Raw genomic sequence first — 57,671 nt, forward strand, 5'->3', positions numbered from 1 at the left:
CCCGCGGTTCGCGCGCGCGCACCGACCTCGACGTCGAGACGCTCACCGATGAGGGCTGACCCCTCCAGGACGCGTGCCGACCTCGGACCGATCTGGGTGGCGTGCGGGCTGGGCCTCTTCGGCCTGTCCAACTTCGTCTTCCTCGCCCTCGTCGGCCGCGACCTCGGTCCCGCGGCCTCCGCACCCGTGTCGGTCGCGTGGACCGTGCTCAACGCCCTGGGCATCGGCCTGTTCCAGCCCTTGGAGCAGGAGACCGGACGCCGGCTGGCCGCGAGCCGGGCGACCGGGCGCGGCGCCAACGTCGTCACGGCGGTCCGGTTCGGGGTCGTGGCGTCGGCCGTCGTCCTCGTCGTGGGCCTCGCCCTCATGCCGTGGCTGGCCGACGTGTTCTTCGGCTCCGCCCAGGACATCGTCGTCGTCGTGGTCCTCGGTCTCGTCGGCCAGGCGCTCGCCTACTACGCCCGGGGAGTGCTGGCGGGTCAGGGACGCTTCGTCCGGTACGGCGCGCAGCTGGGCGTGGACGGCGCGCTCCGGATCGTCCTGGCGGGCGCGCTCTTCGCCCTGCCGGACGCGTCGCGCCTGTCCTACGGGCTCGTCCTCGTGCTCGCGCCCGTGGTCGCCACCCTCGTCACGGCCTCGCCGCGCGCGCTCCTGCACGTCGGGCGGGGACATCGCGACCTTCCCCGGGGGGCCGGGATCGGCGCCCTCGTCGCCGCGTCCACCGCGGCCCAGGTCCTCGCGAGCCTCGGCCCGATCGCCATGGCAGCGCTCGCCACGCCCGCCCAGCAGGGTCTCAGCGGTCGTTTCGTCGCCGCCGTGACCGTCGCCCGGATCCCGCTCTTCCTGTTCGCCGCGGTCCAGGCGGTCTTCCTGCCGTCCCTGGCGGGTCATATCGCGCGGCACGACGTCGTCCGGTACCGGACGGCAGTCCGCGGGGCGCGCCTCGCGGCCCTGGCTCTCGCCGTCTCCGGTGTCGCGGGCGTCTGGCTGCTCGGCGAGCAGGCTCTGGCACTGATCTACGGTCCGGAGTTCGCGGTCGGGCTCTCCACCCTCGTGGTCGTGGCGGTCTCCGGCGGCGTGTTCATGCTGGCGCAGGTGCAGGCCCAGGCGCTCCTCGCCCACGAGCAGGAGCGGGTCGTCGCGCTCGCGTGGGCCGCCGGCGTCGTCGGCGCGCTCGTCTCGCTGCCCCTGCCCGGCACGCTCGACCTCCGCGTCGCGGTCGCCCTGACGATCGGGTCGGCCGTCTCGTTCCTCGCCCTGACGATCGCCCTGCGCCGGACGGACCGCCGCTGGGACCAGCTCCGCCGAGAGGCCCTCCCGTGACCCAGCCCGACGTCTCCGTCGTCGTCCTCGCCTTCGGCGCCGAGGAGTACCTGCACGAGGCGGTGCGCGCGGTCCTGGCCTCCGAGGGTGTCACGATCGAGCTCGTCGTCGTCGACAACGGCTGCACCTCCGACGCCGTCGGGCGGCTCCCTGCCGACGAGCGCGTCGAGGTCCTCACCCCCGGCCGGAACCTCGGCTTCACCGGTGGGGTGAACCTCGGCGCCCGGCGTGCGCACGGGAGGTTCCTCGCCCTCGTCAACAGCGACGCCGTCGTCGAGCCGTCGACGCTGTCCCGCCTCGTCACCCACCTCGAGGGCGCGCCCGACGTCGGTGTCGCGGGTGCCACCGTCCTCCTCGCCGACTCCCCCGGCACCGTGAACTCGGCGGGGAACCCGCTGCACGTGCTGGGTCTGAGCTGGGCCGGCCGGATGGGGACGCCCGCAGCCGAGGTCCCCGCGGTCCGCGACGTCGCCTCCGCCAGCGGCGCGTGCCTGGTCCTGCGGCGCGACCTCTGGGAGCACCTGCGCGGGTTCCCCGACGAGTACTTCGCGTACATGGAGGACATGGAGCTCAGCTGGCGGTGCTGGCAGCAGGGCCTGCGCGTGCAGGTGCTCGGCGACGCGCGCGTGCTCCACCACTACGAGTTCTCCCGCAGCCCGCTGAAGATGTACCTCGTCGAGCGCAACCGCTGGCTGCTCCTGCTCACGTGCCACGAGCGCGCCACCCTCGCCGCTCTCGCGCTCCCGCTCGTCGCGTTCGACCTCGCGCTGCTGCTCGTCGCCGTCCTGCAGGGCTGGGGTCGGCAGAAGGTCGCCGGGTGGTGGTGGTGCCTCACCCACGCGTCGTGGATCCGTCGGCGTCGTGCGGTCGTCCAGCGCGCCCGGACCGTTCCGGACCGCGAGCTGTTCTCCCTCCTCACCGACACGTTCGACCCGGCGCAGACACCTCTCCCTCCCGCGGCGCGACCGCTCGAGGGCGTGCTGCGCGCGTACTGGTCGACCGCCCGCCGACTGCTGACGCGAAAGGGTCGACCATGACCCAGACCACGGTCTCCGCCCCCGCCGCCCCTGCCACCCCCGGCACTCCCGCGTGGGTCGAGCGGGTGTTCACCGCGCGGCGCTCGACACCTCGCGCCGCGTTCTGGTCAGCCTTCGTGGCGCTGTTCGCCGTCAGCGCCCTGTGGGCCGTGAGCAACCCGCTCATGGCGTCGGTCGACGAGCCCGCGCACGTCGTGAAGGCGGCCGCCACCGTGCGCGGTGCCGAGGACCTCTCGCCCGACGGTGCGGAGAACGGCATCGGCGTGGTGGAGCTGCCGAACCTGTACCTCCAGCTCTCGCTCTACCCCAACTGCTTCGCGTTCGACCCCGACCAGCCGGCCTCGTGCCAGCCGGACCTGAGCGGCGACATCGACACGCCGACGCCCGTCCAGACCTCCGCGATCAACTACAACCCGTTGTACTACGCGATCGTGGGCCTGCCGAGCCTTCTGCCCGGGGGCGGCGAGCACACGGTCCTTCTCATGCGCCTGGTGAACGCCGCCCTGGCCTCCCTCGTGCTGGCGCTCGCCGTGCGCACGATCGTCGAGCTCAGGACGCGACGCTGGCTCGGGCTCGCGCTGCTGCTCCCCGTCACACCGACGGTCGTGAACCTCCTCGGCTCGGTCAACCCCCAGTCGATCGAGGTCACCGGCGCGGCGCTCCTGTGGGTCGCCCTCCTCGCCCTGCTGCACTCCCCGGACGCCGCGCTCACGCCGCGGCGCCTCGTGCGGGTGGGGATCGCTGCGCTCCTCCTCGCCAACGCGCGGAGCCTCGGCCCGTTCTTCGCCGCCCTGATCGTGGTGCTGTGCGTCGCGAGCGTGCCCTGGTCGACGCTGCGGGAGGTCTTCCGCGACCGCCGACTGTGGTGGGGCGTGGCGGCGGGCGTCGCCGCGTGCGCGGTCGGCACGGCCTGGATCTTCGGTGCGAGCGCGGTACCCGACGGGGGCGGTTCCGGGATCCCGCTCCGCGACGCCGTGACCTTCACGCTCGGGAACACGAGCGCCTACGTGCAGCAGCTGATCTCCGCGCTGGGGTGGCTGGACGTCGCCGTCCCCGTCTGGCTCTACCTGCTCGCCGCGGCCACCATCGGCTTCGTGGTCTTCCTGGCCTGGGCCCTCGGCCGCTCGCGGGACCGCCTCCTGCTGGCGGGACTGGCCCTCGTCGTCTTCGCCCTCCCGATCGCGTTCCAGGCGGCGCAGGCGCAGTCGATCGGGTTCTTCTGGCAGGGACGCTACATCTTCCCGCTCTCGGTCGGGTTCGTGCTCCTCGCGGGCCTGGTCGTGTCCCGCGCGGCGGACGTGCTGCCGGGGTGGCTGCACACCAACCTGCTCGCGACCCTCGGCGTCGGCCTCGTCGCGGTGAACGTCGCCGCGTTCGCGGTCAACATGCACCGCTACGTCAACGGGGCCGCCGGCGGGTGGTTCAGCACGGACGCGGACTCCTGGGCGCCCGTCGCCCATCCGCTCGTGCTCGCGGCCCTGTACACCGCGGCCTGGGCAGCGCTGGTCGTCGTGGTGCTGCGCGCGACCTCGGGCGACGACCGTCGTCGTGCGCTGACCAGCGCGGAGACCTCCGACCGCTGACGAACGACGCCCACCGCGTCCGAGGAACGGACGCGCCCGGCCACCGGCGTGCGCCGACGCCCGTCCGACGGTGACTAGACTGCTGCACGTCAAGCGTCGCTCCGTCGAGCCCGCCTCCGTCCTCAGTGAGTGTGAGATGAAGCTGTTCGTCCAGGTCCCCTGTCTCAACGAGGAGGCGACCCTCGGCTCGGTCCTCGCCTCGATCCCCCGCGAGATCGAGGGTGTCGACGAGATCCACGTCCTCGTGATCGACGACGGGTCGACCGACCGCACCGTCGAGGTCGCACGCGAGCACGGAGTGGTCCACTTCGTGCGCCACACCCGCAACATGGGTCTCGCGCGGTCGTTCCGGGACGGCGTCGACTACGCGCTCAAGCACGGCGCGGACATCGTCGTGAACACGGACGGTGACAACCAGTACCCGCAGGAGCGCATCGGCGACCTCGTCGCACCCTTGATCCGCGGCGAGGCCGACATCGCGATCGGGGACCGGCAGACCGCCACGATCGCGCACTTCTCGCCGTTCAAGAAGCTCATGCAGGGGATCGGGAGCAAGGTCGTCAACTTCGCTGCCGGGACCGACCTGCCCGACGCGGCGAGCGGGTTCCGGGCGTACTCCCGGTCGTCGCTGATCCGTCTCAACGTGGTCACGCAGTTCAGCTACTGCATGGAGACCATCATCCAGGCGGGCAACAAGCGCCTGCGCATCGCGAGCGTGCCGATCTCGACCAACGCCAAGACCCGCGAGTCCCGCCTGTTCACGAACATCGGCCAGCACATGGTCAAGTCGGGACAGGCGATCTCCCGCAGCTACATCATGTTCAAGCCGCACACCGTGTTCGTCACGCTGGGGCTCCTGTTCCTCGTGGTCGCGCTCGTTCCGTTCGTCCGCTTCCTCGTGCTGACGCTCGTCGGGGACGCGGGCGACCACATCCAGTCGCTGATCTTCGGCGCCGCCATGCTCTTCGGATCGCTCCTCTGCTTCGCGCTCCTCGTCATCGCCGACCTGCTCAAGACGAACCGCACGCTCATGGAGGACACCCTCGAGCGGCTCAAGGAGATCCAGTACGGCCGACCCGATCGCGCGGAGCGGCCGACGCTGCCCGCGTCCGGGACGGTCGCACCGGCGTCGGTCCGCACGGCCGCCGCTCGAGACCCGCAGCCCGTCAGGGTCCAGGAGGAGCTTCCCCCGGCCGCGATCCGCTGAGACGACCGGTCGCGCAGTTTTCCTCTCCTGTCCGAGCCGTGGGAGGATGCCCGTCGGCGCACTCCGTCCCGGCGCACCACGCCACGGGCCGTCGGCTCCGTGCGGACGCACCCCGACCGGTCGTCGCGCCGTCCTCTCGGAGGAGGCGTCCGGCCGCGCCGGAGACCGCCCGTCCTGACCACCGCCAGGCCCGCGTGCCGCGGGCGAACACGACGACCTGAGGTGCACGCAGTGCTGAAGAAGCTCAAGAAGTTCGCGAAGGACGCGCTGGCCGTCCCCCAGGTCCGCCGTGCCTACGAGCGGACCACCCTCGGCGTCCTCGAGGTGTTCGGCAGCAACCGCCCCGCGGCGACCGCCTACTCGGTGCTCGGGCTCGGGACGTTCAACCGCGAGCAGTACGGCATCCTCGCGGGGCGGCGCGCGTACTACCGCAACCTCAGCCGCGCGCGTCACTCGCACGTGGAGCTGCGACGCAACGTCCACCGTCTGGAGAAGGGGATCCTCATGGAGCCCCGCCGGGAGGTGTTCGCCCGCGACTACATCGAGGAGACGGTCGACTTCTACGGGCTCGCCGTCCGCGGCCGTGGACCCGGCACGGGGATCGACGACGTCGAGCTGCGCTGGGCCGATGCCGTGCTCGCGGAGTACTTCTCCGTCGTCGCGCCCGGTGAGCCCGTGGTGGACCGCGCCCGCGCCGCCTACGAGGCGTTGCCCAAGCCGGACGGCGTCGTCGTGGACCGCCCGCTCTTCCCGTACGCGCAGTCCGACATCAAGCGCAGCGACGTCTCGTACGACGACCTCCTGGCGCTCGCCCACCAGCGCCGCTCCGTCCGGTGGTTCGAGGACCGCCCGGTGCCGCGCGAGCTCATCGACAAGGCGCTCGTGGTCGGTCGCGAGGCTCCCACCGCCTGCAACCGGCTGCCGTATGAGTTCCTCGTCTTCGACGACGCGGACGCCGTGCAGAAGGTTGCCTCGATCCCCTTCGGCGCGGGCGGCTACGGGCACCAGATCCCCACCGTCATCGTCGTGAAGGGGCGCTTCGACTCCTACTTCTCCCCCCGCGACAGGCACGTGCCGTACGTCGACGCGTCCTTGGCCGCGATGGGCTTCATGCTGGCGCTCGAGACCCTCGGTCTCTCCTCCAGCGTCATCAACTGGCCGGACTTCGAGCCGCTCGAGATGAAGATGCAGAAGACCCTCGGCCTCGCCCCGTACGAGCGCGTCGTCTTTCTCATCGCCGTCGGATACCCCCGGCCCGACGCCCTCGTCGCCTCCTCCCCGAAGAAGTCCTTGGACGTGATGCGTTCGTTCAATGCGCTGGCCGAGTGACAGGGTGGCGTCGGTCTCGGGAGGTCGGCGCAGAGCGCTCCGTATCGCGCTGACGGTCGTCGTCGTCGCGGTCGTCGGCTACTTCTTCGGCCGGTCGCTCCTCGACAACATCGACGCCGTCCGCGACATCGACTTCACCCTGGACGGGTGGATCGTCGCCTCGGTGCTCCTCTTCGCCTGGGCAGTCGTCGTCTCCGGCCAGCTCTGGGGCAGGATGACCTCCGAGCTCTCAGGGCACCGCGTCCCGGCGCTCGAGGCGATCCGCGTCCACTCGTTGTCCTGGCTGCTCAAGTACGTACCCGGCCAGGTCGGGTCCGTGGTCAACAAGGTGGCGTGGGCCAAGGACGTCGGGATCTCGCGCACCCTCGTCACGCTGACGTTCGTCTACGAGAACGTCTTCCTGCTCGTCGGTTCCCTCGTCCCGCCGACCGTGGTGCTCCTCGCGATGGGGACGTTCGACGTCAGCGGGAACGGGATGCTCGTCCTCGCCCTCGTGTCGCTCGTCCCGCTCCTCGCGCTGACGAACCGCCGGTTCTTCCGCTGGGCGTCGAACCTGCTCGCTCGCCGGACGCTCAAGCGGGAGATCCCGCACGAGTACTTCCTCACCTCGCGCCAGTCGCTGCGCTTCCAGGTCCTCTACCTGCTCCCGCGCGTCGTCAACGGGGTCGGTGTCGTCGCGATCGCGATCTCGATGATCGACCCTCCGGCGTCCACCTACCTCCCCCTCGCGTGCGCGTACATCATCGCGGGCGCCGTGGGGATCCTCGCCGTGTTCGTGCCGAGCGGCATCGGTGTCCGCGAGTCGGTGTTCGTGCTCCTGGCCACGCCGTACGTCCCCGTCGAGCAGGCCATCGTCCTCTCCCTGGCCGCGCGGCTCCTGGCGACGCTCGCCGACGCCGTCGTGGCAGCCCTCTACCTCGCGCTCAGAGCGCTCTCACACCGCAAAGGACACACAGCATGAGGATTGCGATCATCGGTTCGGCCTTCTCGGGCAACAAGGGTGCATCGGCGATGCTCGAGAGCTCCGTGCAGCACCTGAGCGCGCGTGACGAGGAGGCCCGGTTCGTCCTCCTCAGCATGTACCCCGACTCCGATCGTCGTCTGAACCCGTTCGGCAACGTGCGCGTCATGCGCGCGGACCCGGTGCGCCTCGGCGTGCTGATCAACGGCGCGGCGCTGCTCCACCGTCTCCTGCCGCCGGCACGCGCCGCGATCCGCCGGGCGGTGCCCGAGGTGCGCGCGCTCGCGGAGAGCGACGTCCTCCTCGACGAGGGCGGCATCACGTTCGTCGACGGCCGCGGGAAGTTCCTCATCTACAACGTCGCCAGCATCCTGCCCGCGCTGTTCGTCGGCACGCCCGTGGTGAAGGTCGCCCAGGCGATGGGACCCTTCGAGAGCGCGCTGAACAAGCTGGCCGCGCGGGCGATCCTGCCTCGGATGGCGGCCATCGTCTCGCGCGGCGCGATCACCCACGAGCACCTCGTCGGCCTCGGCCTGAAGAACGTGCACGCGGGTGCCGACCTCGCGTTCACGCTCGAGGTCGGTCCCGACGACGTCGCGGCGGCCGAGTCGGCGGTCGACCCGGCCTTCTTCGCCGACGGCGACGTCGTCGGCTTCTCCCCCAGCGCCGTGCTGGCGAAGTCCGCCGCGGCACGTGGCGAGGACTACGTCGGCCAGGTCGTGGCGCAGATCGACCACATCACGCAGACCCTCGGCCGCAAGGTCTTCCTCGTCGCCCACAGTGCACGCGCGCACACCGACAAGGTGCACAACAACGACCTCCCGCTGTGCCGGGAGATCGCCGCGCGGGTCGCCGACCCGGAGCGCGTGCTCTTCGTCGACGACGAGCTCAGCTCGCAGTCGCTGCGGCACCTCATCTCGCGGTGCGACGTGTTCGTCGCGTCGCGCTTCCACGCGATGGTGTCGTCGCTGTCCACCGAGGTGCCGACGCTGGTGATCGGCTGGAGCCACAAGTACCGGGAGGTCCTGGACATGTTCGGGCAGTCCCGGTTCGCGGTCGGGCACAAGGAGCTCACGGACGACGTCTTCCGGTCCCTCCTGGCCGACCTGCTGGCCGACCGCGAGGCCATCCACGAGGAGATCGCGACGGCGCTCGTCGACGTGCGTCGCACGGCGTTCCAGCAGGTCGAGCTGATCGAGGAGATCGCGCGCGGGCGGGCGTAGCTCCGGTCGTGGTCGTGCGACCCGGGCGCCTCGGTCCGTCGCGAGGGCTGACCGGAAGGCCGTCGTGAGCATCTAGGCTGGGCCGCGTGCCTTCCCGCCCCGTGCTCCGTGTGACGCTCACCGTCGAACAGCTGTGGCAGCCCGTCCCGGGCGGCTCCGGGACCTACGTGCGCGAGCTGACGCAGGGCCTCGCGGCGCGTGGGGACGTGTCGGTTGCGGGCGCTCGTGCCCGTGGCGGCTCGGCGGGAGCCCACGGCCTGCCCCCGGCCATGCCCGTGCACCGGTCCGCGCTTCCCCGCCCCGTGCTCTACGAGGCCTGGTCCCGCTGGCGGCGGCCCCGGCTCGCCGGTCCACGCCCCGACGTCATCCACGCGACGACGTGGGCGGTCCCCCCGCCCTCTGCGCCCCTCGTCGTGACGGTGCACGACCTGGCGTTCCGCCGCGCGCCGGAGCACTTCACCCCCCGGGGGGTCCGGTTCTTCGAGCGTGGCCTCGACATCGTCCGGCACGAGGCGGCGGTGGTCGTGACGCCGTCCGACGCGACGAGGCTCGACTGCCTCGACGCCGGCATCGAGGACTCCCGGATCCGGGTCGTCCCTCACGGCGCGGGCGGCCTCCCCGTGACGGAGACCGAGGTCGACCGGTTCCGCCGGCGGTACGCGCTGGAGCGGCCGTTCGTGCTCTGGTGCGGTGCGCTGGAGCCACGCAAGAACGTCGCGGGCCTCGTCGACGCCTACCGGCTCCTGGCCGCGCGCGGCGCCGACCTCGACCTCGTCCTGGCAGGCCCGCCGGGTTGGGGGGACGCCGAGCACGACGTCGCGTCCCGGCTGGCGGCCGTCCCCGCCGACCGGGTCCACCGCCTGGGTCCGCTGAGCGTGCACGACCTCCACCTCGCGTACGCCGCCGCGCGCGTCTTCTGCTTCCCGTCGTGGTGGGAGGGTTTCGGCATGCCGGTGCTCGAGGCCCAGTCGCACGGGACTCCCGTCGTCACCTCCCGCGGCACGTCGATGGCGGAGGTCGGCGGCGACGGCGTGGTCCTCGTCGACCCGGCCGACCCGGACGCGATCGCCGAGGGGATCGAGCACGCGGCCGGCGAGGGGCACGACGTGCTCTCCCGCGCCGCCGTGGAGAACGCCGCCCGGTACACGTGGGAGCGCTCGGCCGCGGCGCACGTCGAGGCGTACCGCGACGCGCTGGGGGTGGTCGCATGACCGGCCCGTCGGCGCCCAGGGTGCGAGCCGTCGTCGTCACCTGGAACGGTGCGGACCTCCTGCGCGAGTCGCTCCCGTCGCTGCTCGCCCAGGACGTCGCCGACGGGGAGCTCGACGTCCTCGTCGTGGACAACGGCTCGTCGGACGGGACGCTCGCGATGCTCGCCGCCGAGTTCCCGACGGTCCGGGTGGTCGCGAGCCCCGAGAACCTGGGCTTCGCAGGAGGGGCCGAGCTCGGTCTCCGGGACCTCGACGCCGAGTACGCCGTGCTGCTCAACAACGACGCCCGCTTCGAGCCGGACGCGGTGCGGAAGCTGGTCGAGGTCGCCGACGCCGAGCCCACGGTCGGCGCCGTGACGGCGAGGATCCTCCTCACGGAGCCCGACGCGCTCGGCCGGACGCTCATCAACTCGACGGGCAACGTCGTCCGGCCCGACGGCGCGGGCGGCGACCGGGACTGGCTCGCCGTGGACGGCACGGTCGACCCGGACCCCGACGTCTTCGGGTTCTGCGGTGGCGCGGCCCTCCTGCGGGCCGCCGCGCTCCGCGACGTCGGGTCGTTCGACCCCTGGCTGTTCCTCTACTACGAGGACACCGACCTCTCGTGGCGGCTGCGCGCGCACGGATGGGCGGTGCGCTACTGCGCGGCCTCGGTCGCGCACCACCGGCACGCCGCCAGCAGCGACACGACCAGCCCGCTGTTCCGCTACTACAACACGCGCAACTCCCTCGTCGTCCTCGGCCGGCACGCACCGCTGACCGTGGTCGCGCGGTCCTCCGCGCGCCAGGTCGCCGCGGCGGTCGTGCACAGCCTCCGCCGTTCCGAACGACCCGCCGTGACCGCCGCGCGGCGGCGCGCCGTCCTCGACGCCGTGCGCCGCGCACCGACGACCCTGCGCGAGCGGCGGCACCTCTGGCGCGGAGCGGCACGTGCCCGCGCGCAGGTGTTCCGGACCGCGTCGGCACGAGGTGCCCGCTCGGAGGCCCCTCCCCCGCCCCCTTCCGTCCAGAACCAGGAGATCACGTGACCGTCGTCGTCGTCGCCACCGCACCCACGTTCGCCGCGGCCCGCGCGACGGTCCGGTCCGTCGGGCGTGCCGCCCCGAGCACCCCCGTCGTCGTCCTCGCCCTCGACGAGGGCTACGTGCCTGCGCGCGACGAAGAGGTGCGACGCCCCGAGGACGTCGTCCCGGACGCGGAGCTGCACCGCTGGGCGGCTCTGCTCACGGAGGACGGGCTCGTGCGGCTCCTCGGCGTGCGCCTCGCCGCCGATCTCCTCGCCGCGGGACGCGAGGTCCTCCTGGTCGCCGCAGGCGTGGTCCTGCTCTCCTCCCCGGCGCGGATCACGGGCCTCGTCGGAGAGACCGGGCTCGTGCTCCTCAGCCGGACGACGGACCCCCTGGCACGCCTACCCCTGGACACCGCGGCGTCGCTCGTCCCCGGTCCGCGTCTGGCCTCCGAGCTGATCGCGCTGGGGCCGACGGTCCTGCCAGCGCTCCCGTCGCTCGTCCGTCTGCTCGAGTCGTGGGAGGTGGGCGACGCCGCCCTGGACCTCTTCGCGATGGCGGTGCCCGTGACCGTCGTGCGCGACGACGCCGCGCTCGTGACCCGCTGGAACACGCCGTCCACGGCGCGTTTCGACGAGGAGGGCGCCGTCCTGCGCCGGGACGGTCGGGACGTCGTCGCGCTGGACCTCGGCGGCCTCGACCCCGCACGGCCCTGGCTCTTCGACGCCCGGAGCGACGACCCGCCGATGCTCCTGCTCAGCGAGCACCCGGCGCTCGTGCGCCGGTCCGCCGCCGAGGCCGAGGAGCGTGGGCGGGACGTCCGCCCGGCGAGCCGGCGGTTCTCCACGACCGCGTCGGGCACCCCGCTCCACCCGCACCTTCGCCACGTCTTCCGGCGGGCCGCGTCCGCGGGCGGGACGTTCCCCGACCCCTTCGCCGCCGGGGCCGCGCAGGCGCTGACCGGATGGCTGCTCGACGTGCTCCCGACGGGTCATGACGCCGGCGTGGCTCGCTATCTCGCGGCGGCGTACGACGACCGAGACGACCTGCGGGCGGCCTTCCCGCTGGTCCCCGGGCCCGACACCCCCGCACTGGCGGCCTGGGCGCTGGCGAGCGGGGTCGGCGAGGAGGCCTACGACGCGGGGCTGATGCGGGACGCCGCGAGAGCCACGGCCGACGCGCAGCGGACGGCCCCCCTGCGTCAGCAGGGCCACCACCCGCACGGGGTCAACCTCGTCGGATACCTCACGGGTGAGCTCGGGGTGGGCGAGTCGGCGCGCCTCGTCGAGCAGGCGCTCACGGCGGGCGGCGTCCGGCACTCCACCGTGTCCGTGGCACGGAACCTCCAGAGCCGAACCTCGGCCGCCTACGAGGCGTCCCAGGACAACGAGGTCTTCGACATCACGCTGCTGTGCGTCAACGCCGACCAGACCCCGGAGATCGCGGCCGCCGTCGAGACCCTCACCGCGGGGTCCCGGCGGATCGGCATGTGGTACTGGGAGGTCGAGTCGTTCCCTGCCGACCACGCCGCGGCGTTCGAGCACGTCGACGAGGTGTGGACGGCCACGGACTTCGTGCGCGACGCCGTCGCCGCCGTCTCACCGGTACCCGTCGTCACCATGCCGCCGCCCCTGCCGCAGCGGTCGCCCGAGCGCCCGGCGCTCCCCGAGGGTCTCGGCATCCCCTCCGGTCGTCCGTACTTCCTCTTCGCCTTCGACTACCTGAGCACCGTGGAGCGCAAGAATCCCTGGGCGGTCGTCGACGCGTTCCGGTCCGCCTTCGCACCCGGCGAGGGACCGGTGCTGGTGCTCAAGACCATCAACGCCGACAAGCGACCAGCCGACGCGGAACGACTTCGGCTCCTCGTCGCGGGGGACCCGGACGTCGTGCTGCTCGAGGGGTACCTCTCCGCTGCCGAGCGGGACGCCCTCGCGGCCCGCTGCGCGTGCTACGTCTCTCTCCACCGGTCCGAGGGGCTGGGCCTGACCATCGCCGAGGCGATGGCGTGGGGCCGACCGGTCATCGCCACGGCGTACTCGGGCAACATGCAGTTCATGACCGAGGAGAACTCGTTCCTCGTGCCGTGGACGAGCACGCCGATCCCCGAGGGGGCCGACCCGTATCCCGCGGGGAGCCCCTGGGCGGAGCCCGACGTGGCCGCCGCCGCCGCGCACATGCGGACGGTCGTCGACGACCCGGAGCGAGCGCGAGCGGTCGGTCGGCGGGCGGCGGAGGACATCCGGACCTTGCACTCTCCCGGGGTCGCGGGGCGCCGGATGGCCGAGCACCTGGCCGGTCTGCACGGGGCGAGCAGGAACCTCGACCAGCGGCTCACGTCGCTGCGCGACGTCGTCGCCCGCCGGGGGCGGGCGCTGCGGGGATCCCTCCCCTTCACACGGTGAGGGCGGGCGCGGCGCGCCGTGGCGCTCCGCACCCGCCCTCACCGTCCGGTCAGGCGGCGTCCGGTCAGGACGACGGGCCGAGAGCCCTTCGCACGCGCCCGCCCGCACGTCGTGCGACCTCACCGATGCCCCCGGCGCGCAGGTAGTCCCGGGCCAGGGCGAGGTCCGCACGGAGCCCGCCTCGACGCTCGAAGCCACGGGCCACGGTCTCCGGTTCCCCCAGGTCGTAGTGGAGGTCGGCCGCCCGGCGCGGGAACCGGCAGAAGTCGACGAGCGGACGAAGCACCTCGGCCCAGCGGTACGACTCCGCGAAGCCCTTCACGTTCTCCCGTGCGGCGGCGATCGCCACGTCGTCGAACAGGTAGGTCTCGAGCGCCGCCTCGAGCGCCTCGACGTCCTCCGGGGGGACCGCGGCACCCAGGCCGTGCTCGGTGATGAGGCCGCCGAAGGTGTCGCCGCTCGTCGCGACGATCGGCAGCTCGGCCCAGAGGTAGTCGAGGATGCGCGTACGGAAGCTGAACGCCGTCTCGACGTGGTGGAAGTGCGTCGAGACGCCCAGGTCCGCGTCGAGCAGGTAGTCGGCTCGTTCGCCGTACGGGACCCATCCCTCGTTGAAGAAGATGTGCTTGCCCGTCAGGCCGAGCTCGTCGGAGAGCTGCTGGAGCTCCCAGGCGATCCGCATGTCCGGCACACCAGGGTTGGGGTGCTTCAGCCCGAGGAAGTACAGGCGCACCTCGGGGTGGCGGCGACGGAGCCGGTCGACCGCGCGCACGAGGGTCAGGGGGTCGAACCAGTTGTAGACGCCGCCGCCCCAGAGGATGACCTTGTCGTCCGGACCGATGCCCGGGACGGTGCCCTTGATGGCGTGCCGGCGCTGCACCGGGTTCTCGTCGGCGATGCCGAACGGGACGACGGCGATGAGCGAGTCGAGGCTCTCGTCCTCGTCGTAGACGGCCGCGTTCACCCGGCCCTGGCCGGCCATCTGCCCGAGCCAGAAGTCACGCTGCTTCTCGGAGGCGCACAGGACGAAGTCCGCCCGCGCGAGCTGCTCGTTGAGCACGCGGGTCGTCTCCCGGATCGAGCGGTCCCGACCGCTCGGACCGAGGTCCTTCGCCTGCTCGAGCTGCTCGAGGTGCATGGGGTCGTAGACGTCGGCGACGAGGATCTTCGAGCTCTCCTTGAGCCAGGGCGCGCCCTCGAGGAGGAAGCCCTGGAAGACGATGACGTCCGCCCAGTCGGTCTGCTTGCGCAGCTCCCAACCGTGCGCGTGCACGACGTCGAACTCGGGGGACTCCACCTTGACGCCGGCCGTCGACAGGAGCCGCACCTCGGCGACCGGGGCGAGGGCGTGCGCGATCTCCCACGCACGGATCGCCGGGCCGGCCATCCGCTCCAGGAGGGGCTCGCCGGTCACGACGAGCACGCGCTGCCGCGACACGAAGTGCTCGTCGATCCCGAAGGCCTCGACGAGGTCGTGGTGCGCCGTCAGGTAGCTCTCGATCGCGTAGGCCGGCTCGATCGCGTGCCGGAACAGCGGGAAGAGCTCGCGGTCCGAGCGTCGACGTCGTGCCTGCAGGTCCCTGCGGGACTCCGCGAGCGACGGGAGCTGCTCGACGAAGTAGTCGATGGCCAGCGGGCCCGTGAGCGCCATCTTCTCGATCTCGACGGTGGCGACGTCGTCGCCGCCGGGCGACCGCTGCAGGTCGAGCATCGTGGCGTCCGTGCCGGTGCGCGCGACCGACCGACGGACGGCGAGCGCCATCGCGGCCGGGAGGGCGCGCGCGAGCGACTCGTCGTCGAGGTTCTTGTACATCGAGAGCAGCGCGTTGCGCTCCAGGAGGTACGACTCCCGGTAGTTCCCGAACTTCTTCATCGTGACGTGGTGCTTGTGGTACGCCACGGACCCCGGGACGTACCGCACGCGGTAGCCGAGCAGGTTGAGACGCCAGCCCAGGTCCACGTCCTCGTAGAACATGAAGAACCGCTCGTCGAACCCGCCGACCTCGCGGTACAGCGCAGCGGGGACGAACATCGCCGCACCCGTGCCGAAGAGGACGTCCTTCGGCACGTCGTACTCCGCGGAGTCGGGCCACTCCGCCTCGCGCTTGTAGCCCATGCCGTACCAGGTGAGCGACCCGTCGACGTAGTCGACGAGCTTGCCCTCCCAGTCCAGGACCTTCGACGCGACCGCACCGATCGACGGGTCGGCGCTCATCGCCTCGACCGCCGCGGTGATCCATCCCGGACCGGGGCGGGCGTCGTTGTTGATGAAGCCGACCCACTGTCCCGTGGCGTGCGCGACGCCGGTGTTGCACCCGCCGGCGAAACCGAGGTTGCCGCCCGACTCCACGACCTTCGCGTGCGGCACGGCCGCACGGATCCGCTCGGCGCTCCCGTCCTGCGAGTCGTTGTCGACGACGATCAGCTCGAGCCGCTCGCTCGGCCAGTCGACCTCGTCGAAGGCCCGGAGGCACGTGATCGTGTCGTCCGCGCCCTTGTAGTTGACCAGGACGACGGAGACCACACCGTCGCGCACTGTCGGCTCGTTCACGTCGGCGTCAGCCCTTTCCTGCGAGGGCGAGGTCGTGGTCGACCATCCGCCCCACGATCTCGTCGAATCCTACGGTGGGCGCCCAGCCCAGGACGGAGCGCGCCCTCGAGGCGTCGCCCACCTGCTCGGCGGCGTCCGCGGGTCGGACGAACCGCTGGTCGACCTCGACGTGCGAGCGCCAGTCCTCGATCCCGGCGCGCTGGAGCGCGACGCGGACGAAGTCCTCGACCGAGTGCGTCGCACCCGTCGCGACGACGTAGTCGTCGGCCTCCGCGTGCCGGACGGCGCGCACCATGGCGTCCACGTAGTCCGGCGCCCAGCCCCAGTCGCGGCGGACGTCGAGCCGCCCGAGCGTCACGACCCCTCCGCCGTCCCGGGCGATCCGCGCGGCGGCCGCGGTGATCTTCCGGGTCACGAAGGACTCGGGCCGCCGGGGTGACTCGTGGTTGTAGAGCACGCACGTCGAGACCGCGAGACCGCGACCGCGGTAGACCGCCGCCGACTGGTGCGCGTAGGCCTTGGCCGCGCCGTACGGCGACAGCGGACGGACCGAGGTCTGCTCGTCCTGGGGCGTGCGGTCGGGCGACCCGAAGATCTCCGCGCTCGACGCCTGCAGGACGCGCACCGGCCGCCCGGACGAGTCCTGCGCGCGACGCGCGGCCTCGAACAGGGCCACGGCCCCCAGACCGCTCACGCTGCCGGTCTCCACCGGGTGGTCCCACGAGTACGCGACGGAGCTGATGCCGCCCAGGTTGTAGATCTCGTCCGGCCGGACGTCCTGGACGATCCGGGCGACGCCCTCGGCGTCCCGGAGGTCCCCGACGTGGACCTCGACCCCCTCCGGGACGGAGGTCCCGGCCGGGGTCGACGTCGAGTGCACGATGCCGTGGACCTCGACGCCCTCGGCCACGAGACGCTCGGCGAGGTAGGAGCCGTCCTGACCGGTGACGCCGGTCACGAGGGCTGTCGTCATCCCCGTCACCGACCGGCGTGCCCGGACTGCTCCCGGAGGTCGTTCTCGACCATCATCCCCACGAGCCCCGGGAAGTCGACCTTGCGCTCCCAGCCGAGCTTCTCGTGCGCCTTGGCCGGGTCGCCGATGAGCAGCTCCACCTCGGCCGGACGCATGAACCGCGGGTCCTGCTTCACGTAGCCGGACCAGTCCTCGATGCCGACGTGGGCGAAGGCGTGGTCGAGAAGGTCGCGGATCGAGTGCGTCTCGCCCGTCGCGACGACGTAGTCGTCGGCCTCCGGCTGCTGGAGCATGAGCCACATCGCCTCGACGTAGTCCCCCGCGAAGCCCCAGTCGCGCTTGGCGTCGAGGTTCCCGAGGACGAGGTCGTCCTGGAGACCGAGCTTGATCCGCGCGACCGCCTGCGTCACCTTGCGCGTGACGAACTCCGGGCCGCGGCGCGGGGACTCGTGGTTGAAGAGGATGCCGCTGGAGGCGTGCATGCCGTACGACTCGCGGTAGTTGATGGTCATGTAGTGACCGAAGACCTTGGCGACACCGTAGGGCGAGCGCGGCCAGAGGAGGGTCGACTCGCGCTGCGGGACCTCCTGCACCTTGCCGAACATCTCCGAGCTTGACGCCTGGTAGAAGCGGACCTTCGACGGGTCGTCGTTCGAGTAGAGCCGCACGGCCTCGAGGATGTTGAGCACACCCTTGCCGGTGACGTCGCTCGTCAGCGTGGCGTTCTCCCACGAGTAGGCCACGAACGAGATCGCGCCGAGGTTGTACACCTCGTCGGGCTGGGCGACCTGGAGCGCGCGCAGCAGCGACGAGAGGTCGGTCAGGTCACCCGTGACGAGCTTGACGTCGGGCACGGTCTCACGGACCAGGTCGAGCTTCGGGTTGTTCTGTCCACGGATGAGCCCGTAGACCTCGTAACCCTTCGAGAGCAGCAGCTCCGAGAGGTACAGACCGTCCTGGCCGGTGATGCCGGTGATGAGCGCGCGTGCCATGGTTCCTCGTCTGGTCGGTTTCGGGGACCGAGCAAGCGTAGCCGAGGGCCGAGGACCCGCGTCGAGGCGTGCACGGCGAGCCGTTCGTCGTGGATATGCTGGCGCCCATGCCCGACGGTCCCCTCATCTCGTACGCGCAGAACCACGAAGACGTGGTGCTCTGGCGCGCTCTCGGCCACGTCCACGGCGGTCGCTACGTGGAGGTGGGTGCCAACGAACCCCTGCGCCACTCGGTGAGCCGCACCTTCTACGAGAGGGGATGGTGCGGCCTGACGGTCGAGCCCGTCCCTACCTACGTGGAGGCCCATCGCCGCGAGCGTCCCCGGGACATCCAGGCGCAGGTCGCCGTGACGTCCGCCGACGTCGACGAGATCACGCTGCACCTCATCCCGGACAGCGGGCTCTCCACCCTCGTGGACGACGTGAGCGCACGTCACGAGGAGGCAGGTTTCGCCCACGAGGACGTCACCGTCGAGGCCCGACGGCTCGACGCGCTGCTCGAGAGCACGGGGTGGGAGCCCCGCGACATCCACTTCCTCCTCGTCGACGTCGAGGGTGCCGAGGCGGACGTCCTCGCGAGCATCGACCTGACCCACTGGCGGCCCTGGGTGCTGGTCATCGAGTCGACGGCCCCCTTGTCGACCACCCCGACCCACGACGTGTGGGAGCCCGCGATCCTGGAGGCGGGGTACGAGTTCTGCCTGTTCGACGGCATCTCGCGCTTCTACGTCGCCAGCGAACGGGCGGACGCGCTGCGGTCGAAGCTCTCGTATCCGGCCTGCGCTCTGGACGACTACACCCCGTACACGCTGGTCGAGGCGGAGTCCAACTACGCCCGCGAGCTCGGCGACAAGTCGAACCAGGTCTCCGACGTGTCGCGCCAGCTCGTGCACTGGCGCAACCAGGCGCTGGTGCAGTGGGCCGAGGCGCAGGCTCGTCAGCCGGCAGTGGACGAGTCCGCGCGCCAGGAGCTCGAGGCGATGCGGCGGACCTTGTCCTGGCGGGTCACACGACCGCTCCGCCTCGTCCGCCGGCTGGCCGCGAGGAAGGGTTCGTGACCTCACCCGCGACCGGCGCCGCGCGCTACCTGGACGCGCTCGACCGTCGGCTCGCGAGCGCGGCGGAGATCGTCCTCGGTACCGAGGGCAGCCCTGTCGACGGGCCGCCCGGGACCACGGCGGCGCAGCTGCTCCCGCTCCTCGTCGCTGCCGCACGGCTCGACGAAGCCGGGGACGACGTCCGCTGGCTCGTGCTCGTCGCCGTGTTCGCGCGATACCCCACGTCGGACGAGTTCGTCGCGTTCCGACGCTCGCTCGAGCTCGACGCGCCCGAGTCCGTTGAAGCGGACCTCCTGGCCACGGCGATGCGCAACCCTGCCCGTCACGCCGACGGACCGATGGTCATCGTCCGCTCGGTGGTCGTCGAAGTGAACTACAGCGCTCGCCACGACCACCACACCGGCATCCAGCGGGTCGTGCGCGAGACGGTGCCGCGGTGGGCCGACCACCACGAGGTCACCATCACCGCGTGGGGTGACGACAACGCGGCGCTCCGCACCCTGGCGCCTCGCGAGAGGGCTCGCGTGCTGTCGTTCGGCCAGGACACTCCGCTGCTCGAGTCGGAGACGGACTACGTCCACACGGTCGTGGTCCCCTGGCACACGCGAGTCCTGCTTCCGGACGTGCCCGTCGGGGCCGCGAGCGACGTCCTCGCGACGCTCGCTCGGTGGTCGGGCAGCACGGTCGGGCTGGTGGGCTACGACCTCATCCCCATCACGAGCGCGGACCTCCGTCCGTGGGGTGAGGCGAACGGGACGGCAGGGCTCCTGCACGTGGTCAAGCACGCCGACCGCGTGGCGTGCATCAGCCGTTCCGCGTCGGCGGAGTTCCGCGGTTTCGTGGAAGCCCTCCCGGCGCAAGGTCTCGTCGGACCGCACGTCGACGAGGTCCAGCTACCGGCCATCTCCTCACCGATGCCGGGCTCGGGCCTCGCACGCCCCGCGTCCGTACGCCCCGTCGTGCTCTGCACCGGTACGCGCGAGCCCCACAAGAACCACCGCGCCGTCGTCCACGCCGCCGAGCGCCTGTGGCGCGAGGGCGTGGACTTCGAACTCCGCCTCGTCGGCGGGTTCGGCTGGTCCGACGACCCGCTGGGCGACGCCACCGCGCGGCTCCGGGCCGAGGGCCGACCGCTCGTCGAGCTGGGCCGCGTCAGCGAGCAGGTCCTGTGGGATGAGCTGCGAGCGGCCGACGCGGTCGCGTTCGTCTCGCTGCACGAGGGCTACGGCCTCCCGATCGCCGAGGCGCTCTCGGTGGGTACTCCGGTGCTGACCACGGCCTACGGCAGCCAGGCGGAGGTCGCCGCCGACGGCGGGTGCGTGCTGGTCGACCCGCGCGACGACGACCAGGTGACCGAAGGACTGCGCAGGCTCGTGACCGACGGCGACCTGCGCGAGCGGCTCAAGGACGAGGCGCGGAACCGTCCGGAACGGACGTGGGACGACTACGCCGCCGACCTGTGGGACTTCCTGACAGGAGCGGAGCCGCCGAAGGGGGAGCACTGATGACGCCGACGAGAGTTCGGATCTGGCGACGGTCCGACCGCAACCAACCGCACATCGGCGCCGACACCGTCGCGGCGTGGTCCCGACGGGTCCCGATTCTCGCGGCGGCGCTCGACACCGCGGCAGAGGTTCCGGAGGTCTCCCCCGAAGCTGTCCGAGACGCCGTCCTCAGGATCGTCGACGCCTCCGATCCGGCACAGGTGTGGCTGGCCCTCGCTGTCCTCTCCGCGACCCTGCCCGACGACACCACCGTCATCGAGACGTCGCGGGCGAGCGAGTCGGACCCGTCCGCGCTGGTGCGCCGGCTCGGTCTCCTCACCACCGCGGAGTCTGCGCGGCGACGCGTCAGGGTGGAGTCGGATCGCACCGTCGTCGACGTCGCCCACACCGCGTCGACCACCCTCATGACGGGCATCCAGCGCGTGGCCCGCGAGTCGACGCGGCGATGGCTCGCGCACGACGTCCTGCTCGTCTCCTGGAGCGCCGATCTCGATGCGGTCAGGGAGCTCACGCCCGCGGAGCACGACCGCATCGTCCGCGCAGCGGCTGCGGTGGAGGACGAGCGCTCCGAGACGGAGCAGACGTTCGTCGTCCCCTGGCGGACCACGTACGTCCTGCCCGAGCTGGCGATCGACCAGGCGAGGACTGAGCGTCTCCGGACGCTCGCGCGATTCTCGGGCGGTGAGTTCACCGCCATCGGCTTCGACCTCATCCCGCTCACCACCGGTGAGACGACTGCGCCGGGGATGCCCGGTGCGTTCGCCGGCGCGATGACCGTGCTGCGTCACGGCGCGCGGGTCGCGCCGATCTCGCGGGCCGCTGCTGTGGAGTACGCGGGGTGGCGGACCATGCTCGGCGCGACGGGCCTCGGTGGACCGGTGATCGAGCCCGTGCTCCTGCCGGCCGAGGCACCGCCGTCGACCGAGAGCGATCTCGCGGACGCGTCCGAGCGTTTCGTCGTCGGCACACTTCCCCTCGTGCTGGTCGTCGGGAGCCACGAGCCGCGCAAGAACCATCGGGCGGTGCTGCACGCGGCCGAGGTCCTGTGGCGCGAGGGCAACGAGTTCTCGCTCACGTTCGTCGGGGGCAACGCATGGCGCAGCGAGGACTTCACCCAGCGGCTGCGCACTCTCCAGCAGCAGGGCCTGCCGGTGGAGTCGGCGTCCCGTGTACCGGACCGGCTCCTCTGGGCCGCCTATCGTCTCGCCCGGTTCACCGTCTTCCCGTCGCTCAACGAGGGCTACGGCCTCCCCGTCGCGGAGTCGCTCGCCGTCGGGACCCCGGTGGTCACCTCGGCGTTCGGTAGCATGGCGGAGATCGCCGACGGTGGCGGGGCCCTCCTGGTCGACCCTCGCGACGACGTCTCGCTGCGAGACGGCATGCGTGCCCTCCTCGCCGACGACTCGACGCTCCTCCGGCTCCGTGCCGAGGCGGCCACACGGTCGATCCGCACGTGGGACGAGTATGCGGAGGATGTGTGGCGCTTCCTCGTGGAGGGCGCTCCCCCGGCCCCGTGAGGCCGGACGGCACGACTACTGTAGGGCGACCTCACGGAACCCCCCGACCGATCAGGACGGCGATGAACGACCAGCGCTCTGCGCGCGCCTCGACGCTCGAGGCCGAACCCTTCCGCCCCGCGGGACCGCGTCCCGGCTTCATCGGTGGCACCGTCCAGTCGATCCGCGACATCGTGGCGCACCGGGAGCTCCTCGGGCTGCTCACCCGGCGCGAGATCAAGGCGCGCTACAAGGACAGCGTGCTCGGCTTCTTCTGGAGCCTCGCCCGGCCCCTCGCGATGCTCATGGTCTACTGGGTGGCGATCGGCAAGTTCCTCGGGGCCGAGCGCGCCATCCCCGAGTTCGCCATCTACATCTTCACCGGCCTGACCGCCTGGCAGCTCTTCTCCGACATCGTCCTCACCGGTACGGGCTCGATCGTCGCGAACTCCGGTCTCATCAAGAAGGTCTACGTCCCGCGCGAGGTCTACCCGCTCTCGGCCGTCGGCTCCGCGCTGTTCAACTTCGTGATCCAGCTCGGGATCCTCATCGCCTTCACCGTCGTGCGCGGGCAGTTCCCCGTCGGCGCCCGATGGCTCTACTTCGTGCTGGCCCTCGCGGTGCTCGTCACCTTCGCGACCGCCGTCGCGCTGTTCCTGGCCGCGGTGAACGTGTACCTGCGCGACGTGCAGTACCTCGTCGACATCTCGCTCATGCTGCTCTTCTGGGCGTCGCCGATCGTCTACTCCTGGAGCCAGGTGTCGCAGTATCTCGACGGGGTCCTCGAGACGATCTACCTGGCGAACCCCATGACGCAGGTCATCCTGGCCTTCCAGCAGACCTTCTGGGTCGCCGGCGACGGCCAGTCCGTGCCCCCGAACCTGGGGACGAACCTTCTCATCATGCTGGGTGTCTCCGTCGTCCTCCTCTGGCTCGGTCAGCGCACGTTCGCCCGCCTCCAGAGCAACTTCGCGCAGGAGCTGTGATGAGCACCCCCGTCATCCGCATCGACGACCTGTCCAAGCGCTTCGTCATCCGCAAGGAGAAGTCGCTCAAGGAGCGACTCGTCAACTTCGGGCGGTCCAACAAGCACAAGGACGACTTCTGGGCACTGCGTGACGTGTCGATGGAGATCGACTCCGGCTCAACGGTCGGGCTCGTCGGCCCCAACGGGTCCGGCAAGAGCACGCTGCTCAAGATGATCGGCGGCATCCTGCAGCCCACCACGGGCACGGTGAGCCTGCGGGGCCGGCTCGCGGCCCTCCTCGAGCTGGGGGCCGGGTTCCACCCCGACCTCACGGGCCGCGAGAACGTCTACCTCAACGCGTCGATCCTCGGGCTCTCGCGCGAGCAGACCGACGGCTACTTCGACGCGATCGTGGACTTCTCGGGCATCGAGAAGTTCATCGACACGCAGGTGAAGTTCTACTCCTCCGGCATGTACGTCCGCCTCGCCTTCGCCGTGGCCGTGCACGTCGACCCCGACATCCTGCTCGTCGACGAGGTGCTGGCCGTCGGGGACGAGCCGTTCCAGCGCAAGTGCATGGACCGCATCCGCCAGTTCCAGCACGACGGCCGCACGATCGTCTTCGTGAGCCACTCGCTCGACCAGGTGGCCGACCTGTGCGATCGCGCGGTGGTGCTGGAGCACGGACACGTCATCGCCGACGGCGAACCTCGTGAGGCGCTTCGCACACTCCGCACCGAGTTCGACCAGATCCGCCAGGACGACGTCCAGAGAGAGCAGAGCCGCCGCGAAGAGCAGCGCGGAGGCGCGGACCGTGGTGGAACAGAGCCTGGAACAGACCGGGTTCTCGTGCGCTCGGTAGCGATCCTGGACCAGGAGGGTCTGCCGGTGACCTCCGTCGATCAGGGTGACGACGTTACGATCAGAGTGACCGTCGACTCCGCCGACCCCGTGAGCGGGATCGTGGTGGGTACCGGTTTCGACACGGTCCTCGGGGTCAACGTCTACGGTACGAACACTGACCTGCTCGGTACGCGACTCCCTGACTTCTCCGGTGAGCTCAGCGTCGACTTCCACTTCTCCGACGTCCATCTCGGAGAGGGCGCGTACACCGTTCACGGCGCGGTGGCAGCCGAGAGCGGCGTCGAGCTGCACCGCCTGCGTGACGCGGGATCGCTGCACGTACAGACCGACGGCTCCGCCATCGGCGTGACGTGGCTCGACGCCCGCACGAGCTGGTCCACCGAGTTCAGCTCATCGTCCCAGTCGACACGCGGTCCGGCACCGACTGCGATGGGCTCCTTCGATGCTTGAGCTGCTGCTGCTCACCGTCGTCTTGGCGCTGATCTTTCTCGTCGTCGGCTTCCCCCTGGCTGTCGCGATTGGATCAGGCCGCGACGGCGTCGTCGCGACGGCCACGGACGCGGGACTGCTCGGCGCCACCTTCCTGCCCCTCGCGATCGTCCTGTGGGACTGGCTAGGGGTGTTCGGTGCCGCACTAGGCATCGTGTCGTGGGGGGCCGCGATCCTGTACGCGAAGTGGCGGCGGATGCCCTTGCCCTTCAAGCATGTTCGCTTCCCGGGCGTACCGCTAGTCGCAGCCGTGGCCGTCATCCTCACGGCGGGGACACTCCTGCGGCTGAGGGACGTCTCCTTCCTGCCGTGGCTCGGCGACATGGGCGCCTACGTGAACTGGGCCAACGAGCTCGTTCGAACAGGTTCGCTCGACGCGAGCTGGCCTCCCCTTTTCTCGGCATACCTGGCCGTCCCGTCCTTCCTCTTCGGCCCAGAACACGCCGCGTCGGCTGTGCTTTTCGCAGGAGTCATCCTGCTGGCCGCGGTCCCGAGACTGCTCGTCGCCCTCGGCGTCAACCGGTGGTTCGCCGTCGCGGCCCTGGCAGCTCTCGCCGTCAGCCCGCACGCCGTCTGGTACTCGTCGTTCACCGCGTCGGAGTCGCTGGCGGCCCCACTCTTCCTGCTCTGGCTCGTCCTCCTGCTCAAGATCCTTGGCAGGCCCGGCGGCGACGCCGGACTCACGACCGTTCTCGGCTTGCTGTTCCTGTCCATGTGCATGCTTCGTGGTAGCGCCCCTCTCCTCTTGCTGCCGCTGCTCGCCGTGTGGTTGCTCACGTTGCTCGTCGGATCTTTTCGGGCGTCTCGTCGAAGTGCGTGGTTGGTCGTCGCTGGCGCCACCACTGCGGCTTCTGTGTCGTATGCGTACGGGATCTCGCAGATCCACCGGTACTACGTCGACATGCAGCTCACCGAGATGCTCCCAGGGCGCGTGTGGGAGCGTCTCTCCGCTGCAGGCCTCTTCGACCTAACGCCGCAGACGTACGCGTGCTTGGTCCTCGTCCCTGCGTTCTTCTGGGCCGTCGGCCGGTGGATGCGCCCGGGCGCGCTCGCAGAAGCGACACCACGCCTACGGGTCGCCCTCGGGGCAGCACTCTCGATCCTCTGGCTGACGCTCGTCGCCTGGATGGCTTTGAAGGCAGGGGACGTGTCCGCCATCCTCGGACGCATGGGCTGGGCCGGCGTCCTGATCGCCGGACTGGCGCCACTAGCCTCCGCTTTCCGGTCCCCGCGTGCCCAGCTAGTCGTCGTCGTCGCCACGCTGTCCTCGCTCCAGTTCCTCGTTCTCCACGATCATCGGCTCGGTGGTCAGCGGGCACACACGTTCTTCCTCTACTGGGACCGATACCTTGTCAGCGAGCTGCTTCCAACCCTCTACGTCTTCGTCTTCGCAACCGTCGGCTGGGGAGCCGCCTACCTCGTCTCCTCCCGTCGCCGTCCCGGTACGGCGCACGCCGACCTGGCCGAGCACACTGGGACCGTGACGACGACCAATCTCCGTGCAGAGGGGGGGTGGCGTCTGCCGGCGATCGCCGCCGTCACGGCCCTGGCAGTCGCCGCACCCGGGCTCACTGCAATTCCCCCGATCATGCGGGGGACGACACTGGACGGCTCTTTCGATCTCATCCAGGATCTCGACGACGTCGGGGACGCCGACGTGCCCGTCGTCTGGTCCGCCAACGGGCCAGGCCTCCCGGAGGGTCACTTCTTCCCCAACACCCGCATGGCCTTCGCGCGTCCGCTCGAGTACACGTTTGGCCGCGACGTCCTCAACGATCCCGCCGCTGGGGACTTCGATCCTGATGAAGTTGTCTCGGCGGCATCCCTCGACCGATATGCGGCATGCTCCGGTAGCCGCACGCTCACCGTCATCGAGGCCGACGCCGGCGGCACGGACCTCGATGCGCGACTCGCCGACTCTGATCTCGCGGCTTCTCATGTGGCAGAGGTCTCCGGCGTTGTCGAGCTGCTCCATCAACCCGCGAGCTCGGGCTGGATCGATGTCGACTACACGTTCGACGTGTGGACAGTGGAGGTCGCCCGAGAACCCACGATCTTCCCTGCTGACTGCGACAGCTAGGGCGTCTACCTACCGACGGGTTCCCCCGTCAACAAGAAGCAGTCGGAAGCGCGTCGGACGTCACTGTCACGCTATGAAATACGGTGCGCGGCGGTCCCCGCAAGCCGCCCCGCTCGCGTCCGCCCAGGAACATTCCCACCATGGGTTGGTGGACCCCCCCGACATTCGGACCTCGGAACGGCGACGACGCGCAGCTTCGACACTTGTCACAGCTCCGGATCGGGTCGCCACCGTTCTGCTGATGCTGAGCATCGTGGTTTCGGTCGCGGTGCTCGTCGAGGTGTTCCGGCCGCTCGTTGTCGTCCCCCTCACACTCGTTCTCGTCGCCGTCACGTGGAAGGTCGTCCCCTCCTCCCTCGAGCCGACCCGGCGAGCAGTGGCTGGAACCCTTACGGCGCTAGGGATCGTCGTGGCGTGGTTCGTCGTCAACGTTCCGTTCGCCGCACGGTTCGTCGTCGTGACGCGCGACCCGGGATTCCTCACGCTCGAGGCGTTCTGGCTCTCGCGCAACGAGTCGCCTGATCTCCCGCTGACCAACTCTTCCGACCTCCTGGCCACGATCGAGGGGGTGAAGGTCGCGTCGGCCGCGTACTCGGTCAACGGTGACGTCCTCAACGTCCAGGGCGCCAAGCTGCTTCCCGGGATCCTCGCCGTCGGAGGATGGGTCGGCGGCGACGTCGGGGTCCTGATTGGGAATCTCATCGTGGGCGGCGTGGCACTCCTGGCGGTCTACTCCTTCGCCCGTCGGCTCGTCGGGCCTCTCTGGGGGCTGGTACCGCTCTTCGTACTGGCAGCCAGCGTGCCGTTCGCCGCCTTCACCCGCGCTGCGTACACCGAGCCGCTCACCGTCGCGCTCGGCTTCGCCGGCCTGACGATGGCCTGGTCCGCGGTCTCCGCACGCTCGCTGGTGCAGTATGCGGGCGCGGGCGCCCTCATCGGCGCCACGGCCCTCGCGCGCGTCGACGGCGCGGCGCAGGTCATCGGTCTCGTCGCGGCACTCGGAACCGCCTCCGCATGCGCGCTCCTCCCGATGGTGCGCCGGCCCCTCGCACGTGGACTCGTCGCCGCCTCCGCCGCCGCGCTCATCCTCGTTGGACTGGGCTTCCTCGATCTCGCCGTCCACAGCCCCAACTACCTCTCGAACCTCAGTGGACAGGTAACCATGGTCGCCCGGGCTCTGGCCTTCACCCTTGTCGGGGCCGCGGTGCTCAATGTGCCACGCGTCTGGTCCCCGCTCGCACGAGTCGTCTTCCGATCGCGGCGAGGGCTCGCCTGGGGAGCGGCAAGCGTTGTCGTGCTCCTCGCCGTCGTCCTGGCGAGCCGGCCGCTCTGGATGGAGAACCACCACACCCCGGCAGGGAGCCCCTACGCCCAGTTCCTCGAGGAGATCCAGGCGCTGGAAGGTCTCCCGCTCGACGGGAGCCGGTCGTACGACGAGATGTCCGTCAACTGGCTGACGTGGTACTTCGGGCCTCCGATGGTGATCCTCGCGTTCTCCGGTCTGGCGATCGCGACCTATCGCGCGATCCGACGACGCGACCCGCGATTTCTCGTGTTCGTCGGGGTCGTCGCCGCACCGAGCGCGCTCTACCTGTGGCGTGTCAGCATCACACCCGACCAGGTGTGGGCGATGCGACGGTTCCTTCCGGTCACCATCCCCGGGTTTCTCGTGGCCGCGACCCTGGCCATCGTGGTGCTCTGGGGACTCGCCCAACACTGGGCACGAGCCGTCGCAGTCCTCGGAACCGTGACGGTCGTCGTCTGGCCGCTCGTCACGTGGGGGAATCTCTTCACCGTCGTCGAGCAGGACGGCCGTTACGGTGAGGCGCGGGCGGTCTGCGACGCCGTGGGCGGGCGCCCGATCGCGGTGGTGGGCTCTCCGCTCCCGTATGAGGCGACCCTGCTCAGCATCTGCGGTACGGATGCCGTCGCCGTCGCCTCCGGTGCACCGGAGACGCTTGCACGTGTCCGCGACGCGTGGGGCGGTCAGGTCTCGGTCGTGGCTTTCCGCGGCGACGCCCTGCCCTGGGCCGGGACGGTCCCCCCTCCGCTGCGCACGACGACCGAGACGACCTGGGAGCGCACCCTCGAGCGATTACCGGACGACGCCCTGACCTCTCAGTCGCAGGTGTGGGTAGGACACGTCCAGCCGGACGGCAGTGTGGTTCCGGCACCGGCAGCGCCCTGACCGCCGCCCGCCCGTCCGACTGCCAAACCGACGGCGGCTTCGTCACTCGGGGAACCGGCGGAGTGCGAGGTTGCGGTACTCGACCGAGCCCGCGATCCCCTCCCGCACCGCGCCCTCACCACGCGTGAGCAGCACACCACCCCAGTACGACTTACCCCCGAAGTCCGGCGCGCGCCCGAGGAACACCTCGTAGTACCCGCCCGCCCGGTTGTTCGCCGCCTCCCGCGAACCCCAGACCCCCGACGCCACCGCAGCACGACCCGACGACGCGATCCGCCCACGCCAGTTCGCCACCTCCGACGCCGACGCCGACCGCCCGAGCATCACCTGGTACAACCGCCGCACGAACGCGTCGTCGTTGCCCCCCGACCGCTGGTAGAACTCCGGCGTCCGGTAGAACAACAACGCCACAGCGTCCACCGAGATGTCCCCCGACATCACACCCCGCGTCCAGCTGTTCAACCCCGCAGCATCCGGCTGACGACCGAGCACGTCCACGTACGCTTCGCGAACCCGCAGCCGCACGTACTCCTCCGACCGTGTCAAGGAGCGCACCACCGACTCCCGGCTCGTCCCCGACGCCAGCTTCGACGTCCACGTCGTCAACCCCGACGAGTCCGCCGCACGACCCAGCAGGTCGTCGTACAACGCCCGCACCACGGACCGCGCCTGGTTGAACGCCGCACCGTAGCCGTACGCGGTCGCACGGTCCCGGATGGACTGCAGGTGCGTGTAGCCGACCTGACCGGGGCAGGCGGTGTAGGCGACGTCACGGTGACCGAACGTCGTGGGCAGGGTGACCGTCGTCCCCGCCGGGTAGCGGGAGTTCTCCCCGCCGCGTGTCGTGTAGCTCATGAACACGTCGGGGCGCACCCCGTAGGCGCCGAGCCGGAACCCGACGACGTGCGCCACGGCCTGGACCGCAGCGTTGCTCGGGGCGACGCTCGAGTGGTCGCCGAGGAACGCGATGCCCACGGTCGACGTGTTGAAACCGCCCGCGTGCACGCCGATGATCGGCTTCGTCATGCTGTTCGCGCGGCCCTCGTAGACGTTTCCCCACTTGTCGACGACGAAGTTGTACCCGAGGTCGCACCACCCGCGGGTGTTGATGTGGTACGCCTGGTCGTTGCGGATGACCTGCATCGCCTGGGCGACGGACGTGTAGGAGTTGGGGTTCGCCGTGTGGTGGATGACGGCACCCACCAGGCGTGAAGCGGTGTCCGGGGTGCATGCCTGAGGAGCGGCTCCCCACCCTCCTCGGGAGATGACCGCCGGCCCGGCCGCAGCGGTCGCGACCGTGGCGCCGGCGCTCTCCACGAAGAGCGCGTTCGTCGTGACCGCCTCGCCCGTGGACGCGGCACCGGCCACCTCGGCCGCCGGGACCTCGGTCGGCTCGGGGGTGGAGATGAGCGTCAGACGGACGTCGGCCGGCAGCTCCTCCACCGCGTCGACGGTCGCCACCTGGACGGCGTCCGACTCACCGACGTACATCGTCCCCGTACCGGACCGGGTCTCGACCTCCGCGTCGACCGTGCCCGCGTCCGGCTGCTCGTCGGCGACCTCGAGATGCTGCCAGCCAGTCCAGTCCCCGTCCTGCGACCGGGTCCGTACCTGGAGCTCGGGCACCTCGACCGTCAGGTCGTCGGGCCAGGAGACGGCGACCGTCTGGAAGCCCTCGTTCTCCACGACCGGTCCCGCGGCGACGTCGTCCACGGCCTCGAGCTCGAGCTCGTCACCGGGGGCGACGGGCTCGGCCGGCTCGGCCGGAGGATCCGCCAGCGCCGGCTCGTCCGAGGGAGCAGCGCCGTCCTCGGCCTCCTCGGCGGCCTCGCTCTCGCCGGAGTCGTCGCTCGGAGCCTCGCTCTCCGGGCTCCCGCTCTCAGGAGCCTCACCGTCCGGGGCCTCACCGTCGGGCACCTCACCGTCCGGGGCCTCACCGTCCGGGGCCTCACCGTCGGGCACCTCACCGTCCGGGGCCTCACCGTCGGGCACCTCACCGTCAGGCGCCGCGCTCTCAGCGGTCTCGCCCGTGGCCGGAGCTCTCCGTGCCCCCGCCTGCGTCTGGGGGTCGGGCACGGAGACGTCCACGGCGAGCGGGTACTCGTCGATCCGGGGCTCCACGGACGCGTCCGCCGTGGGCAGCGCCGTCGCCGGAAGGAGCGGGGCCGGCACGGTCGGAGCGGGCAGGGACGGAGCGGAGGCGGTCGGACGCTCGACGGGCGCGACCATGGGCGGCCCGAACAGGGGCACCACCAAGGACGCGACGGCGACGAACGCGGGAACCACGGCTGGCGACACCATCGGCACTCCTCGGCGTGAACGGTTTGTACACGAAGTCAACGCCAGGTCCTCACCCTCGGCAAGGTGAGACGAACGGCGCGTCGTGATCCCGTCCGACGAACCTCAGTACAGTAGGTGCCGCCCGCAGCCCCTCTCGAAGGACCGTCACATGCGTCTGCTCGTCACCGGCGGAGCCGGTTTCATCGGCTCCAACTTCGTCCACCAGACGGTGCGTGAGCGTCCGGACGTCCGGGTGACCGTCCTCGACGCCCTCACCTACGCGGGCGACCGCACGTCGCTCGCTCCCGTCGCCGACGCGATCACGCTCGTCGAGGGCAGCATCACGGACGCCCCGCTCGTCGACCGCCTCGTCGGCGAGTCGGACCTGGTCGTGCACTTCGCCGCCGAGTCGCACAACGACAACTCGCTGAACGACCCGTCGCCCTTCGTCCAGACGAACGTCGTCGGCACCTTCACGCTGCTCGAGGCGGTGCGCAAGCACGGCACCCGCTTCCACCACATCTCGACGGACGAGGTCTACGGCGATCTCGAGCTCGACGACCCGGCGAAGTTCACGGCGAGCACCCCGTACAACCCCTCGAGCCCGTACTCCTCGACGAAGGCCGGCAGCGACCTCCTCGTCCGCGCGTGGGCGCGGTCGTTCGGCGTGCAGGCCACGATCTCGAACTGCTCCAACAACTACGGGCCGTACCAGCACATCGAGAAGTTCATCCCGCGCCAGATCACGAACCTCATCGACGGGGTGCGCCCGAAGCTGTACGGCGCCGGCCTCAACGTGCGGGACTGGATCCACGTGGAGGACCACAACGCCGCCGTCTGGAGCATCATCGACAAGGGTCGGCCGGGCGAGACCTACCTCATCGGCGCTGACGGGGAGAAGAACAACCTCGAGGTCGTGCGGACGCTGCTCGAGATCTTCGGGCGCGACGCGGCAGACTTCGACCACGTCACCGACCGACCGGGGCACGACCTCCGCTACGCCATCGACGCCTCCACCCTGCGGGACGAGCTCGGGTGGACCCCGCGATACACCGACTTCCGCGACGGGCTCGAGGCCACCGTCGCCTGGTACCGCGAGAACGAGGCGTGGTGGCGTCCGGCCAAGGCCGCGACCGAGGCGAAGTACGCCGCCGTCGGCCAGTGAGGCCTTCCGGCGGGTCCGCCACCGGCGGACCTGCCGGCGCTGACGGCGTCGGCGTTCTCCACGATTCCTCTACCCACCGGGTCCTGGGGCGACGCAGAACGGTGACCTCCACCGCCTATGCTCATCGGTCGTGAGCTCTCGGAATCGCGGTCGCACAGCACCGCACCGACCCCGGACCGCGGGCGGTCCGGCGCATGCGCGACGCCTGCCGTCGAGGTCGGTGCTGCGGGTGCTGGCGCTGTGCGTGACCGCGTGCGTGGCGTTCGCGGGCGTCGGCGGCGCGACCGCTCTCTCGCGGTTCACGGGGAACGTCGACGACGTCGACGCCGACACCCTGCTGGGCGACGACCGCCCCGAGGCCAGCACGCCCGATCCTGAGGACCCGAACGCCGGCACTCCCTTGAACATCGTCCTCATGGGCAGCGACGACCGGTCGGGAGCCAACGCAGGCCTCGTAGCCGACGACACCGAGGGCATGCGCTCCGACACGACGATGATCCTGCACATCTCCGCCGACCGGTCACGCGTCGAGCTCGTGTCGGTCCCGCGCGACTCGACGGTCGACGTCCCGTCGTGCCCGACGACGTCGGGCACGACGACGAACCCGATGTCGGGCACGAAGTTCAACTCCGCCTTCGCGGCCGGCGCGGACCTCGGCGGCGACGTCGCCTCCGGCGCCCTCTGCACGATGCGCACGATCGAGAGCCTCACGGACGTCCGGATGGACGGCTTCGTCGTCATCGACTTCGCCGGCTTCCAGGCGATGATCGACGCGCTCGGCGGCGTCGAGCTGTGCATCCCCGAGGCGGTGCACTCGCCGAAGGCCAACAACCTCACGCTCCCCGCCGGGGTGCAGATGCTCGACGGCGGGACCGCGCTGAGCTACGCCCGTGCACGCACCGGGCAGGGCCTCGGCGACGGCTCGGACCTCGGCCGGATCGGTCGTCAGCAGGAGCTGATGGCGGCGCTCGTCCGCACCGTGCTCGGGAAGAACCTCCTGACCGACGCCGGTGCGCTGGTGCAGTTCCTCGACGCGGTGACGAGCTCGTTGACCATGAGCGACAACTTCTCGTCCGTGACGGGACTCGCCGGACTGGCCTACAGCGCCAAGGGCATCGACCTTGGCAGCATCACCTTCATGACGGTCCCGAACGGCACCGACCCGACAAATCCCAACAACGTGGTGTGGACGTCCGACGCGGACCAGCTCTGGGACAACCTGAAGAACGACCGCCCGGCCGGAGCGACCGAGCAGGCCGGCGGCGAGCAGGATGCCGGTTCGTCCGACGCCACGCCCCAGACCGGCACCGGTCCGGCCGGGCCGGAGGACGCGACCGAGACGGCACCGGCCCCGGCCGAGACGAAGGACGCCGGCGAGGAGGCGTTCTCCGCGCAGGACGTCACGTCAGTGTGCGGGTGAGCGCCGATGACGCACGAGGGTACTGATCCGGGGCGACGCCCACCGAGCTTCACGCCGCAGGGCGGGAGGTCGCCACGTCCGTCGTCGGTCGACGACGCCATCACGATCGGCAACAGCGGTCAACGCCCCGCACCGGTGCGAAGGACGGTGGCCGACGACGCCGTGCGCCCCGAGCCGCGCATCCGACGCCAGTCGTCGCGAGAGGTCCCCGTCACGCCGACGCGCTCCTCGACACCCCCGCCCGCACGGCCCGCACGGCCGGTAAGCAGCGCGGCGTCCGCGTCCGCACTCCCGCCGTCCGTGGCGCCGGAGCGTACGCCCCAGCGACGGACGCCGTCGACCCGCGTCTCGTCGTCACCCCGCATCTCGTCGTCGCCTCGCGTCTCGTCGTCATCGCACGCATCGAGCAGCACGGCCTCGCCGGCTCGGCGTCCGGGCACGTCCCCGGCGCCTCCGGGTCGCCCGCCCGCGGGCAGCCCCAGACCGACGTCGCCCGCCGGGGCTCCGCGCGGGCGTGGCACCATCCGTGTGCGCAAGGGCCGCGTCGCCGTGCTCGTCGCCTGCGTCGTGCTCGTCGGGCTGCTCGCCTGGCCGATCGGCCTGCTCGTGTGGGCGAACGGCAAGATCCAGCACGTCGAGGCGCTCTCCGGTGCGGCCGGGACGCCGGGGAACACCTACCTGCTCGCGGGATCGGACGCGCGCGGCGAGGTCGTCGGCGAGGACGGCACCGAAGGCGCGAGGACGGACACGATCCTCCTCCTGCACGCTCCGTCGAGCGGGCCTGCGGCACTGATCAGCCTGCCTCGCGACACGTACGCCGAGATCCCGGACAACGGCGCCAGCAAGCTGAACTCGGCGTACTCCTGGGGCGGCGCACCGCTCCTGGTCCGCACGGTCGAGCAGCTGACCGGGCTCACGGTCGACCACTACGTGGAGATCGGGTTCGGCGGCGTCCAGGGAGTCGTCGACGCCGTCGGCGGCGTGGAGCTGTGCCTCGACTACGACGTCAACGACCCCAACAGCGGCCTCGTCTGGGCCGCCGGGTGCCACGTGGCCGACGGGACCACGGCGATCGCCTTCTCGCGCATGCGCTACTCCGACCCGAAGGGCGACATCGGTCGCGCCGAACGTCAGCGACAGGTGATCGGGGCCGTCACCTCGAAGGCGGCCGACCCGGGCATCCTCTTCCGGCCGGCCGACCAGGTCTCGTTGCTCGACTCCGGGCTCGGCGCGCTCACGGTCGACGAGAGCACGGGGATCGTCGACCTGGGCAAGATGGCTCTCGCGTTCCGCGCTGCGAACGGCCCCGACGGCATCACGGGCACGCCACCCATCAGCAACCCCGACTACCGTCCCGGGAACGTCGGCTCCACGGTGCAGCTCGACCCGGAGCTCGCACCGCAGTTCTGGGAGGACATCCGCGACGGCAACCTCCCGCCCGGACAGGTCGGCGGGCTCCCCCAGCCGTAGCCCGGACCGCAGCTCGGACCACGCCCCGGGCGCCCGGACGTCGCGGCACGTCTCGAGGCGCCCGTCAGCCCTCCGGACGCGCCGTCGCCCGGCCCGGCAGCTCGGAGGACGCGACGAGCTCGACCCGCTCGACCACGACGTCGAGGGGGTCGTCGGGAAGGTCGGGCACGGAGATCGCGAAGACCGCCGGGGCCAGGTCGTCCGTGCAGACGCGGTCCGTCCCCTCCTGCTCGGCGTCCTCGGCCGTGTACGACGCCACCTCGAGGACGTACGTCTCGCCGGCCCACCGGCCCGCACGCGGGGTGACAGGGCAGGACGAGCTGCCGCGGGTGACGACGAGAAGCTCGTTCCCCTCGCCGCCCCGCAGCACGACCGGCGACGAGTCGTCGTCCGACGTGATGTCCGACGCACGGTCCACGGCGTCCTGGAACACGGGGTCCTGAGGGTCGACCACGGCGACCGCGAGCTCGGCGGTCACGCTCGGTCCCTCGTCTCCCTCGGTCCCGGCCGTGGGACCGCAGCCGACGACGGCCACCGCGAGCAGCCCGGCGGCGGCGACCACGCCTGCTCGGGCGGCTGCGACGCGGAGGTCTCGCTGCACGTCCATACCCTGCCTGTGTCGGCCGGCCAGGCGATCTTGCCGACGACGCCGCGCGACCGTGGTCCGGCTACCGCGTCCGCGACTCCCGCAGGCGTGCGCCCTTCGCGCGCGCCTGGTCTGCCAGGTCCTCCTGGAACGCCACCATCCGCTCGCGCAGTCGCGCCGCGGCGTCGTCGGTCCCCGACGCGAGGATGCGCGCGGCGAGCAGGCCGGCGTTGCGCGCCCCGCCGATCGACACGGTCGCGACCGGGACGCCCGCGGGCATCTGCACGATGGACAGCAGCGAGTCCATGCCGTCGAGGTGCTTGAGCGGCACGGGGACTCCGATCACGGGCAGCGGCGTGACGGCGGCGAGCATGCCCGGCAGGTGGGCCGCGCCCCCGGCGCCGGCGACGATGGCGCGCAGGCCGCGCTCGGACGCGGAACGCCCGTAGTCGATCATCTCGACCGGCATGCGGTGCGCGGAGACGACGTCGACCTCGACCGGCACGTCGAACTCGGCCAGGGCGTCGGCGGCAGCCTGCATGACGGGCCAGTCGGAGTCGGACCCCATGACGATGCCGACGATCGGGTTGTCGCTCATGGTCAGTGCTCCTCGTCCGAAGGGTTCGCGGTCTGCGACCCGGGGTTCTCGCCGCGCAGGATCGCGGCGGCGGCGAGCGCACGACGGCGCACGTCGTCCAGGTCGTCGCCGCTCACGTTGACGTGCCCGAGCTTGCGGCCGGGCCGCACGCCCTTCCCGTAGAGGTTCACCTTCGCGTCCGGGAAGGCCCCCAGCACGTCGGGGAGCGCGTCGGTGAGCTCGTCCAGCGCAGAGCCGAGCACGTTCGCCATGACGGTCCACCGGGCGCTCGGCGCGGTGTCGCCGAGCGGGAGGTCGAGGACGGCGCGCAGGTGCTGCTCGAACTGGCTCGTCACGGCGCCGTCGATCGTCCAGTGCCCGGAGTTGTGCGGGCGCATCGCCAGCTCGTTGACGAGGATGCGCGACGGCGCGGCGTCGCCTGCACCGCCGGCCCCGGCCGCGTCGGCCGGCACCTCGAACATCTCGACAGCGAGCACGCCGGTCACGCCGAGCCCCTCGGCGATGCGCACGGCGGCGTCCCGGGCCCGCTCGGCGTCCTCGGCCGAGAGGTCCGGCGCCGGGGCGATCACCTCCGCGCACACCCCGTCGCGCTGGATCGACTCGACGACGGGCCAGGTACGGACCTCGCCGCGACCGTCCTCGCCGCCGGACGGGCGTCGTGCGACGAGCACGGCGAGCTCGCGCGCGAACGAGACCTTCTCCTCGACGAGGAGCGCCGGCCCGCCGGCCGCGGCGGCGTCGATCCACTCGACAACCTGCTCGGCCCCGCCGCCGGCCGTCGACACGACCCGCACGCCCTTGCCGTCGTAGCCGCCGCGCGACGTCTTGACGACGGCCTCGCCGCCGACCTCGGCGAGGAACGCGGTGAGGGCGGCGCGCGCGGCGTCGGGCGCGGTCGGCAGCGCCGCCCAGCGCGGGCACGGGGCGCCGAGCTCCGTGAGCCGGCGCCGCATGACGATCTTGTCCTGCGCGTGCACGAGCGCGTCGGGCCCGGGACGCACGGGGGTGCCGTGCTCGAGCAGGTCGGTGAGCAGGGCGTTCGGCACGTGCTCGTGCTCGAAGGTGAGCACGGCCGCGGCCTCGCCCCCGGCCGGTGCGATGAGCGCCCGGATCGCCGCCTCGTCCGACGCCACGCCCACGGGGGTGTCGGTCACGACCTGGGCCGCCGACGTGTCGGGCGCCTCGACGAGCACCCGCAGGTGCACACCGAGCTCCCCCGCCGCCGGGGCCATCATCCGTGCGAGCTGTCCGCCGCCGACCACGGCGATCACTGGTGCTGCCACGTGCACCCACCCTAGTGCCTGTGCGCGACCGCACCCACCGGCACCCACCGCCCCGCACGCTCCCAGGCACCCCGGGTAGCCTCGGTCCATGGCCCCCGGCACCAGCGCCCCGCGACAGCGGTTCGCCGACCGCGTGCGCGAGCTCGCGAAGTTCGGCTCCGTCGGCGCGCTCGCGTACGTCGTGGACCTCGGGCTGTTCAACCTGCTGAGCTTCGGCCCGGGCGAGGTGCTCGGCCACAAGCCCCTGACCGCGAAGGTCGTCTCCGTCGCCGTGGCGACGCTCGTCTCCTGGCTGGGCAACCGCTACTGGACCTTCTCCGCACGCCGCACGGAGACGCGCGGCCGCGAGCTCACGGCGTTCGTCGTCGTGAACGTCGGCGGGATGCTCATCGCCGTGGGGTGCCTCGCGTTCTCCACGTACGTCCTGGGCCTCACGTCGCCACTCGCGAAGAACGTGTCCGCGAACGTCGTGGGCCTGGCCCTGGGCACGGCGTTCCGCTACCTGGCGTACCGGCACCTCGTCTTCACCGGGTCGGCAGAGCCCGTCGAGGACGCAGAACCCGCCCGGGTCGGCTGACCGCCTCCGCCGCGCGAGCGCGGCGGAGGGTGCCGGCTCAGCGCGCCGGCGGAGGGTGCGGGCTCAGCGCCTGCGCCGACGGCGCCGTGACGGCACGGCGGTGCCGGTCGGCAGCACGACCCGCGGGTCGAGCCGGCGCGGCACGCCGGCGAGGAAGAGCGCGAAGACCGGCGGGCGGCGCTGGGCGAGCTCGAGGCGACCGCCGTCGGACGCAGCCAGGTCGCGCGCGAGGGCGAGCCCGAGCCCGGTACCGGCCCCGGACGTGACCTCACGCTCGAAGATCCGCGGTGCGAGGTCGTCGGGGACGCCCGCGCCCTCGTCGGACACCTCGGTGACCACCGCCCCGCTGGTGCCGGACGGACGCGCCCGCACCGTCGTCGTGCCGCCGCCGTGCTTGAGCGAGTTCTCGATGAGGGTCGCGAGCACCTGGGCGAGCGCCCCGGGCGTCGCGAGCACCTGGTAGTCGGGCGGCACGTCGACGACGAGCCGGCGTCCCGCCTTCTGGAAGGTCGGGACCCACTCCTCCTCCTGCTGGTGGACGACCTCGAGGAGGTTGACGGCCTCGGTCGTGCCGCCCTGCGCCTGGCGCGAGGACTGGAGCAGGTCGTCGACGACCCCCACGAGCCGCTCGACCTGCTCGAGCGAGATGCGGGCCTCCTCCTGCACGGCCGGGTCGTCGGACGCGAGCGAGATCTCCTCGAGGCGCATGCTCAGCGCGGTCAGCGGGGTACGGAGCTGGTGCGACGCGTCCGCGGCGAACTGCCGCTCCGCCGCGAGGCGTCCCGCGAGCCGGTCCGAGCTGCGGGCCAGCTCCGCGGCGACGAGGTCGATCTCCTCGACCCCGGAGGGCTCCAGACGCGGTCGCACCTGTCCCGAGCCGAGCTGCTCCGCGGAGGCGGCGAGGTACACGAGCGGCGCGGAGAGCCGGTTCGCCTGCCAGACGGCCATGACGATCCCCGCGGCGAACGCCACGACGGCGGCCGCCACGACGAGGATCACGATCTGGGCGGCACGCCAGTAGGCCTCCCAGTAGGAGATCTCGACGACGATCAGGGCCCCCGACTCCGAGGTCGTGGCCGTGCGGATCGCGCGACCCGTCACCTCCTCGCCGGCACGCAGGAGGGTGCCGTCGGGAAGCTGGACGTAGACCGACGCCGGGATGTCGTTGCCGGCGCCCTGCACGGCCTCCTCGATGGTCACGTCCGGGATCTCCTCGCCCGCGTCGACGCGCCTGTCGACCCGGGTGGCGAGACGGTCAGCGCGCGCCTGCACGTCGTCGGCCTCGCCCTGCAGGACGAACTGCGCGCCGAAGAACGCGAGGGGGAACCCCAGCAGGATCACGGCGACGGCGACCGCCGCCACCGTGGCCTGCAGCATCCGGCGCCGCACGCTACTCCTTGCCCTCCACGACCCGGTGGATCAGCTCTCGCCGGTCTCGAAGCGGAAGCCGAGCCCGCGGACCGTCGAGATGTAGCGGGGCGAGTTGGCGTCGTCGCCGAGCTTGCGCCGCAGCCACGACACGTGCATGTCGAGCGTCTTCGTCGAGCCGACGGGCTCGGACCCCCACACGTCCCGCATGAGCGCGTCGCGCACGACGACCGAGCCGGCGTTCGCGACGAGCACGCGCAGCAGCTCGAACTCCTTGGTCGTCAGGTGCAGCTCGCGCTCGCCCTGGAACGCCCGGTGCGCGGAGACGTCGACCCGCACGTCCTGCGCGCCGAGCTCCTCCTCGTCGCCCGTCTCGCCGTGGCTGCGGCGCAGCAGCGCCCGCACGCGGGCGAGCAGCTCGGCGAGCCGGAACGGCTTCGTCACGTAGTCGTCCGCACCGGCGTCGAGGCCGACGACGAGATCGACCTCGTCGGCTCGCGCCGTGAGCACGAGCACGGGAGTGCTGAGACCCTTGTGCCGGATCTCGCGCGCGACGTCGAGCCCGTCCATGTCCGGCAGACCGAGGTCGAGCACCACGATGTCCGCGCCGCTCGCGGAGTCGATCGCCCCTTGACCAGTTCCTTGGACGACGACGTTGTAACCCTCACGTGTCAGCGCACGCGCCAAAGGTTCGGCAATCGCCGGGTCGTCCTCCGCTAGCAGTACGTGGGTCATTCGCTCATGCTAGGGCATCAGTACGACTTCGGTCCCCTCGTGCAGCGCCTCCTGTCCGACCGTGGTCGGACGTCACACGGACCCCTCCTGCCTAGGCTGGTCGCATGGGATGGTACGCGCGGCTCGGGCAGTGGAACGAGGAGCACCGCTTCGGGGTCGACCTCACCCTCACGCTGCTCGTCGCGGTCGTCTTCGTCCCGTCCTCCGCCGCCTTCGCGCCGAACGCCGGGACCGTCGGCGCAGACCTCAGCGGTGGATGGGGTGCGGTCTGGGCCACGCTGCTCCTCGCGCCGCTGCCCTGGCGCCGCGTGCGCCCGGTCGCGTCGGCCGTCGCGGTCTTCGCCGTGGCGCTGCTGCACCTGCTCGCCGGCTACCTCCTGCTGCTGCCCGCGGACTTCGCCGTGCTCGTCGCCCTGTACTCCGTGACGGTCTACGGGCCGCGCTGGGCCCACCGCACGGCGATCGTCTCGGCGCTCGTGGGCGCGGTCGTCCTCGGCCTGGCGCTCGGGCTGCGCTCCGGCAGCCTCGCGGACCTGGCGACCATGGTCTTCTTCACGTCCGCCTTCGGCGGCATGACGTTCCTCGCCGTGTGGGCGTTCGGACTCGTGCGCCGCTCGCGGCGCGAGACCATCGCCGCGCTCGTCGACCGGGCGGAGCGGCTCGAGGTCGAGCGCGACCAGCAGGCACGGATCGCCACCTCCGCGGAACGGGCGCGCATCGCGCGCGAGATGCACGACATCGTGGCGCACTCCCTGTCCGTGATCATCGCCCAGGCCGACGGCGGCCGGTACGCCGCCGCCTCCGACCCGGCTGCGGCACAGCGCGCGCTGACGACCGTCTCCGAGACGGGGCGGGCCGCGCTCGCCGACATGCGCCGACTGCTCGGCGTGCTGCGCACCGAGGCGCCGCGTCCGTCCGGCGCCCCGGTCGCGGGGCCCGGCGCGCCCAGGGCCGCCCTCCCGGCCGCGGACGCGACGCCGGCCGGCGGGGAGCCGCCCGCGACCCTCCCGACGCTCGAGACGACGCCGCAGCCGGACACGGCCGACCTCGAGACCCTCGTCGCGCAGGTGCGCGACAGCGGCCTGCGCGTGTCCCTCGTCCGCGTCGGCCAGGCGCGACCTCTGCCCCCCGGCGCCGGCCTCACGGTCTACCGGGTGTGCCAGGAGGCGCTGACGAACGTCCTCAAGCACGCCGGGCCCGACCCGACGGTCACGGTCGTCGTGCGCTGGGACGCGACCTCGCTCTCGCTCCTCGTCGAGGACGACGGCCGCGGCGCGGCCGCGGAACCCCCGGGCGCAGCGCCGGGGCGGTCGGGCGGCTACGGCCTGCTCGGGATGCGCGAGCGCGCCGCCCTGTTCGGCGGGAGGGTGACGACCGGTCCGCGGCCGGCGGCGGGTCCCGCGCCCACCCCCCCTCCCCCCTGCCTCCGGGCACTCGCCGGGGCGCGGGGCCCAGGGGGTCGGCGCGGACGCGGGTCCCCCTACCGCCGCTCCCTCCTCGCGCGACCCCCGCGACGCCCGCGAGCCCTGCGGGGCCCGCGCCGGCGACCGGTCCGGCGAGCACTCTGCCCACCCCCACGACCGACAGGACGCCATGACCGACGCCACCGCCCTCCTCCCGTCCGACGAGCCCGCGAGCGCCCCGGTGCGCGTCGCCCTCGTCGACGACCAGCAGCTCGTGCGCGCGGGGTTCCGCATGGTCATCGACTCCCAGCCCGACCTGCAGGTCACGGTCGAGGCGGGCGACGGCCTGCAGGCGCTGCGGCTCCTCGCCGACCACCCGGTCGACGTCGTCCTCATGGACGTGCGCATGCCGCACCTCGACGGCCTGCAGACGACGGCACGGCTCACCGCGGCCGCCGCCGAGGGAGCGCACGTGCCCCGCGTCATCGTCCTCACGACGTTCGACCTCGACGAGTACGTCCTCGAGGCGATCCGGACCGGCGCGAGCGGCTTCCTGCTCAAGGACGCCCCGCCGGAGGAGATGCTCGCGGCCATCCGCACGGTGCACCGCGGGGACGCGGTGATCGCGCCGTCCTCGACACGACGCCTCCTCGAGCACCTCGTCACGGCGCTGCCCGCCGAGCAGGTCGCGGACTCCCCCGCGCACGCGGCCGTCGAGGGCCTCACGGAGCGCGAGCGTGAGGTGCTCCTGCTCATGGCGCGCGGCCGGTCCAACACGGAGATCGCGAGCGACCTGTTCGTCGCCGAGGCCACGGTCAAGACCCACGTCGGCCGGATCCTCGCCAAGCTCGGCGCGCGCGACCGGGTCCAGGCCGTCGTGACCGCGTACGAGACCGGCCTCGTCCGCCCCGGGGCCTGACGCCACCCGCGCCTGTCAGCGATCCACGGGCCCCGGGACCGGCTCGGTGCTGACAGCTCGAGACGCGATGCGACGGTCAGCGCTCCACCGGTCTCCGCGTCGGTGGGCCGCTGACAACCTCAGGGTCCTCCGCTACGCCGCGAGCGCGAGCCGTGCGAGGTGGTGCCGGACGATCGCGAGCACGCGCTCCGGCTCCCGCCGCGCGGCCATCGCCGGGAGACGCAGCCGGACGGTGCGCGCGTCGCCGCCGCCCAGCTCGGCGTCGCGCAACAGGTCGTCGTACCAGCGTCGGCGGTCGATGTGCCCGACGCCGTCGATCTCCACGACGAGCCGCCGCCCACCGGGCAGCCTCCACTCGACGTCGAGGAACCGCCACCGCCCGCTCGCGTCGCGCCGGCGGGACTGGCGAACCGGTTCCGGCAGCCCTGCCCGGCGGCACAGCCGTGCGAAGTCGATCTCGGCGAGCGAGTCCGTCCCGCCCGCGACGTCGCCGAGCGCGTGCCGCATCGTCCGTCGGTGTCGCACCGCGCCCACCTCGTCCAGCTTCTCGAGCAGCGCGCCGGGCGTCGTGAGGCGCTGCTGGACGACGGCCGCCATCAGTCCCGCGGCGGTCCGCCACGACGGCTGCCACGCCGCGGCGTCGACCGCCGCGCGCTCGACGACGTGGACGGGCAGCCCGTCGAGGTCGCCGACGTCGGCGGTCGCCGGACGCCGCGACTCGTGCACGACGAGCCACGGCGCGCGGTCCGCCCGCTGACCTCGCGCGATCACGAGATGGACCGGTGCCCGGTCCCAACCCGTCAGTCCGTGCAGAGCCAGGGCGGTCCACGCACCGATCGCCGCGTCCGGTGGCGCACCGAGGACGGCGGCCCAGAGCCGGGCCTCCCGGACGAGAGGGCCTCGGTGCAGCACGAGCACGTCCCGGCTGACGCGTCGCCACCTGCGGGCACGCTCCTGGTGGGCGATCTCGTCGCAGGTCACGCCGAGAAGCGTCAGCTGCGCCCGCGCCACCACCCCGTGCTGCCGGGACGCGAGCCCGCGCAGCCCGGTGACGTCGTCGAGAAAGCTCGCTCGTCCGCTCATGGGCGCGATCGTGCCCGTGCTCGACGTTCCGGTCGTGCCCCGGGGGGCGGCACTGTGGAGAAGAAGGTCGCCGACCGCTCCTGTGGACGGCGGCGGTCCGCGGGATCCCGCCGTCGGTCAGTCCCTCACGGCGACGAGAGCGTCCGGGCCAGCGGCGCCGTCGGGATACCGGACCTGTCAGCGCTCCCCCGGCCCGCAGACCCGCTCAGGGCTGACAGCTGAGAGGCCCGCGAACCTGTCAGCCGCCCACGGGTCTCCATACCTCCTGGACGCTGACAACCGCGGGGCGTCGCGTACGACCACGGGATGACAGCCCGCCCGTGAGGTCCCGACCGACGCCGGACGCGACGACGGCGGGCCGGTCCGTAGCGTCGAGGACGTTACCCGGGCGACGTCCCGGGTGCACCTCTCGAGACATCCGCACAGCAGCTGACACCAGGAGACGACGTGGACACGACCGTGTACCGACCCGCCGAGCCCGCACCCGACGGCGGCCCCGGAGCGAGGACGGCCGGCCCAGCGGTGCGCGCCCGCGCGCTGCGCAAGACCTATGGCACGGGCGAGGCGGTCGTGCGCGCGCTCGACGGTGTCGACGTGGACTTCGAGCGCGGGCACTTCACCGCGATCATGGGCCCCTCGGGCTCGGGCAAGTCGACGCTCATGCACCTGCTCGCCGGGCTCGACTCCGCGACGGACGGGCACGCGTTCATCGGCGACACCGACGTCACGCGCCTCAACGACAACGCGCTCACCCAGCTGCGCCGCGACCGCGTCGGCTTCGTGTTCCAGTCGTTCAACCTCCTGCCGATGTTCACGGCGGAGCAGAACATCACGCTGCCGGTCGAGCTCGCGGGCGGCACCGTCGACCGCGCGTGGTTCGACACCCTGGTCAGCACGCTCGGCCTCCAGGCACGCCTCACGCACCGCCCGAGCGAGCTCTCGGGCGGCCAGCAGCAGCGCGTCGCCATCGCGCGGGCGCTCATCGCCGCCCCGGAGGTCGTGTTCGCCGACGAGCCGACGGGCAACCTCGACTCGCGCTCCGGCGCGGAGGTGCTGAGCTTCCTGCGCCGCAGCGTCCGCGAGCTCGGCCGCACGATCATCATGGTCACGCACGACCCGGCGGCGGCGGCGTACGCGGACCGCGTCGTGCTCATCGCCGACGGCCGCATCGCGGGCGACATCGCCGACCCGACGCCCGAGTCGGTGCTCGCCGGCCTCGACGCGCTGCGCACGCTCGAGGTCGCCGGACCGGACGAGCGCGGCGACGTCGCGGCAGCGGGTGCGGCCACGGGGACGGTGCGCGCCTGATGCTCCGCCTGACCCTGGCGCAGATGCGCCGCAGCCTGGGCCGCCTCACCGCGGCCGGCGTCGCGATCGTCATCGGGACGGCCTTCGTCACGGCGACGCTCATCGCGGGCAACGTCATCACCCGGACCACCAACGACTCGATCGCCGCGCAGTTCGCGGACGCCGACCTCGTGGTGTCCGCACCTGCCGACCTCACCGCCGCGGACGTCGACGCGCTCGCCGCCGTCGAGGGAGTCCAGGCGGTCGACGCCGTACAGCTGACCTACCTGGACCTGTCCAACGGCTCGAAGCGCGTCTTCCAGATGGGGATCCCGACACCGTCGGACCCGCGGTTCCAGGCGCTGGAGGTCGTCGAGGGCTCGCTCCCGAGCGCGCCCGGACAGCTCGCCCTGCCCGAGAGCGTCGCCGAACGCCTCGACGTCTCGGTGGGCGACACCGTCGTGAGCCTGCGCAACGTGTGGGACGACTCGGCACCCGACGGCGGCGCGTACGAGGAGCTCCGCGACGAGCTGACGGTCGTCGGCACGACGGACGACCCGTACGGCGCGTACGCCCAGATGGGCGGTGCGGCCGTCCTCTCCGCCGCGGACGTCGCCGCGTGGGAGGCCGCGCAGCGGTCGGCCGAGGACGCCGAGCGCACGTACTCCGCCGCGATGGTCGGGCTCGCGCCCGGCACGGACCTCGAGGCGGTGCGCGCCGCGCTGGTCGCGCAGGGTCCGGACGGGTCGCGGGCCGTCACGCCGTCCGAGCACGCGCAGGACGTCGCGCGCAGCATGACGGGAGACCGCGACGTGTTCACGTTCGTCATCCTCGGCTTCGCCGCGGTCGCGCTGATCGTCGCCGCGCTCGTCATCGCGAACACGTTCCAGGTGCTCGTCGCCCAGCGCACCCGCACGCTCGCGCTGCTGCGCGCCGTCGGGGCGAACAAGGCGCAGCTCGCGCGCTCGGTGCTCTCGGAGGCGACGATCCTCGGCGTGGCGTCGTCGGTGGGCGGCGTCCTGGTGGGCGCCCTGCTCACGCAGGTCGCGCTGCTCGTCGCCCGTGGCGCCGACCTCGGCGTGCCCGTCCCCTCGACGATCACCGTCACCCCGGCGGTCGTGCTCGTGCCGCTCCTCGTGGGCACGCTCGTCACGCTCGTCGCCTCCCTGGCACCGGCCCGCGCGGCGACCCGCGTCGCGCCGCTCGAGGCCCTGCGCCCGGCCGACGCCCCGAGCGTGCGCGGCGGCGGACGCGTGCGCCTCGTGCTCGCGTCCCTGCTCACGCTCGGTGGCGCGGCGCTCCTCGCGGGCGGGATCGTGCTGGGTGCGAACAGCCCCGAGGCGGGGATCCTCGTCGGTGTCGCGGGCGGCGCGCTGTCGTTCGTCGGCGTGCTCGTCGGTGCCGTGTTCTGGCTGCCGAAGGTCGTCGCGCTCGTCGGCCGCCTCCTCGCGGGCACCGGGTCGACGGCGCGCCTCGCCGCGGCGAACACCCTGCGCAACCCGCGGCGAACCACGGCGACGAGCACCGCGCTGCTCATCGGCGTCACGCTCGTCGCGATGATGTCCACAGGTGCCGCGAGCGCCCGGTCGAGCCTCGACTCCGCCCTCGACGACCAGTACCCCGTGGACGTGATGGTCGCGGCCGACAACTACGGGTCGACGGACCAGCCCGTGCCCGACACGGTCGTGCGGGCGGTGTCCGAGGTGGACGGTGTCGCGGGGGTCGTCGGGCTCACCGGGACGGAGGTCACGCTGCCCGACGGGAGCTACGCCTCGGTGCACGGCGTGGAGCCCGCGGAGGCGCTCGACGTCGTCCGCTCGCCCGAGACGCTCGAGGCGTTCGGCGAGGGCACGGTCATGGTGCCCGAGTACTCCGCCGAGTCGTACGGCGTCACCGACGGCGACGAGCTGACGCTCACCGGACCGACCGGCGAGACGGTCGAGCTCACGGCCCACGTCGGGGCGATCGGCGACCGCTGGCTGATGACGACCGCCGACGCCCTGGCCGTCGACCCCTCGGCCGTCGTCTCGCGGCTGTGGGTCGGCCTGGGCTCGCCGGACGACGCGATGCAGGTCGTGCCCGCGATCCAGGACGCGATCGTCGGGACGGACGCGCCCGTGGAGGTGATCGGCGTCGCGGTCGAGCGCGCGACGATGCAGCAGGTCATCGACACGATCCTCGCGGTGATCGTCGGGCTGCTCGCCGTGGCGGTCGTCATCGCGCTCATCGGCGTGGCGAACACGCTCTCGCTGTCCGTCATCGAGCGGCGCCGCGAGTCCGCGACGCTGCGCGCGATCGGGCTCAGCCGTTCGCAGCTGCGCTGGATGCTGGCGCTCGAGGGCATGCTCATCGCGGGCGTCGGCGCGCTGCTCGGGATCACGCTCGGCGTGCTCTACGGCTGGGCGGGGTCGGCGACCGCGCTGAGCATCATGGGCGACGTGTCGCTCACCGTGCCGTGGCGGGACATCGTGCTCGTGCTCGTCGTGGCGCTCGTGGCCGGCCTGGTGGCGTCCGTCGTCCCCGGCCGGACGGCGGCCCGGACGTCGCCGGTCGCGGCGCTCGCGGTGGACTGACGCGCCACGGACGTCCTGGTCCGTGCCCGGACCGGACGTCCGGCGGACGCCCCTGCGGACAGTTGTCCACAGGGGCGTCCGTCGTCCCGGCGCGGGTGGCGTCCCAGGCGGCAGGATCGGCACGTGCCCGCCCCGACCGCTCCCGCTCCCCCGCAGCCCGCCCCTGCCCGGGCGGCTCTCCCTGCTCCCGGGGTGGCGGGCGCCGCCGCGCGGGTGACCCTGCGGCCGGGCACGGACCTGCTGCTCGACGTCGGCGTCCGCCTCGGCGACGCACGACAGGCCCTCGCCGACCTGACGTGCCGGCCCGAGCTCCTCACCGCACCGCTGCGCGTCGACGGCGTCCGCGTCGACGACGACCAGCGGTGCGGCACCCGACCCCTCCTCCCCGGCGCCACGCTCGCGACGGACGACGCGCGTGAGGACGCCGCACGCCCGTGGGCCGCGGACGTCCTCGCCGCGCCGTGGCACGTCGCCGTGGTGGGCGGCCCTCGCGCCGGCCGGCTGGTGCCGGTCACGCCCCCGGCCGCGCCGGGCCGGCAGTCCGGGGCGCGGACACCGGACGGCCTCGTCGCGGTCGACGCGCTCGAGGTGCGGTCGACCCGGGTCCGGCGGGGACACGTCGTGCGGGTCCGTGGCCCGCGGGGCGCGTTCCGGGTGCGGGCCGCCGACCCGGCCCGGCCCGCCGCCCGGGGCTCGGGGCGCCGGCGCCGCCTCTCGCCGAGGTGGGCGACACGCTGGCGCGAGGGGCACGTCGTCGTGCACGGCTCGACGACCTACGCGCTGCGGCCTCGCCCGCGCCTCGAGCACGCGCCCCGTGTGCCGCCCTCGGACGCGGTCGCGGTCGCGGGGACGACCGCGGGCCCCGAGGCGTCGCGCCGCTGGAGCACGCACCTCGCGACGGCGCTCACCCCGGCCGTGGCGTCGCTCGCGCTCGCGGTGACGTTCCGCCAGCCGCTGTACGCGCTGCTCGCCCTCGTCGGTCCGCTCGCCCTGCTGCTGCCGGCGCTCCTGGACGCCCGACGTCGTCGCACCGCCGGGCGCGACGCCGGCGACGGACCCGGGACGGGTCCCGGCGGCGTCCCGGGCCCCGGGCGGGGCGGCGTGCCGGCCGCGGCTGCCGGCGGGGCCGCGGGGGCTCGGTCCCCCGACCCTCTGCGGCCCCGCCCCGCCGACGTGCTCACCTGGGCAGCGGTCGCCCACCTCGCCCCCGACGACACCGTGCAGGCCGTTCCCGGCCGTGCGGTCGTCGATCATGGCCCCCCTGCCGGCCCACCGGCGGGCCGACCGACCGGGTCGACGCCGGGGTCCACCACGGACGACGGGCTCGGCGTCCGGCTGCCGGACGGCTGCATCGCGGTGGTCGGCCCGCGGAACGCGGCCCTCGCGGCAGCACGCGCCGTGCTCGCCGAGCTGCTGACCTCCGGGGCCGCCCCGACGGTCCGGCACGGACCGGGTGCGGCGTCCGACTGGTCCTGGTGCCGGTGGCTGCCGCGGAGCACGCTCGTGCGGAGCCTCGACGACGCCGCGGCCGCTGCCGCTGCCGCGAGGCTGCTCGTCGTCGACGGCGACCTCGCGCCCGGCGAGCTCGCTGCCGCGTGGGAACGGCTCGGCCCTGCGGGGGCACGCCTGGTCCTCGTCGCGCGCGACGTGCAGGCCGTGCCCGCGTGGTGCCGCACCGTCCTGGCGGTCGGCGGCGACGACGCCGTGCTCACCGGGGCGGACGGCGTCGGCACGACGACCCCGTACGTCGGCGTGGACGTCACATGGGCCCAGGAGCTCGCCCGTCACCTCGCGGCGGCCGAGCACCTCGGCCGGCTCCGTGCGCCCGGCGTCGCGACGGTCCCCGACGGCTGCGACCCTGCGGCGTCGACCCTCCCCGACGACGTCTCCCTGGGAGCTCTCCTCGGTGCACCGGCGGCGCCCGAGCCGGTCGGCGCGACGGTCGCGTGGGTCGCCGACCGCTGGCGGCGCGCCGCGACGCGCGACGGCCGAGGCCTCCCGGTCCCGCTCGGCGTCGGCCCGGGCGGTACGCCGGAGGTCGTCGACCTCGTCGCCGACGGTCCGCACGTGCTCGTGGCAGGCACGACGGGCGCGGGCAAGTCCGAGCTCCTCCAGTCCCTGGTCGCGGGTCTCGCGCTCGGACGCTCGCCGGCCGAGCTGACGTTCGTGCTGGTCGACTTCAAGGGCGGCGCGAGCTTCGGTGAGTGCGGGAGGCTGCCGCACGTCGTCGGTCAGGTGACGGACCTCGACGCAGGTCTCGCCGGGCGGGCGCTCGCCGGTCTGCGGGCGGAGCTCCGCCGTCGGGAGCGCGTCCTCGCCGCGGCGGGCGCCGCGAGCGTCGACGACGTGCCCGCGGGCACGCTCCCCCGGCTGGTCGTGGTCATCGACGAGTTCCGCGCGCTCGCCGACGAGCTGCCCGAGTTCCTCCCGGGCCTCCTGCGCGTCGCCGCCCAGGGCCGCTCGCTCGGCGTGCACCTCGTGCTCGCGACGCAGCGCCCCGCCGGTGCGGTGAGCGCGGACGTGCGCGCCAACATCACGCTGCGGCTCGCGCTGAGAGTCGTCGACGCCGCGGACTCGCGCGACGTCGTCGAGTCGCCCCACGCGGCGCTGATCCCCACCGGGACACCGGGGCGGCTCGTGCTGCGCCGCGGCGCCGCCCCACCCGTCGCGCTCCAGTGCGCGCGGGCCGGGGCACCGGTCCCGGTGCCGACGGCCGGGGTCCGTGCTGCCCCGGGCTGGGGCGCCACCACGCTCCCGGCCGACGACGCCCTCGCGCGCGGCGGGGGCGAGGGCACCCCGGCGCCGGACACCCTCGCACGGCTCGTCGACGCGGCCCGCACCGTCGCCGCCAGTGCGGGGATCACGACACCCGGCCCGCCGTGGCTGCCCGCGCTGCCGGAACAGGTCCGCGCGCGGGACCTCGGCGCCCTGGGCGCCCTGAGCGGTCCGGTCGACGCCCGGCGCGAGCCCAGCGGTCCGGTCGGCCCGGACACCGAGGGCGCCCTCGGGACGGACGCTCGCGCGACGCTGCCCCTGGCTCTCGGCGACGACCCCGACCACCAGCGTCGCGTCGTCGTCGGATGGGACCCGCGGGACGGCCACCTCGCCGTCCTCGGACGCGCGCGCTCCGGACGGACGACGACCCTGGTCGCCCTCGCGCACGCCGCCCTCGCGCAGGGCTGGCACGTCCACGCCGTCGGAGCGCGGCTCGGCGAGATCGCGGCGCACCCCGCCGCCGGGACCGTGGTCGACCGCTCCGACGCCCGGCGCGTCGCGCGGCTGCTGCGCCTCCTCGCGCAGCACGACGACGGACAGGACCGACCCGTCGGGGCGCTCGGCACGGCGCCCACCCTCGTCCTCGTCGACGACGTCGAGGCGGTCCGTTCGACGCTCTCGGCGCTCGCGGGGGGCGCAGGGGCCGACCTGCTCGCCGAGGCGCTCACGGAATCCGGCGCGGCCTTCGCCGTCGCCGGGTCCGGGCCGACCGTCGCCGGTCTGGCCGCGTGCATCGGGGTCCGCACGGTCCTGTCGTCCCGCGACCGCCACGACGACGTGTCCCTCGGCGTCCCCGCCCCGCTGGCGGGGCGAGGCGGCCCTCCCGGCCGGGCGGTGTGGATCGGCCCGGGGGAACCCCTCGTCTGCCAGGTCGTCCTGCCGGACGTCGACCCGGCGGACCCCGGCCTGGTGGACCCCGGCCCGTTGCGCCTCGCCGTTCTGCCGACGACGATCCGCGAGAGCGCGCTGCACGTGGCCGACCGTCCCCGCGTCCCAGGCCTGCCCGACGAGGTGCCCGTGGGGATCGGTGGTGACGACGCGTCCGTGCTCACGCTCGACGCGAGCCGCGGCGCCCTGGTCGTCGGTCCGCCCGGCAGCGGGCGCACGACCGCGCTCGTGCTGCTCGCCCGGCACGCACGGACCGTGGGCGTGCTGCGCGGGGTCCTCGCGCGCGACCGCTCGCTGCAGGACGTCGCGGGGCCGGGCGTCGCCGTCGGCGGACGCTTCTCGCCGGCCGAGGTCGGCCGCGTCCTCGATGCGGTCGTCGCGTCGGGTACGACGCCGGGGGCCTCCGGGGCTCCTGTCCTCGTCGTCGACGACATCGACCAGCTCGCCCAGCTGTGCGTGCTCGAGGCGGACCGCGTCGCGGCGCTGTGCCGCGAGGACGTGCGCCTCGTGGCGTCCGCGGCCACCGGGTCGGCGGTCATGGCGATGCGGGGTCCGCTCGCCGAGCTGCGCGCACGACGCTCGGGGATCGTCCTCGCGCCGGCGGAACGAGGGAGCGGCGAGGTCTTCGGTCACGACCTGTCGTGGCTCGCCGACCCAGGACGTCCCCGACCGGGGCGAGGCGTCCTCGTCGAGGGCTCGCGGCTCGCACCGGTACAGGTCGCGCTCCCCGACGGAGGATGACGGCGGTCCGGACCGGCCGGGACGCGGCTGCGCGCCACCGTCGCGCGGCCGTGCGACGGCGCGCGTGTCCCAGCGACGGCGCGCGTCTCAGGCGGCCGGACGGGCGTCGCGCGTCGTCGCCTCGACCACCGGCCGGAGCATGAGCAGCACGAGCACGACCACGGCGAGCACCAGGGCCACCGCGATCCACGCCGACGCCCCGGACTGCAACGAGCTGATCACGACGACGACCTGGAGGATCTGCCAGGTGGCGACGGGGGACCGGGCCCACCGGCGGCCCTGCAGCAGCCCGCGGACGCACAGGACGAGGAGTGTCGCGACGCCGAGCGCGAACACCACGAGGAACAGGCTCACGCCGACGGACCGGGAGCCACCGGCGAGCAGCTCGACGAGCACCACCGCCCCGCCCACGGCGAGCGCGAGGGCCTCGACGAGGACGCCCACGACGAGGGCGACGAGGGCCGGCGGGCGGTCCCCGGGGCCGGTCTCCGGACGGTCCTGCGGGGCGGGTCGAGGGGGCACGATCACCCAGCGTACGCCGCGACCTGGGCGTTCACTTCCGTGTGACGCACACCTCACGATTCATCCAGAGGAAACTTCCTCGTAACCCCTTGTGCTCGTCTTCACGAGGTGTGAACCTGGTTCAAGCATCAATTACCCCCCGCTCGGAACCTGGCCTTGCGGCGCCCACCGCGCAGCGTCATCACCTGCGTCCAGGTTCCCCCCGCACCAAGGAGATCACCATGGACTGGCGCCACCGCGCAGCCTGCCTGGACGAAGACCCGGAGCTGTTCTTCCCGATCGGCAACACGGGCCCGGCCCTGCTGCAGATCGAGGAGGCGAAGGCCGTGTGCCGTCGCTGCGACGTCGTCGACACGTGCCTCAAGTGGGCGATCGAGTCGGGTCAGGACGCCGGCGTCTGGGGCGGCCTGTCCGAGGACGAGCGTCGCGCGCTCAAGCGCCGCACCGCCCGCGCCCGCCGCGCCGGCTGACGCCCGCCCGCGGAGCAGCACCGCAGCACCTTCACGAAGGGCCGCCACCCCACCGGGTGGCGGCCCTTCGTGATGGAGATGCCCGACGCGATGCCCTGGCTGCACCCTCAGGCGTGACGCGACCCCGCGCCGTCACGCAGGACGAGCTGCAGGACGACCTGCGTGCCTCCCCCGGGGCGCGGACCCCACTCGATCGACCCGCCGAGCTCGTTCGTCACGAGGGTCTGGACGATCTGCGAGCCGAGACCGCTCTTCGCCACCCTGCCCGCGTAGGCGACGCCGCCGTCCGGCATCCCGGTGCCGTCGTCGGCGACGACGATGCGCACCGCGGACCCCTCGCGCTCGACCGCCACCTCAACCGTGCCCGACTCCTGCTTCGCCAGGCCGTGCTCCACGGCGTTCGTGACCAGCTCCGTGAGGACGAGCGCGAGCGGTGTCGCGTCCTCGGCGGGGACGAGCCCGAAGCTGCCCGTGCGGACGGTGCGCACGCTCGTGTCGGCGGACGCGACGTCGGCGGCGAGGCGCAGCGCCCGGCCGACCATGTCGTCGAACTCGACCTCCTCGTCGAGGGTCTGCGAGAGGCCCTCGTGGACCAGCGCGATCGTCGCGACGCGCCGCATGGCCTCCTCGAGGGCCGCGCGGGCCTCCGGGATGTCCATCCGCCGGGCCTGCAGGCGCAGGAGCGCGGCGACGGTCTGGAGGTTGTTCTTCACGCGATGGTGGATCTCGCGGATCGTCGCGTCCTTCGTGATGAGCTCGCGCTCACGGCGCCGCAGCTCCGACACGTCACGGCACAGGAGCACCGCGCCGATGCGCTGACCCGACTCCGTGAGCGGCAGCGCCCGCAGCGACAGCGCGACGCGGTGCGCCTCGATGTCGGTGCGCCACGGCGCTCGTCCCATGACGACGAGGGGCAGGGACTCGTCGACGGTCCGCTCGTGCTCGATGAGGTCGGTCGTCACCTCGACGAGGGACCGGCCGACGAGCGGACCGATGACGCCGAGGCGGTGGAAGCAGCTCAGGGCGTTGGGGCTCGCGTAGAGCACCTCGCCCTCGGAGTTGAGGCGGATCAGCCCGTCGCCGACGCGCGGAGCGCCGCGGCGCGGGCCCGTCGCGGCGTTGGGGAACGGGAACTCGCCGCGCGAGATCATCGCGATGAGGTCGTCGGCCGCCTCGACGTAGTTGAGCTCGAGCCGGCTCGGTGTGCGCCCGCTGCCGAGGTTGGTCTGGCGCGCGACGACGGCGATGGCACGACCCTCGTGGACGACCGGGATGGCCTCCTCGCGCACGGCGTACGCCCCGAACCAGCGGGGTTCGCGCGACCGCTGCGAGCGCGCCTCCGTGAGGGCGCGCTCGAGCTGCGGGCGCTGGCCGTCCGGGGCGTGCGAGCCGACGATGTCGTCGTAGTGAACGGTCGCGCCGGTCGAGGGACGGCACTGGGACACGGCGACGAAGTTGCCGTCCTGCGTGGGGAGCCAGAGCACCAGGTCGGCGAAGGCGAGGTCGGAGATCACCTGCCAGTCCCCCACGAGCAGATGGAGCCACTCGTTGTCACCGGCGCTGAGGTCGGCGTGGCGGGAGATGAGGTCACTCATGGCAGACACGGACCCCAGCGTAGTTGCGCGCGGCCCGTTAGAGTCCCGATGAGCGCCCACGCCCCGGGCGCGTCCCCGAGGAGGCCCCCGTGCACCTGAGCGTCGAGCTGCGCTATCCCGCACCCGTCCACGCGGTCGGCGCGATGCTCGCCGACGAGCCGTTCGTCCGGTGGCGTGCCGAGCGGTCGGGCGGGCCGGGCGGGGCGGTCGAGCAGGTCGACGTCACGGGCAGCGCCGCGGCGGGGTTCACCGTCGCGGTGCGCCGGGAGCTCCCGACGGACCAGATCCCGTCGCACGTGCGCACCTTCGTCGGGGGCCGGCTGGAGATCCGCCAGGCGGAGGCGTGGGAGCCGGAGCGCGACGGCACGCGGGCCGGCACCGTGTCGCTCGAGATCACCGGCGCCCCCGTCCGGCTGACCGGTACGGTCCGGCTCGCGGCGGACCCCGCCGATCCGACGGCCACGGTCCAGACGTACTCGGGGGAGATCAAGGCCTCGGTCCCGCTGTTCGGAGGTGCGATCGAGGAGGCCGCGGCGGGGGCCGTGCGCGGCGCGCTCGCTGCGGAGGAGCGCGCAGGGCGCGAGTGGCTCGCCCGATGACGACCCGTCGAGCGGTCTCGAACCGGTAACAATTTCGGCCGCATCCCCGGCCGAGGCGCGACGGTTACCCTTCTGACCTGCAAAGATGCGTCGGTGGGAGCGCGACCACCGCGCCCCCTCCGCCGACGGCGCTTGACACGCCCCACCCGGGCCGAGCACCATCGAGCCACGTTCATGGAAGCGCTACCACTCTGGAGTGGGAGCGCTGCCATCCCGTCCCACCGACAAGGGAGTCACCGTGCTGAGCAGCACCCGTACGACCCGCCGGTCCCGCAAGGCGATCTCCGCCGCTGCGGGCCTCGCGGCCATCACCCTCACCCTCACCGCGTGCTCGAGCGGCACGGGTTCCGACGACGAGACGTCCGGCTCGAGCGACGAGGAGATCACCCTCACCGTCGCGACGTTCAACGACTTCGGCTACACCGACGAGCTGCTCGCGGCGTACTCGGAGGAGCACCCCAACGTCACGGTCAAGCAGACGAAGGCCGCCAAGTCGGAGGACGCCCGCACCAACCTCACGACGAAGCTCGCCGCCGGTGGCGAGGGCCTCGCCGACATCGAGGCGATCGAGGTCGACTGGCTCCCCGAGCTCATGCAGTACCCGGACCTCTTCGAGGACCTGTCCGACGACGCGCTCGAGGGCCGCTGGGTGGACTGGAAGGTCCAGCAGGCGACGACGACCGACGGCAAGCTCATCGGGTACGGCACCGACATCGGCCCGAGCGCGATCTGCTACCGCCAGGACCTCTTCGAGGCCGCCGGCCTCGAGAGCGACCCGGCCGCCGTCGCCGAGCTGCTCGGTGGCGAGGACGCGACGTGGGACGACTACTTCGCGGCCGGTGCGCAGTTCGTCGAGGCGAGCGACGCGGCCTGGTACGACTCGGCGATGTCCATCTCGCAGGGCATGGTCAACCAGATCGACAACGCCTACGAGGAGTCCGACGGCACGCCGAAGGACCTCGCGGAGAACACCGAGATCAAGGACATCTACGACACGGTGCTCGAGCAGTCGACGACCAACGGCCTGTCCGCCGGTCTCGAGCAGTGGTCCGCCGACTGGGACGCCGCGTTCCAGAACGACGGCTTCGCCACGATGATCTGCCCGGCGTGGATGACCGGCCCGGTCGAGGAGCGCTCGGGCGGTGTCACCGGCTGGAACGTCGCCGACGTGTTCCCCGGCGGCGGCCTCAACTGGGGCGGCTCGTTCCTCACGGTCCCGGCCACGGGCCCGAACGCCGAGGCGGCCAAGGAGCTCGCCGCGTGGCTGACCGACCCGGCGCAGCAGACCACGGCCTTCGAGAACGCGGGCACGTTCCCGTCGCAGGTCGAGGCGCAGGAGTCCGAGGCGGTCCAGTCCTTCACGAACGAGTTCTTCAACGCCGCCCCGGTCGGTGAGATCTTCGTGAACCGTGCGCTCGCGATCGACGGCGCCCCGTTCAAGGGCGCGAACTACTTCGCGATCCACACGACGGTGCAGGACGGCATCAAGCGCGTCGACGTCGAGAAGACCGACGACGCCGCGTCCTCGTGGGACAAGACGCTCCAGTCCTTCCAGGACCTGGGTCTCTGACCTGACAGGGCCGGGTCGGCGCGCACGCGCCGGCCCGGCCCCGCCGTGCGTCCTCGGGCGCACCCACCCCCCCGCCCCGCGTCCCGCGCCCACGACGACGCAGGCCGCCGTACAGGAACCCACATGGCCGTCCTCACCCCCACCCAGCCCTCACCAGGGCTCCGCGGGCCGAACGAGCGCGCACCGCGCCGCCTCGGCTTCTCCCAGCGCATGAGCCGCTGGGACGTCAAGGTGTCCCCCTACCTCTACATCTCGCCGTTCTTCGTGCTCTTCGCGATCACCGGCCTGTTCCCGCTCGTCTACACGGCCGTCGTGTCCGTGTACGACTGGAACCTCCTGGGTGGCCAGGGCGACTTCGTCGGTCTCCAGAACTACTCCGACGTCCTCGCGCAGCCCACGTTCTGGAAGTCGCTGCGCAACACGCTGTCGATCTTCGTGCTGTCGTCCGTGCCGCAGGTGATCGCCGCGATCGGGATCGCCGCGCTGCTCGACCAGAACCTGCGCACCGCGACGTTCTGGCGCATGGGCGTCCTGCTCCCCTACGTCGTCGCACCGGTCGCCGTCTCGATGATCTTCGGTCGCCTCTTCGCCGACCAGTACGGCCTCATCAACGAGCTGCTGGGCCTCGTCGGCGTCGACCCGGTGCGCTGGCACGCCGACACCTTCGCGAGCCACGTCGCCATCTCGTCCATGGTCAACTTCCGCTGGACCGGCTACAACGCGCTGATCTTCCTCGCCGCGATGCAGGCCGTGCCGCGCGAGCTCTACGAGGCCGCGATCATCGACGGCGCCGGGCGCGTCCGCCAGTTCTTCTCCGTCACGGTCCCGCAGATCCGCGCGACGATCATCTTCGTCGTCATCACGTCGACCATCGGTGGCCTCCAGATCTTCGACGAGCCGCGCATGTACGACGCGCAGGGCCTCGGCGGTGCCGACCGGCAGTGGATGACCACGGTGCTGTACCTGTACGACGTCGCGTGGGGCAACCAGAAGAACTTCGGCCGCGCCGCCGCGATCGCCTGGTTGCTGTTCCTCCTCATCCTGCTCATCGGGATGGTCAACTTCCTCGTGACACGACGGATCTCGACCTCGGGAGCGCCCACGGGCGACTCCCGACGCGAACGCCGACGACGCGCGGCGCGTGCCCGTGCCGAGCTCGCCGCGGCGTCGCAGCCGACCTCCCCCGCCCGTCACGTCGGACCGTCGGCAGGCGGCTCGACGCCCAGCACCACCGATCGGAGGAAGCGATGAGCTCCGTCCCCGTCGTCGCCCAGACCGCCGGGCCGGGCGCCGCGCGCGCCGCAGCCCGTCGCCGTTC

The 57,671-nt window shown here is 72.6% G+C and carries 43 protein-coding genes and 1 pseudogene (2 of these 44 only partly in view); 32 read left to right on the plus strand and 12 right to left on the minus strand.

The genetic code is table 11. The annotated features are described in order from the left end of the window. The 11 genes from NFS20_RS03570 to NFS20_RS03620 all read left to right on the plus strand — a co-directional run. On the plus strand, positions 1-59 hold the end of the coding sequence (locus NFS20_RS03570) for a DUF2304 domain-containing protein (RefSeq protein ID WP_251150345.1). It extends 334 nt beyond the left edge of the window; only the last 59 of its 393 coding nucleotides appear in the window; its start codon lies beyond the left edge, outside the window; it ends in the stop codon at positions 57-59. Continuing rightward, positions 49-1,323, plus strand: coding sequence for a lipopolysaccharide biosynthesis protein (locus NFS20_RS03575; RefSeq protein WP_251150346.1), 1,275 nt, complete (start codon positions 49-51; stop codon positions 1,321-1,323). The genes NFS20_RS03570 and NFS20_RS03575 overlap by 11 nt, the downstream gene beginning before the upstream one ends. Continuing rightward, complete coding sequence (locus NFS20_RS03580) at positions 1,320-2,360, plus strand: glycosyltransferase family 2 protein (RefSeq protein WP_251150347.1); 1,041 nt, start codon at positions 1,320-1,322, stop codon at positions 2,358-2,360. The genes NFS20_RS03575 and NFS20_RS03580 overlap by 4 nt, the downstream gene beginning before the upstream one ends. Continuing rightward, positions 2,357-3,943: a DUF2142 domain-containing protein gene (locus tag NFS20_RS03585; RefSeq protein WP_251150348.1), complete on the plus strand. Its 1,587-nt coding sequence runs from the start codon at positions 2,357-2,359 to the stop codon at positions 3,941-3,943. Before NFS20_RS03580 ends, NFS20_RS03585 begins: the two co-directional genes overlap by 4 nt. A 136-nt stretch (positions 3,944-4,079) precedes the next feature. Continuing rightward, positions 4,080-5,150, plus strand: a complete 1,071-nt coding sequence (locus NFS20_RS03590) for a glycosyltransferase family 2 protein (RefSeq protein WP_251150349.1) — start codon at positions 4,080-4,082, stop codon at positions 5,148-5,150. Between the two features lie 222 nt (positions 5,151-5,372). Beyond that, on the plus strand, positions 5,373-6,479 hold the full coding sequence (locus tag NFS20_RS03595) for a nitroreductase family protein (RefSeq protein WP_251150350.1): 1,107 nt from the start codon (positions 5,373-5,375) through the stop codon (positions 6,477-6,479). Then, complete coding sequence (locus tag NFS20_RS03600; RefSeq protein WP_251150351.1) at positions 6,463-7,440, plus strand: lysylphosphatidylglycerol synthase domain-containing protein; 978 nt, start codon at positions 6,463-6,465, stop codon at positions 7,438-7,440. Before NFS20_RS03595 ends, NFS20_RS03600 begins: the two co-directional genes overlap by 17 nt. Next, the gene (locus NFS20_RS03605) at positions 7,437-8,663 is read left to right on the plus strand and encodes a polysaccharide pyruvyl transferase family protein (protein WP_251150352.1); all 1,227 of its coding nucleotides are present in this window, start codon (positions 7,437-7,439) and stop codon (positions 8,661-8,663) included. The genes NFS20_RS03600 and NFS20_RS03605 overlap by 4 nt, the downstream gene beginning before the upstream one ends. Before the next feature lie 86 nt (positions 8,664-8,749). After that, positions 8,750-9,874 carry a glycosyltransferase family 4 protein gene (locus NFS20_RS03610; RefSeq protein WP_251150353.1) on the plus strand — a complete coding sequence of 375 codons (1,125 nt, stop codon included), beginning with the start codon at positions 8,750-8,752 and terminating at the stop codon, positions 9,872-9,874. Then, a complete protein-coding gene (locus tag NFS20_RS03615) occupies positions 9,871-10,902 on the plus strand; it encodes a glycosyltransferase family 2 protein (protein WP_251150354.1) in 1,032 nt (343 codons plus the stop codon). The genes NFS20_RS03610 and NFS20_RS03615 overlap by 4 nt, the downstream gene beginning before the upstream one ends. After that, positions 10,899-13,283 (plus strand): glycosyltransferase, encoded by a 2,385-nt coding sequence (locus NFS20_RS03620; protein WP_251150355.1) that lies wholly within the window; start codon positions 10,899-10,901, stop codon positions 13,281-13,283. The genes NFS20_RS03615 and NFS20_RS03620 overlap by 4 nt, the downstream gene beginning before the upstream one ends. A gap of 64 nt (positions 13,284-13,347) precedes the next feature. Here NFS20_RS03620 and NFS20_RS03625 read toward each other — a convergent pair whose 3' ends face one another. The 3 genes from NFS20_RS03625 to gmd are packed head-to-tail and all read right to left on the minus strand — an operon-like array spanning position 13,348 to position 17,799. After that, positions 13,348-15,834 (minus strand): glycosyltransferase, encoded by a 2,487-nt coding sequence (locus NFS20_RS03625; RefSeq protein ID WP_251150356.1) that lies wholly within the window; start codon positions 15,832-15,834, stop codon positions 13,348-13,350. A gap of 7 nt (positions 15,835-15,841) precedes the next feature. Next, positions 15,842-16,807, minus strand: a complete 966-nt coding sequence (locus tag NFS20_RS03630) for a GDP-mannose 4,6-dehydratase (RefSeq protein ID WP_251150357.1) — start codon at positions 16,805-16,807, stop codon at positions 15,842-15,844. Positions 16,808-16,812: 5 nt separating this feature from the next. Continuing rightward, complete coding sequence (gene gmd / locus NFS20_RS03635) at positions 16,813-17,799, minus strand: GDP-mannose 4,6-dehydratase (protein ID WP_251150358.1); 987 nt, start codon at positions 17,797-17,799, stop codon at positions 16,813-16,815. 107 nt (positions 17,800-17,906) lie between these two features. Here gmd and NFS20_RS03640 point away from each other — a divergent pair, with 107 nt between their 5' ends. From NFS20_RS03640 to NFS20_RS03670, 7 genes are all read left to right on the plus strand, one after another. Next, the gene (locus tag NFS20_RS03640; RefSeq protein WP_251150359.1) at positions 17,907-18,857 is read left to right on the plus strand and encodes an FkbM family methyltransferase; all 951 of its coding nucleotides are present in this window, start codon (positions 17,907-17,909) and stop codon (positions 18,855-18,857) included. Beyond that, complete coding sequence (locus NFS20_RS03645) at positions 18,854-20,362, plus strand: glycosyltransferase family 4 protein (protein WP_251150360.1); 1,509 nt, start codon at positions 18,854-18,856, stop codon at positions 20,360-20,362. Before NFS20_RS03640 ends, NFS20_RS03645 begins: the two co-directional genes overlap by 4 nt. Beyond that, positions 20,362-21,879 (plus strand): glycosyltransferase, encoded by a 1,518-nt coding sequence (locus NFS20_RS03650; protein WP_251150361.1) that lies wholly within the window; start codon positions 20,362-20,364, stop codon positions 21,877-21,879. Before NFS20_RS03645 ends, NFS20_RS03650 begins: the two co-directional genes overlap by 1 nt. Before the next feature lie 62 nt (positions 21,880-21,941). Continuing rightward, a complete protein-coding gene (locus NFS20_RS03655; RefSeq protein WP_251150362.1) occupies positions 21,942-22,844 on the plus strand; it encodes an ABC transporter permease in 903 nt (300 codons plus the stop codon). Further along, the gene (locus tag NFS20_RS03660) at positions 22,844-24,139 is read left to right on the plus strand and encodes an ABC transporter ATP-binding protein (protein ID WP_251150363.1); all 1,296 of its coding nucleotides are present in this window, start codon (positions 22,844-22,846) and stop codon (positions 24,137-24,139) included. The genes NFS20_RS03655 and NFS20_RS03660 overlap by 1 nt, the downstream gene beginning before the upstream one ends. Continuing rightward, entirely contained in the window at positions 24,132-26,258 is a 2,127-nt protein-coding gene (locus NFS20_RS03665; RefSeq protein WP_251150364.1) for a hypothetical protein, read from the plus strand. The genes NFS20_RS03660 and NFS20_RS03665 overlap by 8 nt, the downstream gene beginning before the upstream one ends. Further along, positions 26,179-28,446, plus strand: coding sequence for a hypothetical protein (locus NFS20_RS03670; RefSeq protein WP_251150365.1), 2,268 nt, complete (start codon positions 26,179-26,181; stop codon positions 28,444-28,446). Before NFS20_RS03665 ends, NFS20_RS03670 begins: the two co-directional genes overlap by 80 nt. A 42-nt stretch (positions 28,447-28,488) precedes the next feature. On the opposite strand, the gene NFS20_RS03675 is transcribed toward NFS20_RS03670, so the two are convergent. Then, on the minus strand, positions 28,489-30,747 hold the full coding sequence (locus NFS20_RS03675) for a DUF4214 domain-containing protein (RefSeq protein WP_251150366.1): 2,259 nt from the start codon (positions 30,745-30,747) through the stop codon (positions 28,489-28,491). Positions 30,748-30,895: 148 nt separating this feature from the next. Between NFS20_RS03675 and rfbB the strand changes: the two genes are divergently transcribed. The 3 genes from rfbB (at position 30,896) to NFS20_RS03690 (ending at position 34,781) form a co-directional block, all read left to right on the plus strand. Then, positions 30,896-31,891 (plus strand): dTDP-glucose 4,6-dehydratase, encoded by a 996-nt coding sequence (rfbB, locus tag NFS20_RS03680; protein WP_251150367.1) that lies wholly within the window; start codon positions 30,896-30,898, stop codon positions 31,889-31,891. Between the two features lie 220 nt (positions 31,892-32,111). After that, positions 32,112-33,311 carry an LCP family protein gene (locus NFS20_RS03685; protein ID WP_251150368.1) on the plus strand — a complete coding sequence of 400 codons (1,200 nt, stop codon included), beginning with the start codon at positions 32,112-32,114 and terminating at the stop codon, positions 33,309-33,311. 528 nt (positions 33,312-33,839) lie between these two features. Beyond that, positions 33,840-34,781, plus strand: coding sequence for an LCP family protein (locus NFS20_RS03690; protein ID WP_251150369.1), 942 nt, complete (start codon positions 33,840-33,842; stop codon positions 34,779-34,781). A gap of 64 nt (positions 34,782-34,845) precedes the next feature. On the opposite strand, the gene NFS20_RS03695 is transcribed toward NFS20_RS03690, so the two are convergent. The 3 genes from NFS20_RS03695 to NFS20_RS03705 form a co-directional block, all read right to left on the minus strand. Next, positions 34,846-35,388 carry a hypothetical protein gene (locus NFS20_RS03695; protein ID WP_251150370.1) on the minus strand — a complete coding sequence of 181 codons (543 nt, stop codon included), beginning with the start codon at positions 35,386-35,388 and terminating at the stop codon, positions 34,846-34,848. 61 nt (positions 35,389-35,449) lie between these two features. Further along, positions 35,450-35,965 (minus strand): 5-(carboxyamino)imidazole ribonucleotide mutase, encoded by a 516-nt coding sequence (gene purE / locus NFS20_RS03700; protein WP_251150371.1) that lies wholly within the window; start codon positions 35,963-35,965, stop codon positions 35,450-35,452. A gap of 2 nt (positions 35,966-35,967) precedes the next feature. Beyond that, the gene (locus NFS20_RS03705; protein ID WP_251150372.1) at positions 35,968-37,248 is read right to left on the minus strand and encodes a 5-(carboxyamino)imidazole ribonucleotide synthase; all 1,281 of its coding nucleotides are present in this window, start codon (positions 37,246-37,248) and stop codon (positions 35,968-35,970) included. A gap of 88 nt (positions 37,249-37,336) precedes the next feature. Between NFS20_RS03705 and NFS20_RS03710 the strand changes: the two genes are divergently transcribed. Further along, a complete protein-coding gene (locus tag NFS20_RS03710; protein WP_251150373.1) occupies positions 37,337-37,825 on the plus strand; it encodes a GtrA family protein in 489 nt (162 codons plus the stop codon). A gap of 63 nt (positions 37,826-37,888) precedes the next feature. On the opposite strand, the gene NFS20_RS03715 is transcribed toward NFS20_RS03710, so the two are convergent. Then, a complete protein-coding gene (locus tag NFS20_RS03715) occupies positions 37,889-39,214 on the minus strand; it encodes a sensor histidine kinase (protein ID WP_251150374.1) in 1,326 nt (441 codons plus the stop codon). A 30-nt stretch (positions 39,215-39,244) separates the two neighbouring features. Continuing rightward, positions 39,245-39,928 (minus strand): response regulator transcription factor, encoded by a 684-nt coding sequence (locus NFS20_RS03720; RefSeq protein ID WP_251150375.1) that lies wholly within the window; start codon positions 39,926-39,928, stop codon positions 39,245-39,247. 104 nt (positions 39,929-40,032) lie between these two features. Between NFS20_RS03720 and NFS20_RS22355 the strand changes: the two are divergent. Together NFS20_RS22355 and NFS20_RS03730 are read left to right on the plus strand one after the other, a co-directional pair. Continuing rightward, a pseudogene (locus tag NFS20_RS22355) lies at positions 40,033-41,259 on the plus strand (sensor histidine kinase); the annotation flags it as partial. A 262-nt stretch (positions 41,260-41,521) separates the two neighbouring features. Continuing rightward, on the plus strand, positions 41,522-42,250 hold the full coding sequence (locus NFS20_RS03730) for a response regulator (RefSeq protein ID WP_251150376.1): 729 nt from the start codon (positions 41,522-41,524) through the stop codon (positions 42,248-42,250). Positions 42,251-42,382: 132 nt separating this feature from the next. Here NFS20_RS03730 and NFS20_RS03735 read toward each other — a convergent pair whose 3' ends face one another. Then, complete coding sequence (locus NFS20_RS03735; RefSeq protein ID WP_251150377.1) at positions 42,383-43,333, minus strand: PDDEXK family nuclease; 951 nt, start codon at positions 43,331-43,333, stop codon at positions 42,383-42,385. Positions 43,334-43,780: 447 nt separating this feature from the next. Here NFS20_RS03735 and NFS20_RS03740 point away from each other — a divergent pair, with 447 nt between their 5' ends. The 3 genes from NFS20_RS03740 to NFS20_RS22140 all read left to right on the plus strand — a co-directional run bounded on the left by NFS20_RS03740 (position 43,781) and on the right by NFS20_RS22140 (position 51,597). Then, positions 43,781-44,641 carry an ABC transporter ATP-binding protein gene (locus tag NFS20_RS03740; protein ID WP_251150378.1) on the plus strand — a complete coding sequence of 287 codons (861 nt, stop codon included), beginning with the start codon at positions 43,781-43,783 and terminating at the stop codon, positions 44,639-44,641. Continuing rightward, on the plus strand, positions 44,641-47,193 hold the full coding sequence (locus NFS20_RS03745; protein WP_251150379.1) for an ABC transporter permease: 2,553 nt from the start codon (positions 44,641-44,643) through the stop codon (positions 47,191-47,193). The genes NFS20_RS03740 and NFS20_RS03745 overlap by 1 nt, the downstream gene beginning before the upstream one ends. 123 nt (positions 47,194-47,316) lie before the next feature. Next, complete coding sequence (locus NFS20_RS22140; RefSeq protein ID WP_285821097.1) at positions 47,317-51,597, plus strand: FtsK/SpoIIIE domain-containing protein; 4,281 nt, start codon at positions 47,317-47,319, stop codon at positions 51,595-51,597. A gap of 87 nt (positions 51,598-51,684) precedes the next feature. On the opposite strand, the gene NFS20_RS03755 is transcribed toward NFS20_RS22140, so the two are convergent. After that, positions 51,685-52,119 carry a hypothetical protein gene (locus NFS20_RS03755; protein WP_251150380.1) on the minus strand — a complete coding sequence of 145 codons (435 nt, stop codon included), beginning with the start codon at positions 52,117-52,119 and terminating at the stop codon, positions 51,685-51,687. 221 nt (positions 52,120-52,340) lie between these two features. Between NFS20_RS03755 and NFS20_RS03760 the strand changes: the two genes are divergently transcribed. Next, positions 52,341-52,589: a WhiB family transcriptional regulator gene (locus NFS20_RS03760; RefSeq protein ID WP_021481972.1), complete on the plus strand. Its 249-nt coding sequence runs from the start codon at positions 52,341-52,343 to the stop codon at positions 52,587-52,589. Positions 52,590-52,696: 107 nt separating this feature from the next. Here the strand turns inward: NFS20_RS03760 and NFS20_RS03765 are convergent, their stop codons facing one another. Next, positions 52,697-54,184 carry a sensor histidine kinase gene (locus tag NFS20_RS03765; RefSeq protein ID WP_251150600.1) on the minus strand — a complete coding sequence of 496 codons (1,488 nt, stop codon included), beginning with the start codon at positions 54,182-54,184 and terminating at the stop codon, positions 52,697-52,699. 89 nt (positions 54,185-54,273) lie between these two features. On the opposite strand from NFS20_RS03765, the gene NFS20_RS03770 reads away from it, so the two are divergent. The 4 genes from NFS20_RS03770 to NFS20_RS03785 form a co-directional block, all read left to right on the plus strand. Further along, positions 54,274-54,783 carry a DUF2505 domain-containing protein gene (locus tag NFS20_RS03770; protein WP_251150381.1) on the plus strand — a complete coding sequence of 170 codons (510 nt, stop codon included), beginning with the start codon at positions 54,274-54,276 and terminating at the stop codon, positions 54,781-54,783. A 238-nt stretch (positions 54,784-55,021) separates the two neighbouring features. Beyond that, positions 55,022-56,353: an ABC transporter substrate-binding protein gene (locus NFS20_RS03775; RefSeq protein WP_251150382.1), complete on the plus strand. Its 1,332-nt coding sequence runs from the start codon at positions 55,022-55,024 to the stop codon at positions 56,351-56,353. A gap of 123 nt (positions 56,354-56,476) precedes the next feature. Then, complete coding sequence (locus tag NFS20_RS03780) at positions 56,477-57,604, plus strand: carbohydrate ABC transporter permease (protein ID WP_251150383.1); 1,128 nt, start codon at positions 56,477-56,479, stop codon at positions 57,602-57,604. Beyond that, positions 57,601-57,671 carry the 5' end (the start) of a carbohydrate ABC transporter permease gene (locus tag NFS20_RS03785; protein ID WP_251150384.1) on the plus strand. 850 nt of this gene lie beyond the right edge of the window, so 71 of the gene's 921 nt are visible here — the first part of the coding sequence; its start codon is at positions 57,601-57,603; its stop codon lies off the right edge, out of view. Before NFS20_RS03780 ends, NFS20_RS03785 begins: the two co-directional genes overlap by 4 nt.

This window comes from Cellulosimicrobium sp. Marseille-Q4280, from assembly GCF_943181405.1.
Taxonomy (GTDB): domain Bacteria; phylum Actinomycetota; class Actinomycetes; order Actinomycetales; family Cellulomonadaceae; genus Cellulosimicrobium.

What these genes read in the sequence shown, in the direction of transcription:
- NFS20_RS03575 (WP_251150346.1), top strand. Translation starts at nt 49, where the DNA reads ATGAGGGCTGACCCCTCCAGGACGCGTGCCGACCTCGGACCGATCTGG.
- NFS20_RS03585 (WP_251150348.1), top strand. Translation starts at nt 2,357, where the DNA reads ATGACCCAGACCACGGTCTCCGCCCCCGCCGCCCCTGCCACCCCCGGC.
- NFS20_RS03590 (WP_251150349.1), top strand. Translation starts at nt 4,080, where the DNA reads ATGAAGCTGTTCGTCCAGGTCCCCTGTCTCAACGAGGAGGCGACCCTC.
- NFS20_RS03600 (WP_251150351.1), top strand. Translation starts at nt 6,463, where the DNA reads ATGCGCTGGCCGAGTGACAGGGTGGCGTCGGTCTCGGGAGGTCGGCGC.
- NFS20_RS03605 (WP_251150352.1), top strand. Translation starts at nt 7,437, where the DNA reads ATGAGGATTGCGATCATCGGTTCGGCCTTCTCGGGCAACAAGGGTGCA.
- NFS20_RS03615 (WP_251150354.1), top strand. Translation starts at nt 9,871, where the DNA reads ATGACCGGCCCGTCGGCGCCCAGGGTGCGAGCCGTCGTCGTCACCTGG.
- NFS20_RS03630 (WP_251150357.1), bottom strand. Translation starts at nt 16,807, where the DNA reads ATGACGACAGCCCTCGTGACCGGCGTCACCGGTCAGGACGGCTCCTAC.
- gmd (WP_251150358.1), bottom strand. Translation starts at nt 17,799, where the DNA reads ATGGCACGCGCGCTCATCACCGGCATCACCGGCCAGGACGGTCTGTAC.
- NFS20_RS03640 (WP_251150359.1), top strand. Translation starts at nt 17,907, where the DNA reads ATGCCCGACGGTCCCCTCATCTCGTACGCGCAGAACCACGAAGACGTG.
- NFS20_RS03650 (WP_251150361.1), top strand. Translation starts at nt 20,362, where the DNA reads ATGACGCCGACGAGAGTTCGGATCTGGCGACGGTCCGACCGCAACCAA.
- NFS20_RS03655 (WP_251150362.1), top strand. Translation starts at nt 21,942, where the DNA reads ATGAACGACCAGCGCTCTGCGCGCGCCTCGACGCTCGAGGCCGAACCC.
- NFS20_RS03660 (WP_251150363.1), top strand. Translation starts at nt 22,844, where the DNA reads ATGAGCACCCCCGTCATCCGCATCGACGACCTGTCCAAGCGCTTCGTC.
- NFS20_RS03665 (WP_251150364.1), top strand. Translation starts at nt 24,132, where the DNA reads ATGCTTGAGCTGCTGCTGCTCACCGTCGTCTTGGCGCTGATCTTTCTC.
- NFS20_RS03670 (WP_251150365.1), top strand. Translation starts at nt 26,179, where the DNA reads ATGTCGACTACACGTTCGACGTGTGGACAGTGGAGGTCGCCCGAGAAC.
- NFS20_RS03675 (WP_251150366.1), bottom strand. Translation starts at nt 30,747, where the DNA reads ATGGTGTCGCCAGCCGTGGTTCCCGCGTTCGTCGCCGTCGCGTCCTTG.
- rfbB (WP_251150367.1), top strand. Translation starts at nt 30,896, where the DNA reads ATGCGTCTGCTCGTCACCGGCGGAGCCGGTTTCATCGGCTCCAACTTC.
- NFS20_RS03695 (WP_251150370.1), bottom strand. Translation starts at nt 35,388, where the DNA reads ATGGACGTGCAGCGAGACCTCCGCGTCGCAGCCGCCCGAGCAGGCGTG.
- purE (WP_251150371.1), bottom strand. Translation starts at nt 35,965, where the DNA reads ATGAGCGACAACCCGATCGTCGGCATCGTCATGGGGTCCGACTCCGAC.
- NFS20_RS03710 (WP_251150373.1), top strand. Translation starts at nt 37,337, where the DNA reads ATGGCCCCCGGCACCAGCGCCCCGCGACAGCGGTTCGCCGACCGCGTG.
- NFS20_RS03720 (WP_251150375.1), bottom strand. Translation starts at nt 39,928, where the DNA reads ATGACCCACGTACTGCTAGCGGAGGACGACCCGGCGATTGCCGAACCT.
- NFS20_RS03730 (WP_251150376.1), top strand. Translation starts at nt 41,522, where the DNA reads ATGACCGACGCCACCGCCCTCCTCCCGTCCGACGAGCCCGCGAGCGCC.
- NFS20_RS03735 (WP_251150377.1), bottom strand. Translation starts at nt 43,333, where the DNA reads ATGAGCGGACGAGCGAGCTTTCTCGACGACGTCACCGGGCTGCGCGGG.
- NFS20_RS03745 (WP_251150379.1), top strand. Translation starts at nt 44,641, where the DNA reads ATGCTCCGCCTGACCCTGGCGCAGATGCGCCGCAGCCTGGGCCGCCTC.
- NFS20_RS03760 (WP_021481972.1), top strand. Translation starts at nt 52,341, where the DNA reads ATGGACTGGCGCCACCGCGCAGCCTGCCTGGACGAAGACCCGGAGCTG.
- NFS20_RS03765 (WP_251150600.1), bottom strand. Translation starts at nt 54,184, where the DNA reads ATGAGTGACCTCATCTCCCGCCACGCCGACCTCAGCGCCGGTGACAAC.
- NFS20_RS03780 (WP_251150383.1), top strand. Translation starts at nt 56,477, where the DNA reads ATGGCCGTCCTCACCCCCACCCAGCCCTCACCAGGGCTCCGCGGGCCG.